Here is a 56,299-nt window from a genome sequence, read left to right as displayed (position 1 = left end):
ATAGTTAGCATTGCTAATTAGCGTCGCTAACCATGGCCCCTCGGGAGGCACCGTGACTGACACCAACAAGAACTCCCACCCGGCGGATGCCCTCCAGCCGGATGTACTTGCGATCGATTTGCGGACTGCCGTCATGCGCACGTCCCGGCGGCTCCGGACGGAGGCCAGCGGTGATGTCCTCACGCCCGGGCAGTATGCGGTCCTGGCGCATCTTCGAAGTGGGTCCCAGACCCTTCGCCAATTGGCGGATCGGGAACATGTGCAGGCGCCGTCAATGACTCGGATCGTCAATTCACTGACCGAAAAGGGATTCGCTTCACGGTCGGCGGATCCTGCGGACGGCCGCCAGATCCAGGTACGCATCACTGCGGCCGGCGAGGAAGTCCTGGACGAGGCCCGGAGCCAGCGGACGGCATGGCTGGCCCAGCGGGTTGCCGGATTGGGTGAGGAAGAGCGCCGGACGCTCAGCCGGGCGGCGCATATCCTGCAGGAGATGAGTGCCAGATGAGCGCCGGACGCTCAGCCGGGCGGCGCATATCCTGCAGGAGATGAGTGCCAGATGAGCGCCATGTTCCGGGCCCTGGAGAACCGCAACTACCGCTTGTGGGCGTCCGGGGCCCTGGTGTCCAACATCGGCACGTGGATGCAGCGGGTCGCGCAGGATTGGCTGGTCCTGACGGTCTTGACGGACCATTCCGGTACGGCAGTCGGTATCACGACGGGGCTGCAGTTCCTTCCAATGCTGCTGCTTGGTCCGTACGGGGGCGTGCTTGCGGACCGGTACCGGAAGCTGGTGATCCTACGGTGGACGCAGTCAGCCATGGGCTTGTGTGGATTGCTGGTTGGGGTCCTGGTCCTCACCGGCACGGCGCAGTTGTGGCACGTGTACGTTGCGGCTTTGTGCCTTGGGGTAGCCGGTGCCGTTGATGGCCCCGCGCGCCAGGCCTTTGTCTCCGAGCTCGTGGGACAGGAGCATGTTGCAAATGCGGTGGCGCTCAACTCTGCGTCCTTCAATACAGCCCGGCTGACTGGACCGGCCATTGCCGGAGTGCTGATCGCCTGGGTCGGCACGGGACCGGTTTTCCTGCTCAACGCTGCCAGTTTCGCCGCTGTCATCGCTTCTTTGTGGCGCATCCGCCCGTCTGCACTCTTCCCGGCTGCACGGGCGGGCAGCGGGAAACATCCGGTCCTGGAGGGCTTGGGTTATGTGAGGCGGCGTCCGGATCTGGTACTCATCCTCGGCATGGTCGGGATACTAGGTGCGTTCGGCATGAATTTCCCTGTTACCAACGCGCTCATGTCCACGAAGGAATTCTCGATGGGGGCGGGGGAGTTCGGTCTTCTGGGCTCCATCATGGCTGTCGGGACATTGGCCGGGGCACTGCTGGCCGCCCGAAGGTCCCGCCCGCGCATGCGCTTCTTGCTTGGCGGAGCGATCGGTCTGGGCCTCTTCACGCTCGTCGGGAGTGTGTCGCCGTCGTTCTGGCTTTACGCAGCGTCGCTGATTCCGGTGGGCGTCGCATCAATGACGTTCCTGAACAGCTGCAACACCAGTATCCAACTCTCCGCGGATCCGAAATTCCGGGGGCGCGTGCTGGCGCTCTACATGGCTGTCATGCAGGGCGGAACCGCTGTGGGGGCGCCCCTCATGGGCTGGATCGGCACTGAATTCGGCGCGCGATGGTCGGTGGCAGTCTCCGGGATTGTGGTGCTGCTCACCGCGTAATGCTCAGTGATAATCGTCAGCCGGAACAGCAGCCTGACCTTCCGGAGCCAAGTCCGGACCGTGTTCGTGCGCAAGCTTGACCGGGCTCGGCACATCGGTGGCGGCAGCGATGTTGAGGGCCAAGATAATGTTGACCGATGATTGAACCGCACCAACTGAGCGAAAGCGTCCTCATGCGCGTGCTGCGCGTAAGCGATGCGGCCGCGCTTGCCGCCGCTTATGTGCGCAACCGTGCGCACCTTTCGCCTTGGGAGCCGGTGCGGCCGCAAGAGTACTTCACCGAAGATTGGCAGTCCGCCGATATTGCGAACCGGCTGGTCGCGCACGAACGAGGGGAAGGGCACCCGCTCGGGCTGTTCGACGGCGATAGGCTCGTCGGCCGATTTAACGTAGCCGGAATCAGGCGCGGTCCGTTCCAGAGCGCGGGGCTGGGTTATTGGGTGGACAGCGATTATGCAGGCCGCGGGCTTGCCTCCGCCGCGGTCCAAGCGATAGTCGAAATGGCGCGCCATGAGCTCGGACTTCATCGCATCGAGGCGAGCACTCTTCTCCATAATGTTGGCTCGCAGCGGGTGTTGCTGAAGGCTGGCTTTCAGCAGATTGGCATGGCGCCGCGATACCTGCAAATTGCCGGGAAATGGCAAGATCACAACCTCTACCAAGTGATACTTCACGACTAGCATCCTCCACGAGGTGAGCCAGTACGCTATCGCCATGCAGATTCGTGAGTGCACCCTCGATGACCTGGTGAAGGTGAACGCGGTCTGTGATGCCAGCGAGCGAACACGCTGGACCAGGGAGATGATTGCCCCGCGGAGCGACCGAATCGTTCTGGTGGCCGTTACCCGAGGCACGCTCATCGGAGTAGCCAAGACCCATTTCCATGTGAATCGCGAAGGCAGCTCGCCCGCTGGCCACTATCTCGGGGGTCTGGTGGTCGGTCCGGAGTTCCGACGACGAGGGGTCGGTTCTGCCCTCACCCGGGCGAGGTTGGAATGGATCTGGTCCCGAGCCTCAACCGCTCACTACTTCGCAAATGAACACAACACGGCGTCCATCAGAATGCACGAGGCTCTCGGGTTCCAAGCGGTGGGCCGATTCCAGGAGATTCGCGGAGTGACAGCCGACGACGGCCGGTCTGAGCTCATTCTCTTTGAAGCATCCCGGTAAGCGACGGCGATCCCAGCCACGATATAACCGGACGGCCTGCCCGCACGGGATGTGCGGGCAGGCCGTCCGTCAGTAATCGAACTGCAGGATCCTCAGCCCGTTATCGGCCCAGCTGGGGGTCGGACGTAAGGGCCTGCCCATTGTCGAGGCGGCCTGCGAGGACGCGCACGAGCTTCGGATCCGCCGTGGACGTGATCTTGAGGTCGTACCAGCCGCCTTGCGTCGGGATCACGACCGTCTTTGCCTGGCCCGGGTTGAGCGCGAGGGCCTGAGAGCCGGCGCCGTACGTGTCCGTGAGCGTGAGCGTCGCCGCGGCCGCGCCAGCGTTCTCGATCCGGAACTGCGCGTGCCGGGACCCGCCGTCGCGGGTGACGGTCGCGCGGATGTCCGCGGCCGCCGTCGTGCCTGCGAGGCGGCGGTACCAGCCGGCCGGGCCGTGCATCTGCACGTCGTACTCGGCGCCGAGGGTCCACGAGGCGTCGAGTGCCGCGCCGGAGCCGATCGTGTACGAGTACGGACCGGCGGGAAGGAGGTTCGAGCGGACCTGCACGTGCGCGCCGAGCGTCCCGGCGTTGGACCAGTGCGCGGAGAGCTTGCCTCCAGCCACCGAGGCCGCGACGTCGAGCGCATACCCGAGCGGGCGTGACGGGCGCGTGCCTTTCTCCTGGGCCGGCATTGAGTTGACGGCGGGAGGCGTCGGTACATAGCTCGTGTGCCGGTTGTGGTCCGCGGGCTTGAATGCCGAGGTGTCGGGCAGTGCCGGGGCAGCGCCCCCGTTCGCCGAGAAGTCGAACGCGCTCGTGAGGTCGCCACACACCGCGCGGCGCCACGGCGAGATGTTGGGGGACTTCACGCCGAAGCGTGACTCGAGGAAGCGCACGATCGAGGTGTGGTCGAAGGTCTCCGAGCAGACCCAGCCGCCCATGCTCCAGGGCGAGACGACGAGCATCGGCACGCGCACTCCGAGACCGTAGTGGCCCGGGACGTCCGCGATGCCGGAGAACGTCATGCGGCCGTCGTACCACTCGCCGTCGGTCGAGACCGTGGATGCGCCCGGGATCTGCGGGGTGTTGGGGTGCGGCGGGACGACGTGGTCGAAGAAGCCGTCGTTCTCGTCGTACATGAAGAACACTGCCGTCTTGCTCCAGACGTCCGGGTTGGACGTGAGGATGTTGAGGATGTTCGCCGTGTACCAGGCGCCGAAGTTCGGCGGCCAGTTCGAGTGCTCCGTGTATGCCTCAGGCGCCACGACGTAGGAGACCTGGGGGAGTTTTCCGCCTGCGACGTCTTCGCGGAAAATCCGGAACAGATCGTCGCCGGCCTTCGCGTTCGTGCCGGTCAGTGCCTTCTCGTAAAGCGCGCTGCCCGGCTTCGAGTCCTGGTACTGCTTGAGGTACAGGAGCGAGTTGTCGCCGTAGTTGCCGATGTGCGCGTCGCCGGTCCAGCCCCAGTAGCCGTCAGCCGTGAGACCGTCGCCGACGTCCTGGTACACCTTCCAGCTCACGCCGGCCTTCTCAAGCTCCTCGGGGTACGAGCTCCACGAGTAGCCGACCTCGGCGTTCCACAGGTCGGGGCCGCCGGCCTTGTAGTCATTGCCGTCCCAACCGGTGAACATGTAGTAACGGTTGGGGTCGGTGGGCCCAAGGATCGAGCAGTGGTACTGATCGCAAATCGTGAACGCGTCCGCGAGGGCGAAGTGGTACGGGACGTCGCCACGCTCGTAGAACGCCATGGTGGCCTCGGACTTGGCGGGCAGCCACTTGTCGTACTTGCCCACGTTGAAGGCCTCGTGGGTGAGCTTCCACGAGTGGTCGAGGTCTTCCATGAACTGCATGCCGAGATTCGGCGCGGTCGGGTGGTAAGGGAGAATATCCCGCGTTCCATTGTTCTGCGCGAACGCGTCCTTCCCGCTCGGGAGGATCGCGGGGTGCGGGTCACCGAACCCACGCACGCCCTTGAGCGTGCCGAAGTAGTGGTCGAAGGCGCGGTTTTCCTGCATGAACACGATCACGTGCTCGACATCCTTGATCGAGCCGGTGGCACGGTTCGCCGGGATGGTGGCGGCGCGCGCGATGCTCTCCCCGAGCATCTGTGAGATTGCTGCGGTGGCCGCGCTGGCCCCGGATAGTTGAAGAAAACGCCGTCGGTTGAGACCTGACATGAAGTGCTCCCAGTGCTTGGCTTGGCTGACAAAACCCCCGACCGACTCTTCCATCGCCGGGCAAAGGCCAAGTGCAGCTAAGGCAAATTTTGGGGCAACAGGCGGCCACGGCGCCGCCGCTCAGCTGCCCGGGGTGCCTTTCGGGGAGCGGCTCAGCTTTTCAGCCTTCCGGGAAGTGAGGTAGAGGCGGTGGGCGGTAATGACCAGGACAAGCCAGGCGGCGCCCAGGGTCCAGGCCGCCAGGACGTCGGTGAGCCAATGGTGGCCCAGGAACACCCGGCTTAGGCCGATGGTCAGGGCGAAGAACGCGGCGATAGCCGCTGTCCAGGTGCGGCCCCGCCGGGAGCGGCAACGCAGGATGATCACGTAGGCAACGATTCCGGCGATGACGAATGCGTTCAGGGAGTGTCCACTGGGAAACGAGGGGGAATACTCGTAGGGCGGCACGGCGTCGCTGAGCGGAGGCCGGGCGCGGCCGATGAGCTGCTTGCCGGCGATGGTCATGAGGAGGGAACCGGCCGCCGCCGTCACAATGAGGATCGCCGGCGTCCAGGAGCGGCGCCGGACGACCAGCACGGCGGTCGCGATGACAGCCAGGATCGGCATCCCGATTCCACCGCCCAGATCGGTGTAGGCAGTGGCGGCGGCATCCAGTGCGGGGCTGCGCAAAGTCATCGCCGCCTGCAAGACCGGGTGGTCCAGGGCTGCCACGCCATCCGCTTCCGTCACCGCCTCGTACACGCTGCCGGTGGCGAAGGCCAGAAGAGACGCGACGGCGGCCCCGGCAGCGAGGATCAGGATCAGCGCACCGTACGGGCCGAGACGGGCGCTGAGGCGCCGTGCGCGGGAGGCGAGCCACTTCCCGACGGAGGAATCCCAGCGGGCCAAGTCAGTATCACCGACGAACCTGTCGTCGACGAGTTCGTCTTTGCTTGCTGCTGGCTCGCCGTTCGACGTGCCTTGCGGGTGAACGCCCATTGTCTTCCGCCTCACGTCGTGAATGGATTTGATCAGTAAGGTTACCTTCTGGGCTGGCTAAAGTATGGATCCAGAGGATTGTCTCGGGCCCGCGGGAGGAGCACTGCATGGACAATGATGCCGACAGCTGGTTCCTGAGTCGCGCCGAGCGCGGGAATCTGGCCACGGGCGTGCATTCCGGCGGTTCCGGGTCTCCGGCGTGGTCGGAGGGCAACCTTGTGCGTCCCCTCATTCATGGAGCGAGCTACTTTGCCCGCCTGCATGAGGAACTGACGGACCTGCAGGCGGGAGACCGTGTGTGGTTCACCGACTGGCGCGGCGACGCCGACGAGCGGCTGCTGCCCGACGGGCCAACGATCGGGGACTCGCTCGCGGGGTTGGCCCGCGCTGGAGTGGAAGTCAGGGGCCTGGTCTGGAGATCACACGGAGAGCGGATATCGGCCCCGATGAGCGGCCGATCCAACGAACTCCTGAGTCGCAAGATCAACGAAGCCGGCGGAGAAGTGCTCTTGGATCAGCGTGTCCGCCTGTTCGGCTCCCACCATCAGAAATTGGTCGTCATCCGCCGTCGTGACGATCCATCGCGGGACGTCGCCTTCGTTGGCGGGCTCGACCTGTCGCACAGCCGACGAGACGACGCCGACCACGGTGGAGACCCGCAGGCGGTGACCATGGATCCCCGGTACGGGAAAAGGCCACCTTGGCACGATGCCGCACTCGAGTTGCGTGGCCCCGTGGTTGCGGATGTGCTGGCGGTGTTCGCTGAACGGTGGAACGACCCCCATCCGCTTGATCGGGGCACGCCGTACCGGATGCTGCAGCAACGCCTGGCCCGCATGCCCCGGCACCCCGAACCGCTCCCCGCTGCCGCACCTCCGCCGCCGCCGGCCGGCCCTCATGCCGTGCAACTGCTGCGCACCTACGGCGTGAAGCGTCCGCCGTTCCCGTTCGCACCTCAGGGGGAGCGCAGCGTCGCCCGCGGCTACGCCAAAGCATTCGCCCGCGCCCGCAGGCTGATTTACATCGAGGACCAGTACCTGTGGTCGACGGAAGTTGCGGCCGGGATCGCTGCCGCCCTCAAGCGGAACCCCGCCTTGAACGTGATCGCGGTGGTTCCCCGTTACCCCGACTCCGACGGCCCCCTGGTGGGTCCGGCGAGCCGAATCGGTCAACTTCGTGCCCTGAGGATGTTGCGCCAGGCGGCGCCCGACAGGCTCGGAGTGTTCAATCTGGAGAACGGCGCCGGAACGCCGATCTACGTCCATGCCAAGATCTGCATCATCGACGACACGTGGTTCACGTGCGGCTCAGATAATTTCAACCGCCGCTCCTGGACCACCGACAGTGAGCTCACCTGTGCAGTCTTCGACACCACCGCCAACGTGGGCGGCCCCGGCATTGACAGCGGCGACGAGGCTTCAAGACCGCTGGCCCGCGGGCTCCGGCTCCAACTATGGGCCGAACACCTGGGCTTGGACCAGGACGATTCCCGGCTCCGCGATCCTGCGGCTGGGCTCAAGCTGTGGAACGCCAGCGCCGACGCGCTCGACAACTGGCACGAAACCGGGCGCCGCTCGCCCCGCCCCACAGGACGCGTCCGGCGGCACACTCCGGAGCCCGTGCCGCCCGTCCAACGCCTCTGGGCGGATCCGCTTAGCCGCCTTATCGTGGACCCGGACGGCCGTCCCCGCCGGCTGCGCGGCACCAGCCGGTTCTAGGTCAAGCCGCATGGACGCCGCCGGGTAAAGGGCGTACTAGTCAGCCAGGATGTGGTAGAGCGCTCGCCGGGTTTCGTCGATCTTTTCCATCGCGGCCGCGCGCTGTTCCTCGGTTGCGGCGAAGCGGAACTGGTGAATGACGCCCATGAGCTTTGCCACGCTCTGGTGGAACGCGGGCCCTGATCCCTCGGGATCGGTGTTCCACGCATTTTCCAGCTCCTCGGCGTGCTCCGCTACGTATGCCTTCCCGGCATCCGTGAGCGTGAATTCGGTGCGCCGGCCTTCGCCGACGGGTGCAATGAGCTCTTCGTCGACGAGTTGTTGCAGGGTGGGATAGACCGAACCGGGGCTCGGACGCCACGATCCCGACGTCTTCTCGGCGATTGTCTTGATGAGTCCGTATCCATTGGACGGCGCCTCCGCCAGCAGGGAGAGGATGGCGAAACGAACGTCGCCCCTATTGGCCCTGCGCTGGCCGCCGGGACCGAACCCCGGTCCGAACCCCGGCCCGAAGCCCGGTCCGAAACCGCGTCCCGGTCCAAAACCGCGGCCTGGCCCGAATCCGCCGTGTCCGTGGGGTCCGCGGCGGCTCCGGCCGCGTCCGAAGCGTTCCATATCCGGACCGCAATCCGTGTGCTTGTGATCGTGAATGCCTTTCATAACGGCATCTTCCTTCCGAAGTTGTATGGGTTTTTATGGGTTGCCCGCGGGCTCGCAGTTCCTTCTGCGATATTTAACGATATATCGCTGACTATCTTAAAACAAGAGCCTGTCAATCTAATTCATGTGCGGATGGTAAGAAGAGGAACGTGCGTTCAAACGGCGGCAGTCCCGTGCTTTCCCTCATGCGCCCACTCCCGTCCTGCCTGGAGGACCTGGGGGTGGCGGCCGTCGTCGTGCCAGGCACTGCTTTGGCTACGGAACTTGACGCAATGTTCCGGAGTGACCGCGGACTCAGGGCGGTCGTGGTGGAACAATCCGGGTCATTCGGACTGCTGACCCGGGATCATCTGGACTTCAAGCTGACCGGCAGGCTCGGCTATGGGCGGGCACTGAATACGAAAAGGACAGCGGCGGAGCTCTTGCCTGCAGCGAGTTCCGCGATGGCCGGCGATTTGGACCTGCAGTCCGCTGTGCAAGCCGTCCTGGAACGGCCCGAATATGAGCGATACCAGGATCTGTTGGTTCTGAGCGCTACAGGCCCCTTGGTCGTCACGGTATCGGACATTTTTGCCGCCGTATCCGCGGAATTCCGTCACGCTTCACTCCACGACCCGCTGACCGGCTTGCCGAACCGGAGAATGCTCGAGGAGCTCTGCCCTGACCTCGGCTCAAGCGCCGGCACACCCGGCATCGGGATACTTTTCATCGACCTTGACGATTTCAAATCCGTCAATGACACCTACGGCCACCGCGCGGGTGATGCTGCCCTCGCAGAGTTCGCCCGGCGACTGGCGCGCAGCGTCGGAGACCGCGGCATCCTCATGCGCCTGGGCGGTGACGAGTTCGCCGTCCTCCTTACCGACGTCGACGAAGAAGCCGCTTGTGAAGTAGCAAACGGGATCTTGGACAGCCTTGAAGACCATTTTGTGCTGGACGGATGCGAACTGCCCATCAGTGCGACCATTGGCCTGGCTCTGGGAGTCGATATCACTGCGGAGGACATGCTGGCCGGCCCCGAAGTCCTGCTCCGGCACGCCGACGGCGCGATGCTCCGGGCCAAGCAGGAAGGCAAGCGGCGTATCGGCCGCATCGGGCCCCGCCACGAACCGGCGCCGTTCGCCCGCCAGGCCCACATCCGGCGTCGGCTTCCCTCCGCCGTTGACGACTCGGCCCTGACTCTCCACTACCAGCCGGTCCTGGACCTCGCAACCGGGGAGTACGCCGGTGTGGAAGCGCTCCTGCGCTGGAATGATCGGGAAATCGGCCCGGTGGCCCCGGACGAGTTCATTCCGCTCGCGGAACATACCGGTGAGATCCGAAAGATCGGAGCATGGGTCCTGGACAACGCGTGCGCCCAGTCCCGCTCCTGGATTGACGCGGGCACGCCCCGGAATATCGCCGTGAACGTCTCGCCGGTCCAGTTCGCGGACGGCACGCTTCCAGCCGACATCCGGGCCGCCTTGAATCGCCACGGAGTTCCTGCCGAAATGCTCGAAATCGAGATCACCGAAGGAACCGCGATCGCGGACGTTCCCGCCGTGGCGTCCCAGCTGCGGGAACTGATCGACATGGGTCTCGGCGTCGCCTTGGACGATTACGGGAGCGCCTATTCCTCCTTGGCCATGCTCAGGGCACTTCCGCTGACCACGCTAAAAATCGACAAAGCCTTCATCCGGGACATCGATAGCGAGACGCATACTGCGACGATTATCCGGGGCCTGATCCAAACCCTCAGCGCTTTGGGGGTCCGGGTTACCGCTGAAGGAGTGGAGCGCCAGGAACAATTGGATCTCCTGCGGGACATGGGGTGCCACACTGCCCAAGGGTATTTGATCGCTCCGCCAATGGCGCCCGCGGCATTCGAAACAGTTATGAGCTAACGCAGAGAAGGTAATTCGTCCGCGATCTTCACCGGCAGGTCTCCACGACCGGCTGTGCTTCGGGCTCGATTACCCATGCCGCCCGGTGTAATCCGGTGGCGATCCAACCCCGGAGTCGGGCCAGCCGTAGGCGCCTTGCCGGGGATGCCTTTACAACCGGCGCCCCCGGCATGGCGCTGTGGCCGTCACGGTTGAGGATGTTGATGACCGTGCAGGCCATCATCGACGAAAATTCCATGGTCAACTTCTTCTCATCTAAACGTGGAGCCCCGGCCTTCCAGACTGGACTGGAAAACCAGCCAGCCGCTGGAAGAATGCCGGATACTCAAAGGTGGAACCGCCGTCGGGCAAGCTTCTGTTAAAAGACGCTAAGCGCTCCGCAAGACGATGTCAGCTTCTGTGCCGCACCCTGTTTTTCCTAGGATTGACGGTCCTACCCTCGCCGATGAGGTCGCGCAGGGAGTTAGCGGCCGCGGCCGCCGGTTTCGGTGGCTGTGATGTTGAAGCCCGCGTCGAGCTTGACGGTGGCATAAGTGCCGTCGGACTTGGTGATGTGGGCTTCGTAGGCGGCGCTTCCGTCGTCTTCGGTGGTCATGTTTTCCACTGTGGCGCCGGAGTTGGCGGCCAGGACAGCGGCTTTGACCTTGCTTGCGGTGTCCCCGGTAAGGTCGGTTTCGTTTCCGTGGTTGCCATGGCCGCCCTTCCCTCCGCCCCGTCCGCCGGTTTCGGTGGCTGTGATGTTGAAGCCCGCGTCGAGCTTGACGGTGGCATGAGTGCCGTCGGACTTGGTGATGTGGGCTTCGTAGGCGGCGCTTCCGTCGTCTTCGGTGGACATGTTTTCCACTGTGGCGCCGGAGTTGGCGGCCAGGACAGCGGCTTTGACCTTGCTCGCGGTGTCCCCGGTGAGGTCGGTTTCATTTCCATGGTTGCCGCGGGTGGCGGGGGTGGACGGGCTGGCGGTCGAGGTGTCGGTAGTTGCGGCATTGGCCGGCATGGCCATGGCGGTGAGGGCTCCGCCGCCTGCGACAGCGCCAATCAGTGCGGCGCCGACTGCGAGTTTCCGGACTGTGTTCACGATGATGCTCCTTTGAGGTTCCACTCCGACGGGTTCGAAGCCATATCCATGCTCGAACCCCACGCTTTGGCCCCTCTGTACCTATGCTGTGCCTGCGCTGTGACGTTTTTGCCTGGCTGGCTATCTCCGGAGAAAGGTCCCGACGGCGGGGGAGCGCCTGAGCCGTAGTAGCCGTGAACTTTGTCACATAAGCTACTAGGAGAGTAGGAAGAGGTTGGCGGTGCATCCAGGGTTGCGTGGCTTGCGTTTTTTCGGCGCGCGCTGGAAGGCGCGGCCGCTTGCGTCCCAGATCCTGCTGTGGTTGCTCTGTATCGTGTTCGTGACCGTCACTTTGGGCGCGCTCCTCTACACCCAAATCAGCAACCAGACCTTGGAAGACCAGTATCGGCTCCGGGCGCTGGGCATCGCCACGACTGTGGCGCAAATGCCGGAGATCGTGACGTCGCTCGAGACCGGGGATCCCAACCACTCGATCCAGGCGATTGCGGGCAAGGTCCAGTCCCAGGCACAGCCGGACTATGTCGTGGTCACGGACCGGAAAGGTGTCCGGTACTCCCACCCGAATCCAAGCCTGATCGGGCAGACCCTGGAAGAACCTGTCGCAGTCCTTGACGGGCAGACCCATGTCGGCATCGACAAGGGCAGCCTCGGCGACTCGGTGAACGCCAAGGCGCCGGTGCGCGCGGCGGACGGGACCGTCGTCGGGCAGGTCTCGGTGGGAATCCTCGTGACCACCGAAAGCAGCGAGCTCGCGCAGCAGGCGTGGCTGATTGCCGGCTATTCCGCCGCGGTCCTGGCGATCAGCGCTGGCGGCTCAGCCCTGTTGGCGCGCAGGATCAAGCGAGTCACTTTCGACCTCGAGCCGGTGGAGATCGCCTCCCTCCTTCAAGAGCGCGAGGCCCTGCTGCACGGCATCAAGGAAGCGATGATAGGGCTCGACGACGACGGCCGGGTCACCGTCATCAACTCCGAGGCGCGGTCCCTGCTGCACCTGGAAGAAAACGTGCTGGGGGAGAAGATCGAAGATCTCCTGCCCGAGGGACGGCTCCGGTCCCTGCTGACCGGGCAAATCAGCGGCACAGACCAGATCGTCATCACCGAGGACGCGCTGCTGGTGGTGAACCGGATGTCCGTTGCCTTGGCCGGACGGAGCATAGGCTCGGTGGTCACGCTGCGCGACCGCACCGAGGTTGAGGGCCTGGTGCGCGACCTTCGCTCCGTCGAGGGCCTGATGGAGGCCTTGCGCGCCCAGGAACATGAGTACGCCAACCGACTCCACGTGGTGGATGGGCTCCTGGAACTCGGAGACGTGGACCAGGCGCGAAACTTCGTATCGCGGATTTCGGACACCTCGCGCTCCCTTGGTGAAGGCCTGCGCTCGCGGATCGAGCCGCCGGAACTGGCAGCCTTGCTGCTCGCCAAAATCACCGTCGCAGCTGAGCAGGACGTCGCGATCTCGGTGACCGACGACTCGCAGTTGCGCCAACCCTTCCTTGAAACACAAGCGCTGCTCACTATTGTCGGGAACCTCCTGGACAACGCCGTCGAGATCCTCGCGGAGCAACCCGCGCCCCGTGAGGTGACAATCCAACTGGACGACTCCTCGGGCATTTTCATCTGCGTGACGGACAACGGGCCCGGTGTTCCTGCAGAATTGGTGGGCACGATCACTGCCGACGGGTTCACCACCAAGGAAGCGCGGCCGGGAATGCGCCGCGGGATAGGCCTTGCGCTGGTGAGCCGGATCGTTCACCGCGCAGGAGGAACCATGGATGTTTTCCCCGGACCCGGGGGACGCTTTGAAATCTGGTTGCCGGAACCGCGCTCGGAATCCGACACCCCGGTCATGACAGGAAAAACGATCGAATGATCCGCACCTTGGTAGTCGACGACGACTTCCGCGTAGCGCGCATCCACGCCAGCCGCGTAGCCAAAATCGAGGGATATGAATGCGTCGGCGAGGCCCACACCGCCGCGGAGGCCAGGGACGCAGTGGAGCGGCTGAAGCCGGACCTTCTTCTGCTCGATGTATACCTGCCCGATGAAGACGGCATCAGCTTGCTGCGCTCGCTCCAAAGCGCGGGTGAAAAGCTCGACGCCGTCATGATCACCGCCGCGCGCGACCTTGAGACCGTTCGGGCTGCCATGCGTGGGGGAGCGGTGTACTACCTCGTCAAACCGTTTGGCTTCGAACAATTGCAAACCCAGCTGGAGGCGTACCGGCGCTGGCGGCAGGAGGCGGAGTCACGAACCGTGGCCGATCAGGCCACCGTGGACCAGCTCTTCAGCCTGCGCCGGACGGCTCCCCCGGCCAAGGCACCGCGCCGCCTGCCGCCCACCATGCAAAAAGTCCTCGATATGGTGGTCCACTCCACAGAGCCCCTGGGTGCCTCGGAGATCGCCGGGAGCGTCGGCATCAGCCGGCCCACGGCCCAGCGTTATCTCAGCGAACTCGAACGCAAAGGACTCGTCGACCTGCATTTGGCCTATGGTTCGACAGGACGACCGGTGAACACGTATCTGCCGCGCAGTGGGGGAAGAAATTGAAAAATTGGACTCTGGCGATCGCGGCCGGTTTGGGCGCCGCCATGTTTTTGGGTGCGGCACCGGCGCTCGCGGCCCCGTCTGAGGTTCTTGACGTGGGCGGTGTACCCCTTGGGGTGATCGTTGGTCCTGACGGCACTGCGTATGTGGGAGATTACGGCGCGTCCGGCGGCATCAGCGTGATACCTCACGGAACAGCTAGACCCGCCCGGACCATCAGCACGGGAGGGTTTACCTCCGGTCTGGCACTGGCCCCGGACGGCACCCTGTACGTGGCTGAACGGGACAATTCTACGAACCAGTACGACATAGGCGTCATTCCGGCCGGCGCGAGCGGCGTGGCCCGGAGAATTCCGGTGTCCCCTGGGGCACATCTGATCACAGCCGGTCCTGACGGGTCGATCTTCGTTCCCGATCCCTTCGGGCACACCGTGTCAGTCATCGCGCCGAAGGGATCGGCGGTGGACCGAACCATCGCGGTCGGATCAGGTCCCGTGGAGATCGCGGTCACGAAGGATGGCACCGCGTTCGTAGCGAACCAAATTTCAGGAACGGTCTCGGTCATTCCGTCCGGAGCGAGCACGGTCTTACGGACTATCCAGGTCAGCTCCGCGCCCGGGCATACGGAGAACCCGCATGGAATTGTCGCAGGCCCCGACGGGACGGTCTATGTCACCAACATCAGCTCCGACGCGGTTGCTGTCATCAAACCGGACTCTGACACGGTCGCGTACCGCATACCGGTCCCGGGTGGACCACAGGAGGCGGCCGTCGGGCCGGACGGTTCGCTCTATGTGAGCACTGTCCAAGACCGCGTGGTGTCCGTCATCCGGCCAGGTGCGACAGCCGTCGGGTCCTCCATTCCGACGGATAGGAACCCTAGCCACCTGGCCGTGGCCCCGGACGGTACGGTCATCGTGACCAATCCGGGCAACGGCACAGGCAACGGCTCGGTTTCCCGATACGCCCCGATTCCCGTAGGCGAGGGCGGCGCAGGCAACTCCGCATCCTCCGCGCCGACCGTGCTTGCCGCGCCCCGGCCGGCTGAGTCCGGTGACGGGATTGCCGCCCCTTGGAACACCGCCACAGCCATCGCCGGCGGCCTGGCGATCCTGGTAATCGCTGGCGCGGGCTTCACGATTGCCGCCGGGCGGCGCAAGAAAGCTGCCTAGTGCGCGGAGCGCCGGTTTCGCGCCTGGTGCGCCAACTGGATGAATCCGTAAATGAACGCGGCCTCGATGAGGACCATGAGCGCCAGCAGCAGCAACTCGCCCTTGGCGATGAAATCGATGGCACCAACCAGGACGAGCACACTTCCAAGAACCAGCGCATAGACGGCGAAGCCGAAGGCCACTCTTGCGCTCCGCACGCCAGTCTTGAAGCCAAAGCCCAAGGGTTCTCCTCCCGGATAGCCTTGGACGCGATCGTGTCCTGCGGGTTTGAGCCTGTCGAACTCTTCCCAAGGATCCTGATCGTAACCTGCCATGCTTCCATTATCCCGCGTTCGCTCTTGCTGTCGCTGTCCCGGCTCTGAGAGATCTGACCCTTCGTACTATTGTGCGTATGTCCTGACATATTCGCATTAAGTCTTCCTCCGGTTAACCCCGGATTCATGGACGATGACCCGGTCCTTCACTTTGCCCTTGGAAAGTAGTCCTGAATTTGGGGACCTTTCGGCACAAGATGAAGGAATAGCCATGACCAACCGCTTTCTAGCAGCGGCCGCACTCGCCGTTGTTGCAGCCACCGCTGTGACCGGCTGCGCGCAAAGCAGCACCACTTCGGCCCAGAACAATGGCGCCAGCTCATCCCCTGACAAGAACATCACCGTGCTCATCAGCGGGGACACCAACGTCCAGAAACTGTGGGAGAAGAACCTCGTCCCCGCGTTCGAGAAGGCCAACCCCGGCTACAGCGTGAAGGTCACGCTCGATCTGCACGGCGAGCACGATTCCCAGACCTTGGCGAAACTGACCAGCGCCACGGAGCAGAACAAGGAACCCGACTTCGACCTGGTGGATGGCGGATTCGTCTCCAAGGCTTCCGCAGCCAACCTCCTGACCCCGGTCACCTCACAGACGATTTCGGCCCTCAACGATGTTCCCCAGGAAGTCATCAAGGCCGGTGGCACGGGCGGCATCCCTTACCGTGGCTCCGCTGTGCTCCTTGCGTACGACACAAAGACGGTGGCCACCCCGCCGAAGACCCTTGACGACCTGCTCGCGTGGATCAAGGCAAACCCGGGCAAGTTCACCTACAACTCGCCCAAGTCGGGCGGATCCGGCGGGGCATTCGTTGCCACCGTGCTGGACAAGTTCGTTCCGGCAGACGCCCGCGCCAAGATGACCGTGGGCTACGAGAAGGATCTGGAGAAGTACTGGGACCAGGGCTTCGCGACGTTGAAGGACCTGAACTCGTCCGTCTTCCAGAACGGCGTGTACCCGAACGGCAACCAGCAGACCCTTGACCTGCTCGCCAAAGGCCAGATTTCCATGGCCCCGGTCTGGTCGGACCAGTTCATCACCGGCGTGACCAACGGCCAGATCCCGTCGACGGTGAAGGCTACCCAGATCAGCAACCCGTCGTTCACCGGCGGTGCTGCCTACCTCGGCATCCCCAAGTCCTCGCCCCGCCAGGAAGCGGCGCTGAAGCTGGCGAACTTCGTCCTGACTCCGGAAGCGCAGTCCATGATCATCAAGGAAATGTCCGGATTCCCGGCCATCAGCCTGGACAAACTGCCGGCTGACATCAAGGAGAAGTTCAAGGACGCTGACACGAACAACCTGCGCAAGGGTTACTTCGACCAGATGAGCAAGGACCTGAACAACCTCTGGGACCAGAAGGTTCCCGGCCAGTGACAACCACGCTTCAAAAGCCGGCGGAACTGCAAAAAACAGTTCCGCCGGCAGGTGCCACACGCCCCAAGCGCCTGGGCCAGCGCGCCGTCGGGTTCTTCATGGCGTTGCCGCCGATCCTGTTGATCGCAATCTTCGTCGGGTTCCCGATCGTGCTCGCCTTCGGCTTCAGCATCGGCCTGACGGGCGGCTTGAACCACACCATCGCCACCATCGGCCAGAACGTCCACGAGGCAGAGGCTTGGTGGGGAACGTTCGCTGCATACCAGGAAATGTTCACCAACAAGCGATTCCTCGGCGACCTCCTGCTCACCGTCATTGTGACGGTCGTCAGCACGGCAACGGTCATTTTCCTGGCCATGGGCATCGGGCTCTACCTCAAGCTCAAGGGCGGTCGAATGGCCCGCCTGCTCTCCGGCCTTGCGATCGTTCCGTTGTTCATTCCGGTGGTTATCGCCTCGTGGGCGATTCTCACCTTCTACTCCGGAACGGGATTCCTTCGGAGTGTCTTCGCGCTCGTCGGCGTCGACTTCCCCGTGTGGGCTTTCACCATGGTCACGGTCATCATCGGTTCCGTCTGGACGTCCCTGCCTTTCGCCGTCCTCATGGTCTCCTCCGGCTTGCAGTCCGTGCCTAACGCCATGATCGAAGCGGCGCGCGACGCCGGTGCCGGAACCTTGCGCACGATCGTCTCAGTGATCGTTCCCATGGCGGCAGTTCCCATCATCATCGCGACGACGTTTACGGCAATCGGAATTGTTGGATCGTTCACGGTCCCGTATTTCACCGGGCCGAACTCGCCCAACATGCTCGGAGTGGACATGTCCAACTACTTCTCTTCCTTCAACCAGCCGCAGCAATCAGCGGTCATGGCCTTTACGGTCTTCCTGATTGCCTCCGGAATCGCCGCGCTCTACGTGTGGGCGAACTTCCGGTCCGCCAAGGAACAGGGGAAAGTCTGATGGCTGTCGCAACCGGATCCCCCGCTGCTTCCCGCACCCGCCGGCCACTCACGCTGGACGCGATTGTCCGCAATGTGCTGGTGGGCCTCTTCGTGGCCCTGATGGTCGTTTTCATCCTCGGCCCACTGCTCTGGTTGGGCGTGCGCGCCTTCGCCGGCACCTGGACCTACCCCAACCTCCTTCCGGATGACTGGACGTTGCGTTGGTGGCAGGTGGTGGTCAACGACGGCGCACTCGGCATCGCCGTGCAGAACTCGTTGTTCTTCGCCCCGGTGACCGTCCTCGTATCCGCGGTTATCTGCTTGCCCGCGGCGTACGCTTTCGCCCGGTTCGATTTTCCCGGGCGGCGATTCTTCCTGATCAGCCTGTTCGCGACCAACGCCTTTCCCAAGATGGGCCTGTTCGTCACCCTTGCCGCACTCTTCTACGCGTTGAACCTGATGAACACCGTGCTGGGAATCCTGGTGGTGCACGTGCTGGGCACGGTGGTCTTCATGACGTGGATCCCGGCGGCAGCCTTCGCTGCCGTCCCGCGGAACCTCGAGGAAGCAGCCCGCGACGCCGGAGCCTCCAAATTGCGCGTGTTTACTTCCGTGACGCTCCCCATGGCACTTCCCGGGATTATCGTCGCCGCCGTGATGTCCTTCCTGGCATCCTTCGACGAAGCACAAGGAACGTACTTGGTGGGTGCCCCGGCATTCATGACCATGCCCACCCAGATGTACAGCCTCGTGCTGAACTACCCCACCCAGGTGGCTGCCGTCTTCTCGATCCTGCTGGCCATCCCGTCCGTAGCCCTCATGCTCGCGGCGCACAAGCACATCCTCGGCGGCCAGCTCGCCGAAGGCTTCCAGATCAAATAGCGCACCGCGCTCAAATGTCAGACAGAGAAACCATGACAATCCATGAACCATTGACTGAATCGTCCGCCAGCCCCACGAACCCGGGCACACCGGCGTCGAGCGGTGGCCTCACCATCCGCGGCCTCCACAAGGTCCTCGGCGGCCGCACCATCATCGACAACCTCGACCTGTCCGTCAAGGCGGGCGAGCTGGTGTCACTGCTGGGGCCCTCCGGCTGCGGCAAGACAACCACGCTGCGCATGATCGCGGGCTTCCTTGAGCCGGACTCCGGCTCCATCGAGGTGGAAGGCCAGGAAGTCTCCCACCTCGGCGCGGAGAACCGCCCCAGTGCCATGGTGTTCCAGAACTACGCACTTTGGCCCCACATGACCGTGGCCAAGAACGTCGGCTTCCCGTTGAAGCTCCGCAAAATGTCCAAGGCCGAGATCAAGGACAAAGTGGAAGCCGTCCTCGAACTGGTCAGCCTTTTGCACCACAAGGATTCCAAGCCCGCCCGCATCTCCGGCGGCGAGCAGCAACGCGTCGCTTTGGCCAGGGCGCTCGTCCAGGAGCCGAAGCTCCTGCTCCTTGACGAGCCCTTGAGCAACCTGGACGCGAAGCTGCGCGTCAAAGTGCGTGAAGACATCCGCAAGATCCAGCAGGAACTGGGCATCACCACGGTCATCGTCACGCATGACCAGGAAGAGGCGATGTCCATGTCCGATCGCATCGCCGTGATGAATGCGGGCAAGATCGAGCAATACAGCACTCCGGAAGCGCTCTATGCCCGCCCGGAAACCGAATTTGTGGCCACCTTCATCGGCAGCATGAACCGGTTGGAAGGCACGCTCGACGGCGGACTCATCACCACGGGCACCGACATTCTCGGGATCCGGCCCGAGGACGTCATCCTGGCCGACGCGCCGTTCGCAGGTGCCGTGCCGGCAACCGTCGAGCGGGTCGTTCCGCGCGGACACTTCCAGGAAGTCTACGTGCGCAGGGCGGACGCCCAGCTGCGGAGCTTTGTCACCGGCGAGCCCATGCAGCCGGGCCAGCAGACCTATGCGGCAATCCGGAAGGCCATGACCTTCCGGGACGGACGACTGGTCGCAGAGCCGGGTGCCGCGCTTTGAGCAACACCACTGCCACGCAAAAGACCCGCGCCACCGCCCACCGGGGCGACTCCAGCAAGCACCTGGAGAACACGCTGGCCGCCATCGCCTCGGCGATCGACGCCGGCGCGGACCTCGTGGAGGTGGACGTCCGGGTAACGAAGGACGGGCAGGTGATCCTGCTCCACGATGCCTCGCTGCTCAGGATCTGGGACCTCGACGCCGACGCCGCAGACGTCGACTACGACCGAATCAAGCAACTCGGCGCCGGCGAGGAACGGATCCCGTTGCTTTCCGAAGCCCTTGAGCTTTTCAGCGGCAGCCCCTCGACCTTGCTCATCGACATGGACGAGCCCGGCCCGGCAGAGGCGGCCGCCGCCGTCGTCCGCGGTAGCGGCATCGAGGTGGCCTGGTGCGGGAATCTGGACGGGATGCGCATCATCCGCGCCCTCGATCCGGACGCCCGGATCTGGCTGCCCTGGAACAAACGGATCGCACCGCCGGAGGAGTTGCTGGCCGAGCTGAACCCCGAGTTCGTCAATTCCGAGCATGTGGTCCTCAGCAAGGACTTCGTGGACCAGATCCACGCCGCGGGAGCCAAAGTGGCCTGCTGGACCATCGATGATCTCGAAACCATGCGCTGGGCCTTGGGACTCGGCGTGGATTCGATCACGAGCAACCAGCTTGACCTGTTGCAAAGCGCGATCGCTGAGGACCCGCAGGCATGGGCGTCGGCCCAGGCTCCCGGCGGACTGGCTGGAGACGAGGTTCTTGAATCCCGGAGAGTCGCGTTGGAGCTGGCCGAATGGGCTGTTGGATACATGCGCGACGCCGATCGCGGCATGGTCTCAACCAAGGCACACCCTGGTGACCTGGTCACGGAAGTCGATGTCGCCGTCGAGCGCCACGTGCGTGAAGTGATCGCCGCCCGCCTTCCGGGCCACACGGTGGTTGGCGAGGAAATGGGCGGAGTTGCCGTGCCCGGCGAACCGTGTTGGTACCTTGATCCCGTCGACGGAACCACCAACTACGTGAACCAGATTCCCTGGACCGCGTTCTCGCTTGCCTTGGCTGTGGACCGCAAGCCGGCCGTCGCCGTCGTCGCCGATCCTTGGCGAGGCGAGATTTTCGAGGGGTGGGCCGGCCACGGTGCCTGGCTCAACGGAAAGCCCCTGTCGCTGGCTCCGGTTCCGACCGCGGACCTGGCCGGAACCGTAGTGGCGACCGAACTCGCAGGGCACTTGCCATGGCCCGGAATGTTGGAACTCCTCGCGGAACTCGGCGCGCGGCACAGCATCATGCGGATCATGGGTTCGGCGACGATGACGGTGGTGGGCGTGGCTGCCGGGCGTGGTGCCGGGGCAATCATCGGGAGCTTCAGCCCGATCGACCACCTGGCGGCGACGCTCATTGTTCAAGAGGCGGGCGGCGCCGTGGTCAATTCCGAAGGCGAAACGGACACGTTCCCCGAACAGGGCGGAATCCTTGCGGCGCGCCCAGAGTATGCAGCCGAGCTTTACGAACTGTGGAGCCATGCCGATGCCAGCTGAGCTTCTCTCCGCTCTCGACCGGCGGAGCGGCTTTGAACTGGTCAAGGAGATCCACCTCGACTTTCCGACCCACCACCCGCAAGGCATGGCATTCGCCAAGGGATTGACGTTCTTGTCCTCCGTCGAGATCCTCGACGCGCCGCGCCCTGCGGAGGATCCTGCGCTGCGCACTTGCGGGCGGGGGAGCGGGCACGTCTTCGTCATCGGGCCGGACGGTGGGCTGCTTCGCGATATTCCTGTGGGCGAGGACGCGGCGTATCACCCCGGTGGTATCGATTTCGACGGCGACCACGTCTGGGTTTCGGTCGCGGAGTACCGGGCCGAGAGCAGAAGCATCATCTACACGATCGATCCGGACACCTTCGAGGCCCGCGAGCGGTTCCGCGTGGAGGACCACATCGGTTGGATCGTACGCGATCCCGGACTGGACCTGGTGTTCGGCGGAAGCTGGGGTTCCAGGCAGTTCTACACGTGGGACACGGAAGGTCGGTTGGTGGATCGGTGGGACAACCCAGGCCACTTCGTCGACTACCAGGACGCCCAGCTTCTGGGGCCCGGACTCTTGTTGTGCAGCGGGATTTCCCTGGTACCGCAGGCCGATGGGGGCGCCCTTGAACTCGGGGGACTGGCTTTGGTGGAACCGCTGCGCCAAAGAATCACCTGGGACGCGCCCGTCAGCGTCTTCAGCCGTGCAGGTCACGTCATCACACGAAACCCGCTCACGGTCACGGCGGACGAATCGGGACTGGTGATTCACGCGGCGCCGGATGATGGTGCCGACGAGGGCGGCACACGGATCCTGAGCTACAGGACCATTTAACATAGCTGTGACAGACCGGAAACGGGTCTTGAACCGCGCCTCGATAGCGTGGCCGCATGATCGTATCCATCATGTCCAAGGTGAGCGCCTGGATCGAAGCGGCCTACTTCTACGACGCCGCCGGGGTGGGTGCCTCCGGAGCCACTGAAACCACCCGTTACGGATGGCTCCCGGCGCTCAGCGGCGTCGCAATTGCCTACTCCGAAGCTCAGAAAATCCGCGCTTCGGAGTAGGCGAAACCCCGTGTTTCCGGGGTTGTCACCTGGCCAAGTGTCTTGTTGAACACACTATTCGTTGATGGCGTGTACTATGCCCTAAACTGCTTCACTGAGATGCCTGAAAGGGCAGTATGCAGCAACGAAAGTGAACCCCACCAATGGCTACCGATTACGACGCCCCACGCAAGACCGAAGAAGAGTCTCCCGCCGAGTCGCTCGAGGCCCTTCAGGCGTCCCGCGGCTCCGGTGCCCAGACTGCTGTCATCGACATCGACGAGAACGACACAGCCGAGGGCATCGACCTTCCGGGCGCAGACCTGTCAAACGAAGAACTGACCGTCATTGTTGTCCCCGAGCAGTCTGATGAATTTACGTGTTCATCGTGCTTCCTGGTCCGTCACCGGTCGCAGATCGCCCTGGAAAAGAACGGCCTCAAGTACTGCCGCGACTGCGAAGGCTAATTTCCCGCACGCACACAGTGCCCCGCCAGACTTGAAGAGAGCCGGGCGGGGTTTTGCGTGCCCGGGTGGTGCGAGCCCTTCGGGTGGAGGCGGCACCGCCGTCGTTATCTGAAATGTCGTTATCTGAAATAACGAACCGAGGCGCGAAACGGGTCACAAACCCCAAAAAGCCGCGGAAACGAGGCGGCGGAATGACATCTCCGTGACCCTGGGTGGACTCCATTAACGGTTCTGCGCCGAAGCGGACACGGGACCACTGAATGGGTTCAAACGCTCCTACGCTTGAGCTATTGATTCGCTCGAGCGCTCAAAGGGAGTGGGCACAAGTGAGGAAATTCCACGTGTGGTTGTTTGCCTTTCTAGTCGCAGCCGGGCTCGGGCTTGTGGTTCCCGGGGCGGCGTCGGGGGCGCCATATTGCGGCATCGCCTGGGGTTCGCTGGCGAGGTCGAGCCCGGGATTGACCCAAGCGCAGGTCGTCAACGTCAGGACCGGCGAGCAGGCCTGTTTCGACCGGCTGGTGGTCGACGTGAACGGGACGATGGCAGGCTACTCTGTCCGGTACGTTCCGCAGGTGCTCCAGGATGGCTCGGGAATGCCCGTTGATTTGAGGGGAAACGCCTTCTTGCAGATCACCATCAACGCCCCGGCGTACGATTCATCCGGCAATTCCACCTATAAGCCGGCCGACAAGAGCGAACTCGCGAACGTCTCGGACTACAAAACCTTCCGGCAGGTGGCCTTCGCGGGCAGCTTCGAGGGCTACACGAGCCTCGGTCTGGGAGTTCGCGCCCGGCTGCCGTTCAGGGTTTTCAAGCTGGCTGGGCCGGGATCGGGATCGGGATCGCGCCTGGTGGTCGACGTCGCGCACACGTGGTGATGCGCCAACAACAGAAGCCCTGCCCCGGTTAATCCGGAACAGGGCTTCTGCCGTACTTGGGGTTACTCGGGAACCACCAGGGCCGGTGTGTCCTGGCGAAGGGTTTCGCCTCGGAAGAAGCCGGGCCGGACGCGGGCCATGATCACCATGACCACTGCTCCGAGGACCAGGATGCCCACGCCAATGATGAACACGAGGCCGACGCCGAAAATCTCGGAACCGCTGCCGAAGTCCGGAGACCAGCTGTCGGCCGCCGTCTGGATGAAGACGAGGGTCAGAACCACGCCGCCGATCACCGGGAAGAGAAGCCGCATGAAGAAGTTGCGGACGCTGCTGAACACGGTGTGCCGGAAGTACCAGGCGCAGGCAAAAGCGGTCATTCCGTAGTAGAAGCAGATCATCAAGCCCAGGGCCATGATGGTGTCGTTGAGGACGTTCTCACTGACCACCTTCATGATCGCGTAAAACCCGCCGGAGATAGCCCCGGCCATGATGGTCGCGAATCCGGGCGAACCGAAGCGCTTGCTCACGGTGGAGAACTTCGGCGGAAGGGCACCGTAGTGGCCCATGGCGAGCAGGCTTCGGGCGGGGGAGGCCATGGTGGACTGCAGGGACGACGCTGTGCCTGCGAGTACGGCCAAAGACATGAGGATCGCCAAGGGGCCCATCACGGGGGAAGCCAAAGCGGCGAAGATATTCGACTGGTTGTCCGGGTTGTTGAGCCCGATGCCGTCTCCGCCAACGCCCGCCACCATCATGGTGGCGACGATCACGGCGATGTAGAGTCCCAGCACGGCGATCGCCGTCGTCGTTCCCGCCTTGCCGGCCGTGCCCTTGCCGCCCTTGGTCTCTTCGTTGACCGTCAGGCAAACGTCCCAGCCCCAGTAGACGAAGACCGCCAGGGACATGCCGGCCGCGAACTGCTCAAAGCTGCTGATTTTCGTGGGGTCGAACCAGTCCCAACTAAAGGCGATGGCCGTCGGGGTGTCGCCGGAGGAAGCGTGGGTGAGGGCCATGACGATGAACACGCCCAGGACCACCACTTGGAATCCCACCATGGCGTACTGCACGAGTTTGGTGGCGTGGAGGCCCCTGTAGCTGACCCAGACAGCCAGCGCCACGAACGCCAGGCAGGTGGCGATATTCACGGCTTTGTTGGACGTGAGGTCGGCAAGGTCAGGATTGCCGAAAACCTGGGCGAGGAAAAGGTAGAAGAAGTCCACCGCGACGCCTGCCAGATTGGAAAGGACGATGATGTTCGCCGCCAGCAGGCCCCAGCCGCCCATCCAGCCGATGAACGGTCCGAAAGCCTTGGTGGCCCATGTGAAGGTAGTGCCGCTGTCCGGCGAGTCTGCGTTGAGCTCCCGGTAGGCGAAGGCCACGAGGATCATCGGGATGAAGGCCACGATGAAAATCGCCGGGAGTTGAAGCCCTACTGCGTTGACCGCCGGGCCTAGTGAACTGGTCAGGCTGTACGCCGGTGCCACGGAGGAAATACCCAGGACGACGACGGCGAGGAGCCCCAGCTGCCCCGTCTTGAGTCCTTTGCCGCTTATGCCGTGCTCGGTGCCGGCGGGATCGTGGACCTCCATGGTTGTCCTACCGCTTGGACGGATTACTTGAGTCATGTGCTTGGCTCTTTCTAGATGGGCCGAAGATTGTTGCTGGGTGATGGACTGGAAGCCGTCTGCGGAGTCATCGAAGCTGATGGCGGGCGGCGGAGGGTGGGGCGCCCGGGCGGGTGGTGCAGATCATGATGGCTGTTCTCCGGTGAGACGGCAGTCACTAAATGAATGACGTTCATTTAGTATGGATGCGAAGAAAGCCTGACGCAAGTGGTTTGGGAAACAATTTCGATTTCGGCGTCGATCATCTGACCGGGCGTTGGGCGGGAGGGGCCCAAAGGTGACCGGGCGTCGGGAGGAAAGGGCCCAAAGGTGACCGGGCGTCTGGCGGGAGGGGCCTAAAGGTGACCGGGCGTCGGGGGAGCGGCGGGTCAGGAAGGACGCCCGGTCACATATCACGCCAAAAGCGGCGACGCCCGGTCACGTATCGCGCCAAAAGCGGCGACGCCCGGTCACATCATCTGACCGGGCGTCCGGCGGGAGGGGCCCATAAGTGACCGGGCGTCGGACGGGCGGGTAGGGGCGAGGGTGCCGCTTAGGCGCCCAGCTCGGCCCGGAGGGGGTATTCCCTGCTGTCCAAGAGAAGCTGTGTGCAGCGACCGGTTTCCGGGTTCAGCACGATCGGGGCCGCGAGATTGACTGTGGTCTTTTCCGTGCTCGGGTTGACCACCACCAAGGTGGTTGCCAGTTCGGCGCGGTCCAGGCCGAGATCGTCCAGCGTAGAGCCTGGGATGGCGGGCGCGTACCCCGGAACGTAAACCGCGGCCTCGGCCAGGAACATCCGGATCCGCGTGCTCGCCGACTCCATGGCGTAGAGCCCTGGGGCGCCGTCGATTTCCCGCAGGGCGAAGCCGTCGGACGCTTCAAGCCCCGGCATGGGCGCAGTGAAGCTCAACTCCCGGGAGGCCTGTGCCGTGCTCATTTCAGGAAATCCATGAGCGTGGGCTGGAGCGTCTTGGCGGTGACCGCGAGGGCAACCTGGTAGTTGGTTTCCTGCAGCTTCAAGTCCATGACGGCCTTTCCGATGTCTGCGTCTTCAATTCCGGAACGCTGTGCGTCCAACGAGGCCTTCAGTCCGTCGACGGAGTCCTGTGCGCGCATGAGTTTGGTTTGCCTGGCACCGACGTCCGCCCGTCCGTTGACGATGGACTTGATCTTGTCGCCGATCGCCGCCAAACGGCCGCTGACGTCCGCGCCTGAGCGGATATCGGCGACGACGTTGCTCACCAAAGCGAAAACCGAGCCGGCGCCGTCACCGAAGATAGCACCGCCGTCGGCGTCGACCCGTACGGTCTGCGTCGCGTCAATCCGCCGTTCCACTGTGCTGCCTGGCGTTCCATTGAAAACAGGTGGCGTGGCATTGCTGAACGCGCCGGCGGAATCGGAACTTCCGGCGAAGACGTTGCGGCCCAGGTACTGCGTATTCGCTTGGGCCAGGAGGTCCTTGTTGAGGCCTTCGATTTCGACGGCGATCGCCTCCTTGGCGTTGCTGTTCAGGGAACCGTTGGCGGCCTGGACTGTGAGGTCGCGGACCCGGTTGAGGATATTGGTGGCCTGGCCGAGGGCCGAATCGGCGGTGGTCAGCCAGCCGTTGCCGTCGTTGATGTTGCTGGAATACTGTCCTGCTGCGCTGAGCTGGCTCTTTGTGGCGAGCAAGTTCGCTGTGGCTGCGGGATCGTCCGAGGGCCTGGTGATGTTCTTGAGGTTGCTGGCCTTGTCCTGGAGCGCGGCGAGCTTGGCCTGCCCGGCCTGCAGGTTCAGTTGCGCGGCCGCGGACATCGTCTGGGTCGTGACACGGTTGAGCATGGCTTACCTTCCCACCAATCCGGTGTGGTTGATCAGGACGTCGAGTGCTTCATCCACGGCTGTCATGGCGCGGGCAGCCGCCTGGTAGGCGTGTTGGTTGCTTAGGAGGCTGATGTTCTCCTCGTCGAGGCTGACCGACGCACCGGAGGAACGCTGCCCGACGGCGGCCGTGCTCGCCGCGTCGGCGAGCTGTTGGTGCTGCTGTGCCGACTGTGAGGCCATGCCAATCGCTGTGACGATTCCGGACCACAGCGCGTCAGGGGAAGCCTGCCCGGTGCCGAGCTGGGCGACTGCATCCGCGATTTTGCCATCGAGGGCGCCCGAGCCGGGGCTGCCGGTGGCGATTCCTGCGGCGCTCGTCGGCACGACGCTGAGGGACAGGGCCGCCGGGGCGCCGGGCGTGGTGGCGAAGAAATCGAGGTTTGAGGCGCCGGTGGCGGAGTGGCCTGTGCGATGAACGGCATTGACGTCGTTCATGAGCTTGGTGGCGAAGGCGTTATAGGAAGCGGCGGCCTCGGAGATGGCACCTCCCGTGCCTCCCGCCGCCGCGGGGGCAAGGAGGGAGACAGCGCCGGCGAGCTTTCCGCCGTCGAGGGGAACCGCCACCCCGGGGCGATCGGCCCATTCCAGCTGGACCGGTGACCCGCCCGCGCCCATGCTCGCCTGGCCGCTCAAGGTGAGGCTGCGATGCGAAGTACCGGAAACGATCGCGTTGCCGCCCACGAAGACATCCACCGTGCCGTCGGCGTTGTCCCGGACCGTTCCGCCAGCCAAGGAAGCAATGGTTTCGCTTACCTTGTTTCGGGCATCGATGATCTCGTTGGCGGAGCCGCCCGATGCCGTGACCGATCGGATCGTCGCGTTGAAGCCGGCTACCTGGGCTGCGGCATCGTTCAGGGTGGCAACGGCACTTTGGGCTTCTCCGCGGATCCGGGTCCACTGTGAATCCAATGCCTTGTAGCCCGCCGACACTGTGTCGGCAAGGGTGGTGCCGGCTTGTAGCAGCATCCCGGCCGGGGCTGCTTCGCCCGGGTGGTTGGAGACCCCCTGCCACGAGGACCAGAAGGCCTGCAGCGCCGTCGATATTCCAGCGGGCCCGGGCTCGTTCAAGGAACCTTCGAGTTGCTGGAGTTGTGTGGACCGATAGCCTGCGTAGCCGGCCTGGGCTGCGCTCGAGCGCACACCGGCATCGAGGAAACTGTTACCCAGGCGGGCGATTCCGTCCACCGATACGCCTTGGCCGGCCTGCGCGCCCGTTGCGAAGAGGCCCGATCGGGAAGGCGCGCTTACGGCTGATTGCTCGATCCGCTGCCTGGTGTACCCGTCAGTGCCGGCGTTGGCGATGTTCTGTCCGGCAACGTTGATGCCCTGCTGCGCCGCGGTGAGGCCCAGGTAGGCCGTATTGAGTCCGCCGAATGTGCTCACTGCTGTGTCCTTCAGAATTGCTTGTCGAAGAGGCGGGACGGGGCCGAGTCCGCTGCCTTCTTATGGGAACCGGTCCGCCCGTGGGAGTCGTACGTTACGGCCGCCGGCTTCAGATCCGCCATGGTTTCCTGGGTGGAGCGGACGGCAGCGCGAAGGAACTGCTCGTTTGAATCGCGCAGCTCCTTGATGATGGCGGTCTGCTGCTGCATTGCGTTCAGGTGCGAGGACAGGACGTCGGCCCACGCTTCTTCGGGGGCGGACGAAGCCAATTCGCCCAGTGAAGACTCGGCAGGCAAACCCCATTGCTCTGCCACCGCGGCCACTTCCACCGCCCTTGCAAGGCCGGCCTTGGACAGGTGCCCCAGAACCTGTTCCACTTCGCGGGTGCCATGCGGCAACCAACGGGATTTGCCCGCCGTGAGGAGGAGCTGCTCTTCCTCCAACTTGAATGTCAGCAAATCCAGTAGCTCACGTTCTCGCCACAGGAGGGCCGACAGTTCATGGATGGCCATGTCGGGTCAACTCCAGTTCCGGGGTGGGTTTTTCGGGTGCGTTCCCGCGGGAAAGCACTTTCCCCTGTGCATTCGCCGCGTTGCAAATAACTATCGGCTGCTGCTGCCCATGCGTTAGGCGTTGTTTATGCATGATTTATTCGCTTTGTCCAGTCAAGTGACGTGGGGGCGTTTTTGGGACCGGTCGCAAATTTTCCTGCCGGGTTTTGCTAACCAAGGGGACTGCCGTTCCGATAGCCAGAAGTAACAGGCCACGGACGGCCTGGGAGTACCAGCAGACCCAATCACGGAGGAATACATCATGGGCATGGCGATCAACACAAACATCATGGCGAACAACGCCTACGGCAACCTCAACCGCACGCAGAACGAGGTGTCCAAGTCGATGGAGAAGCTCTCCAGCGGCCTGCGCATCAACCGTGCAGCTGACGACGCTGCGGGCCTGGCCATCTCGGAAGGCCTCAAGTCCCAGGTCAGCGGTTCGGCAGTGGCTGCCCGCAACGCCCAGGACGGCATCTCGGTCATCCAGACCACTGAAGGTGCACTGACCGAAGTCCACTCGATCCTGCAGCGCATGCGCGACCTCGCCGTCCAGGGTGCCAACGACACCAACAACACGGCTTCCCGTACCGCGATCAAGAGCGAAGGCGACGCACTCGGCAAGGAACTGGACCGCCTCACGCAGTCCACCCAGTTCAACGGCATCGACGTCCTCAAGGGCGCGGCGGGTAACAGCGGCGCGTCCTTGAACATCCAGGTCGGCACCGGCGGCAGCGCCAACGACAAGATCGCCATCAACCTGGGCGACGTTGCAACCGCCGTCGGAACCGGCGCTACCGGCCTCTCCGGCTCCACGGGTGCAGGTGGATTCAAGGTGGATACCACGGCCAACGCCCAGACCACCATCGGCACGGTGGACGCAGCCATCGCGGCTGTTTCGGCTCAGCGCGCCGATCTGGGTGCAACCCAGAACCGCCTGGAGCACGCCACGAAGACCCTCCAGGTCTCCGGCGAAAACCTGCAGGCAGCCGAGTCCCGCATCACGGACACGGACATGGCTTCGGAAATGGTCAAGTACACCAAGGCCAACATCATGTCCCAGGCCGGCACGGCAATGCTGGCGCAGGCCAACCAGTCGGGCCAGGGCGTCCTCTCGCTCCTGCGCTAGGACCTTCCGGTAGCTGACCGGTAACCAGCGAATGGCGGCCAGGACGGGAACACACCCCTGGCCGCCATTCGCGTCCGGACTCCACCGACAAGACCAATACATCCGGAAGGACCAGACGTGGGAAGCTCGATCGACGGCCTCGCCAGCGGCTTGAACACCACCTCCATTATCGATTCGCTCATGGCGGTGGAAGCGCAGCCGCGGACACAACTGCAGACAAAGCTTGCAGCGGACCAGACGATGATTTCGACCCTCCAGTCGCTCAACTCGAAATTGTCATCGCTGAAGGATCTCGCGAGCGGCGACTCAGCCGTGAACGCCATGAACCTGTTTACCGCCACCACGAGCTCCACGTCACTCAGCGCGACGGCGAGCACCTCCGCGTCCGCGGGTTCTATCGATGTCACCGTCACCCAGCTGGCCCAGAGCCAAGTGGACGTCACCGCCGCCATGAGCAGCTGGCCAACCGACGGGACGGGTGCACCCGCACACCTGACGCTCGTCGACTCCACGGGAAAACAGACCGAGGTCATCCCGGCATCCACCTCCCTTGACGACGTCGTGACGGCGATCAACGCGGCATCCGGCCCGGCCCGGGCCGTGAAGGTCCCGGCAGGCAACGGAACCTATCGCCTTCAACTGACCGCGTCCACTTCAGGCGCCGCTGGAGCATTCCGCGTCTACCAGGGCACGGCGGCGCAGGTGAGCGCGGGCACCGCGACCGACCTGATGGCCGACCCCGCCGCCGCCGTCGTCAAGACCGCCCAGGATGCCAAGGCGACGCTGTATGCGGGCACCCCGGCGGCGCAGACAATCACGTCCGGAACCAACACCTTCACCGATTTGCTTCCCGGCGTATCGGTCACGGCCTCCGCCGTCACTTCCGGGCCGGTGACGGTGAACGTTGCCAGCGACTCCGCGGGGATCACTAAAAAGGCCGGGGACTTGGTGAACGCGGTCAATGACGTTCTCGGTTTCGTGTCCATTTACAGTGCGGTAACCCAGACGACCACCGCCAGCGGCGCCACCGCGGCCAAAGGCGGCATCTTCGTTGGCAACAGCGGTGTCCGCGCAGTCAACGACCAAGTCTTTTCCGCGATGTCGATGCCGGTGAACGGGAAGTCTCCCGCCGAATACGGAATCAACGTCACAAGGGATGGAAACTTCACCTTTGACGCGGCCAAGCTCCAATCAGCCTTGGCTTCGGATCCGTCCGGGACTCAGGCGGCACTCCAGACCATTGCCTCCCGCGTATCCGACGCGGCAACCAGCGCTACGGATCCGTTCAGCGGTTCGGTAACCGCCCTGATCAAGGGGCAACAATCCGAAGTTGCCGACCTGGGCAGCCAGATCTCCGACTGGGACCAGCGCTTGGCCACCAGGCGGCAGACCCTGCAAAGCACGTTCAATGCCATGGAAACCGCCCTTGGCCAACTCAACGCCCAGCAAACATGGCTCACCGGCCAGATTGCCGGCCTTCCCAAGTCTTCAGGAGCGTAAAGCATGACCTCCACGGCCCTGCGCGCCAGCCAGCTATCCCGGTACAACGACGACGCCGTCCTGTCCGCCCCGCCTGCCAGGCTCCTCACGATGCTTTATGACCGGCTTCTCCTGGACCTGAACCGTGCCCAATTTGCCCAGGAGAACGCCAACTGGGGCGTTGCGAGCGAAAACTTGCTCCATGCCCAAGCGATCGTCACCGAATTGTCCTCCACCCTGAAGACCGATGCGTGGGACGGGGCGTCGGGGCTGCTGAGCATCTATCAGTACGCCATGGAAGCCATGGTCGGGGCGAACATCTACCGCGACGTCAACCGGACCAAGGAGTGCATTGTGCTCCTGGAACCGCTCCGGCAGGGCTGGCACGACGCCGCCTCGCAGTTGCCCGTCCAAGCCACCGTATCCGGGACGGCGCGGCCGAATGGCACGCTCGGTGTCGGCTGATCACGTTCAGGAATGGTCCGGTATTCTGGACCGCTTGGAACTCAACATCGCCATGGCAGTCTCCGGCGGCGAGCCGGAGCCATGGAGTCCGCCTGCAGAGGCCGGGCCGCTTCCGGAGGAACTTGCGGACAGAGCACACCGGATCTTGGACGCACAGCTGGAGTCCATGGCCATGCTCGAAAAGGCCCGCAACGGCGCACGCGCCCATTTGGACGCCCTGAGCACCGTCCCGGACGGCCAAGGTTCAGTGCGCCCGCTGTTCCTCGACGTGCAGGGCTGAAGAGAAAGCCCCGAAATCAATCCCTTATCCGGCTAACGAACGCACCGTGCTTGCCGATAGTGGAAGTTGAGCAGGGATTGCTCGATGCACGGCCACGGATCGGCCTCTTCATACTATTCGCGAAGGCAGGCCGTCGTGTTCGAGTCAGTGACTTCTGTTGCGCTTGGCAGCGCCCTGGACGCGCTCTCACTGCGCCAGCGCACCATCGCCAACAACATCGCCAACATCAACACGCCGAACTACCACGCCAAAAGGGTCCAGTTCGAAGACGCACTGGCGGCCTCGGTGAGCGCCGGAGACGGGCAGGCCGCGGCTTCCGTGACCACCTCCCAGGAACCCACCCAGCTCAACGGCAACAACGTGAACCTGGACACCGAAACCCTTTCGAACGTGGACACCGTGCTGCGGTACCAGTTCGCCTCCCGGGCGATTGGCGAGCAATTCACGGCCCTCCGCACGGCCATGAGGACCAGCTAATGACCTTCGACGCGATCGGGATCGCGGGCACCGCGCTGACTGTCCACCGCAAATGGCTCGATGCCGTCTCGGACAACCTGGCGAACATGAATACCGCCACGCGCACCAGCGGTAACGCGTTCCAGGCCCGCTACATCGAAGCGGCCGAGGGAAGCAACGGAACAGGCGTGTACGTCAAGAGCACCCCGCAAGGCAGTGCGACCGGAAGGCTCGTTTACCAGCCGGACCATCCGCTTGCCGATGCCCAAGGCTATGTCCGCTACCCGGATATCGACCTCGCCGAGCAGATGGGTGCCCTGATCGTGGCCCAACGCGGCTACCAGGCCAACGCCCAAGTGGTGGACCGCGCCCGCGAGACTTACCAAGCAGCGCTCGAGATAGGAAAATCCTGATGGCTTTGGAGCCGATCGGCGCAATTCAAGGCGGAGCGCGGTCCGTGCAGGGTGTCACGGGTACCGGCTATGTAGGCAGCACCGGCAACGTAGCCGGAGCCATGGGTACCTCGGACGGCAATGGCTTTGCGACGGCGCTCACCGGTGCCGTGGACAACCTGCAGTCCCTGCAAGCGACGTCGAACCAGTTGGCCGTGTCCGCGGTGACGGGCAGCCTTGACGACATCCACAAAGCAACGATCGCTGCTACGCGCGCCCAGATCACCATGGAGCTTGTCTCCACGGTACGGAACAAAGGCGTTGACGCGTTCAACGAGATCATGAGGATGCAGGCCTGATGCCTCCACAGATTGCCGCCTTCTTCCGCAGGATGGGCGATGGATTCAAGGGTTTCACCGCGGGGCAGCGCACCATCGCCATTATCGGCGTCGCGCTTCTGGTGCTCGGCGCAGTGGCCCTGTCCGCATGGTTGGGCAAGCCGTCCTACTCGCCGCTGTTCTCCGGGCTGAAGGACACGGACGCCAACGGGATCGTGGAGCAGCTTCGCAAAGACAATGTTCCCTACGAGCTCAGCAATGGCGGGTCCACCATCATGGTTCCCGCTGACAAGGTCAACGACGAACGGCTGAAAGCAGCAGCGGCGGGACTTCCTGCCGCTGCTGCCACGGGATATTCGCTGTTGGACAAGCTCGGAGTGACCTCGTCCGAATTCCAGCAGTCGGTGACGTACAAGCGTGCACTCGAAGGTGAACTCGCCACCACAATCCAGGCCATGGCCGGGGTTAAGACAGCCGCCGTGCAGTTGGCCATTCCGGCCAAAACAGTGTTTGTCGACAAGGCCCCGGACGCTACGGCATCCGTGTTCGTCGAAACACAGCCGGGCGTCACTTTGTCCGCCGACAAGGTCCAGGCGATCGTGCATTTGACCTCAGCCGCGATCGAAAACCTGAAGCCAAGCAACGTGACCGTGGTGGATTCCCAGGGCAACGTCCTCTCCACAGCGGGAGGCGCAGCGACGGGCTCCTCCTCCAAGCAAGCCGCCGATTACCAGCAGCGCACCTCCGATTCGGTGAAGGCCGTTCTGGACAAAGTCGTCGGCCCGGGCAACGCGACAGTCGCCGTCGCGGCCGACGTGACCGCTGAGTCCGCGCAGCAGCGCAGCGAGACATTCTCCACGGCCAAGGACGCCGCACCGCTGAGCGAGACCACAAAGACCGAGAAGTACACCGGAACCGGCGGGGGCGCCTCCGGCGTCCTTGGACCGGACAACATTGCCGTGCCGGGCGGCACCAATGGCAACGGAACGTTCGACTCCAGCGACACCACCAAGAACAACGCCGTCAACAAGGTCACGGAAGACCGCACCATTCCGCAAGGCGCCGTAAAGCGCCAGACCATCTCTGTAGCAATCAACCAGTCCGCAGCATCCGGACTCAACGTCAACTCGGTCCGGGCACTCGTGACTTCCGCGGCCGGCGTCGATCCGGCACGCGGCGACGTGGTGACGGTTGAAGTGCTGCCCTTCAATACGTCTGCTGCGGACGCGGCGGCCCAGGCGCTCGGCGCTGCCAAGGCCCAAGCCGATGCCAAGCAGCAATCGGATTTGATGAACACACTCATCCTGGCGGGCAGCATCCTGCTGGCGGTTGTGGCGTTGATTGTGCTGGTGCTGATCCTCCTGCGGCGCCGGCAACTCCGCGAACCGGTTGACCTGGGCGAACGCCTTGACTACGAGATGCTGCCCCAAGCCGTCCCCACGCCGGTCCTCGAAGGCCCGCCAGCCACTTCGGCGATCGAACTGCCGCCCGTGCAACCCGTTCCGGCGTTGCCGATGCCGGGTGCAGAGGCCCTCGACGGCGAACGGAAGCGCGCCCAGATTGAAGCCATGGTTGCCGAGAACCCGGCCCGGACCGCCGACTACCTGCGCGGGCTCATGGATGAAAGGCAGTCCGTGTGAGGGCGGGGGAGTTGGACGTCGCCGGTTTGACCGGCGCCCAGAAGGTAGCCGTGGTGCTGATGCAGATGAGCCCTGCAAGCGCGGCCTCCGTGATGACCCAGTTCTCCGAGTCCGAGGCCGAGGACATCGCGGCCGAGATCGTGCGCTTGCGCCGTGTCTCCTCATCCGTGGCGGACCAGGTCATCACGGAATTCCACGACCTTGCGATCAGCGGCCGGCGCACCGCGCGCGGCGGCCAGGAATTCGCCGTCGGGCTCCTGGAAGCGTCCTTCGGCGCGGATAAAGCGGCGGGGTTCATGGACCGCCTCGCGTCCACCATGGCGGGGAAGTCCTTCGAATTCCTGGAAATGATGGATTCCGGCCAGCTCCTGGCATTGATCGACGGCGAGATGCCGCAGACCATCGCCCTGATCTTGGCGCACTTGCGGCCGGGCAAGGCTTCCGCGGTCATGGCCGGCCTGGGCGACGTGCAACGGAGCGAGGTGGCCCGATGCATCGCCACCATGGGCTTGGCTTCGCCGGAGGCCGTGGGCATCGTGGCCGAGACCCTCAAGGTCCGTGCCGGAGCCGTCATGTCGCAAAGGAAATCGAGCGAGATTGTCGGGGGCATCCAGCCGCTTGTCGACATCATCAACCGTTCCGATATCAACACCGAACGGTCCGTGCTGGAAGGCCTGGAAACCCTCGACCCGGACCTCGCCACGGAAGTGCGTGCCCGGATGCTGACCTTCGTTGACATCGTGAAACTGGAACGCCGCGACATCCAGCAGATCCTTCGCGGCGTCAACGCCGAAGTGCTCGCCGTCGCCATGAAGGGCGCCCCCGCCGTGGTGCTTGAGGCTGTGCGTACCAACGTGTCCGGCCGCAACCTTGAAATCCTGGAAGCCGAAATGGCTTCCGCCGGGCCCGTGCGCGCTTCCCAAGTTGAAGAGGCCCGGGCTGAGATTGTCCGTTCCATCCGTCAGCTGGAAGCCGAAGGCGCCATCGTCGTCAGGCGCGGCGAAGAAGACGACTATGTCTACTGAGGCTGAATTCCAGAGGGTGGTTTTCCCGGACATCCAGCCGGCTGAGAGGTCGCGCAGGGAGGACCGGGGATACACGCAAGGGCACGCGGCGGGTTACGCGGACGGGATCCGGGCTGCCGCCGCGGAACAGCGCCGCCTTCGCGAACAACTCGACGTCGAACACCGCGCAATGCTCGACGCCGGGCGCCTGGCCGTGGCGCGGAGTGTCCGCGTGCTCGAAGAAGCCGCCGCCGCGTCCCGGCAACACCGCAGCAACGTGTTGGAAGAAGCGCAGGACGTGTTGGCGGCCAGTGCGATCGAGCTCGCCGAAGCCATCCTGGGTTACGAACTCAAGGACGGCCGGAACTCCGCCCGCGCCGCGGTGGCCCGGGCCCTCGCAACGGTAACAGACGTGCAAACGGTGACCACGGTCCGCCTCCACCCTGCGGACTTGGCTGCCCTGGACACCGTCGACGCCGGGAGCATGGCCGGCGTCGAACTCAAGGCCGATCCCACCCTGAACCCCGGCGATGCAGTAGCGGAATATCCGCAGGGTTGGATCGACGCGCGGCTCGGCGCCGCACTGGACAGGGCCAAGGCAGCCTTGCTGGGGAACGACGCATGAGCAGCACCAGCTACCGGCCGCACGCGTCCCGCTTCCGCGCGGCCCTCGCCGCCGCGGCACCGCAGCGCGTGGGGACCGTGACGGCTGTACTCGGCCTTGGCCTGGAGGTGTCCGGGCTGGACTGCGCGGTGGGAGACCTCGTGACCGTCGGCCAGGCACCAGGGCTCGACGCCGAAGTGGTCGCCTCGGTCAGCGGGGCCGTGCGATGCATGCCGCTGGGACGATTGACCGGTGTGGCCGCCGGAGACCCGGCACGTTCCAAGGGCGTTCCGGTCCTGGTCCCTACCGGCAGGGGCCTCTTCGGACGGGTACTGGACGGGCTTGGACGTCCTATCGACGGCAAAGGCCCCTTGCCCGCCGGCCCCATGGTTCCACTGGACAACGAGGCACCGTCGGCAATGCACCGCGCCCGGGTGGACACTCCGCTGCAGACCGGCGTCCGCGTCCTGGACACCATGGCGACGCTCGGCCGCGGCCAGCGCATGGGACTCTTCGCGGGCTCGGGCGTCGGAAAGTCCTCGCTGTTGTCCATGGTCGCGCGCGGCACGGACGCCGAAGTGTCCGTGATTGCCCTGGTAGGGGAGCGCGGACGCGAAGTGCGCGAGTTCCTGGAAGACGACCTCGGCCCCGAAGGCCTGGCACGATCCGTGGTGGTGGTCGCCACGTCCGACGAGCCTGCCCTCATGCGCCTGCGCGCCGCCGTCACGGCCACCCGGATTGCCGAATCGTTCCGCGAAGCCGGCCAAGACGTGGTCCTCATGATGGATTCGCTGACCCGCGTGGCCATGGCCCAGCGCGAAATCGGCCTTTCCGCCGGGGAACCGCCGGCCACCCGCGGCTACCCGCCGTCGACCTTCTCCGTGCTGGCCCGGCTCCTGGAACGTGCAGGCACCGCCGAAACCGGATCAGTGACGGGTATCTACACGGTGCTGGTGGACGGCGACGACCACAACGAACCAATCGCCGACGCCGCCCGCTCCATCCTGGACGGGCACGTGGTCCTGGACAGGAAGCTCGCCGTCACGGGGCACTTTCCCTCGGTGGACGTCCTTGGCTCTGTGTCCCGTGTGGCCTCCAAAGTCAACTCCGCCGATCGCACGGCGCTCGCCGCCTCCCTGCGCAAGGTCCTCGCGGCGCGGCGCAGCGCCCAGGACTTGATCGACGTCGGCGCCTACCACCGCGGCAGCAACCCGCTGGTTGACGCGGCACTGGACCACGAAGCCGCCATCAACGGGTTTCTCCAGCAACGCATGGATGAATCCACTCCCTACAACGAGTCCTGGCCGGAACTCTTCCGCCTCTCGGCGAGCCTCGAAGGAGCCGCGTGAACCGTCAATTCTCCCTGGCCGGGCTGTTGCGCCTGCGCCAGACACAGCAGGACGCCGCCGCCAACGAGCTGGCCCGCGCCAACTCCCGGACCGCGTCCTTGCGCTCGCGACGGGCGACGGCCCGGGAGGAACTCGCCGAGTCCGCCGGAGACGCCGGAAGCTCAGCGTCTCTCCTGGCCATCGCCGCCGCGCGGGCTTCCTCGCAAAGCATGCTGGCCGAACTGGACGCCCTGGCCGCCAGTGCCGAGGCTGAAGCCGCCCAGGCCCGAGCGGAATACACCGAAGCCAAGCGCCGCGCAGTAGGGCTCGAGAAGCTCGAAGCGCGCCACGGGGCGGCTTTCGAGGCCTCCGTGCTGCGCTCGGAACAAGGCTTGCTGGATGAGATCGCTTCGTCCGCCTGGCATCGGAAGGCCACCTCATGAGCATGACCGAGGCCATCGGGCGCATCCAGAGCATCGAATCGATGCTGCAGCAACTCACCCAAGGCATCCGCCCACAGGCGTCTGCCGCGGCCTCCGGCACAGCAAACCCTTCCGCCGGCGCCGCCTCTTCGACCGATGCGGCGTCCTTCGCGCAAGCGTTGAGCACGGCCGTCGGGGGCTCGACAACGCCGGAGGCGGGACAAGCCGCTTTTTCCGACGGGCTCGGCGGCAGCACCGCCATCGCCGGCGCTTCGGGCCTCGGTGCCTCGGGCCTCGGTATCGCGGGCCTCGGCAGTAGCCTGGGCGCGATTTCGGGTGCCGCCACACCCAAGGCTGCCGGCGGTGTGACCGGGGATGCCGTGGTGGCCGACGCCAAGAAATACGTGGGTGTGCCCTATGTTTGGGGCGGCACGAACCCGGCAGTGGGTATGGATTGCTCCGGCTTCGTGCAGCGCGTGTTCAAAGACCTTGGCGTCGACCTGCCGCGCGTCGTCAGCGACCAGATGCGGCAAGGAACCCCCGTGGCGTCCTTGGCCCAAGCCAAGCCCGGCGACCTGCTGGTCAGTTTCGGCGGCGAACATATCTCCATCTACCTCGGCAACGGCAAAGCGATCGACGCGCCCGTGCCCGGCAAGACCATCCAGATCCGCGATGCATGGGAACAGCAGTCCAATCTGACCGCGATACGCCGCATTGTCCCCGCGGGAGGCTCGTGATGCAGTTGCCCCCGGCACGTGCGGCCTCTCCGCGTCCGGCTGTCACCGGCCCTTCGTCCGTGCAGCAGCCCGGTGCCCTTGGTGCCGCGGGCTTCGAGGCCGTGATGAGCGGCATGCTCGCCTCCGGCTCGAAGGCCCTCCACGAGTCAGCACACCAAGCGCCCGACGGCGGCACTCAGGACAAGCCTGCCGGCGACCGTCCCGGGACGGTCGCCCGAGCCGCGAAGCCGGAAGCCTCGAAGGTCGCCAAGGCCGTGGTTGATGTGGCAGGTTGTATCGATCCGGCCGCCGCGGTGGGTGTTGCGCCCGCGGCCGGGCTGATTTCGGGCATGGCGGGTGTTGCGGCGCCTGCGGCTGCGGCCAGCGGGATCGCGGCGGTCGTGGCGCCTGCGGCCGGTGGCCTGGCGGCAGCAGCCGTGCCAGGAACCGCTGCCTTGCAGGCGACTGGCGCGGTTGTTGGTGCGCCGGCCAAAGACGGCGTCGTTCCAGGTACGGCGCCGGCCAAGACAGTTACCGACACCACCCCGGCAGCCCCGGGTCTTGTCGTCGGGACGCACGCGGACAGCACCCAAGTGGCGCCGGCCGGAACGGCAGTAGGCGCTGCACCTTCGAACGCAGTGCGCTCGGCTGCAAGCAACGTGCCGGCAGCGCCATCGGCTCACAGCGCAGGCCAAAGCCCAGTCCAGCCCTCTCCGGTAGCTGCCGACCCACTGCGTCCCGGCAGCCCGCCCACACAGCCGCTGCCCGCCGTCCTCGAACCAGACACCACCAAATCAGGCACCACCAAACCAGGCACCACCGCGACCGCAGCCCAGCCGGGCGAGCCGGGCACCGCCGTCGTACCTCTTGTCGGAGAATCCGCGACGCAGCAGGCCCCGCAGCAGGACTCGCCAAAGGTCCTCGGGCAGGACAAGGAGGCCGCCGCCGCACCCGGGCTTCCCGCCGCGATTCAGGCGGGGGCTCCGGCGGTGGTCCCATCGGCCCCGACGCTCCAGGCCGTTCCTTCGCCAGCCGCTCCAGGCACGGCAACGCCGGCGGTCCATGCAGAGCCGCCGAAGCTGCTGCCCCAAGTGTCTGGACCGCTGTTCTCCCTTGCCTCGGCAGCGCCCGGCTCGCACGTGATGACCTTGAAGCTTTCCCCCGAAGACCTCGGGCCGCTGACCGTCCGTGCGCACATCGAAGGGGCCGCGGTTCGGATTGAATTGTTCGCCCCGGGAGAAGCCGGCCGGGAGGCCGTTCGCAGCATCCTGCCGGAACTGCGGCGCGGACTCGGCGAATCCGGCTTTGGCGCCAGCCTCGACCTGTCCGAGCACAACGCGCCTCCCGACGCCTGGGCAGGCGCCTCGGACCAGCGCGGTTCCGATGCGCGGGACCGGCGCCCGGCCGAGAGCCCTGCCTTCCCACAGGGTGGCGACGGCGAGGCCGTCCGCCTGCCGCGGACCGCCGTCGTCCTTCCCCGAAGCATTACCAGCAGCCTGGACATTCTCGTCTGATGAAGGAGAGCCAATAGTGACCATCCCAGCCGTCGCGGCAAGCAGCCGGGTCCAGCCCGGAACCACCGCCGGAACCATGGCGCCCAAACCCGCGCAGACCATGGACTCGAACATGTTCATGTCCCTCCTGGTGACCCAACTGAAGAACCAGGATCCGAGTGCCCCCATGGACACAAACCAGATGATGAACCAAACCGTCCAGCTGTCCATGATGGAGAAGATGACGGAGCTCACCGCGGAATCCAAGGAGAGTTTCTCGCTTCAGATGCGCAGTGCCGCGGCAAAGGTCATCGGCAAAAACGTCAGCTATGTGCTCGCCGACGGGACAAAGGGCTCCGGCGTCGCGAGTTCGGTTTCCTTTGCTGCCGGAACTCCCACTGTGGCGGTCGGAGGTGTGAACGTTCCGCTTGATTCGATCAGCGGGATGACGGCCGCCGCCAAGCCGACCACCTGACTCCCGCAAACCCCCGAACCACCCGAAGAAAGGCAACACCATGCTTCGTTCGCTGTACTCCGGAATCTCCGGCCTCCGTGCCCACCAGACCATGCTGGACGTCACAGGAAACAACATCGCCAACGTCAACACGGCCGGCTTCAAGGCTTCCTCCACCCAGTTCCAGGACACGCTCTCCCAGATGACCCAGGGCGCGGGCGCCCCGCAGGCCGAAACCGGCGGCACCAACCCCGCCCAGATCGGCCTGGGTGTGCGCGTGGCGGGAGTCAGCACCAACTTCAGCCAGGGTTCATCGCAGAACACCGGGCGGGCCACTGACATGATGATCTCCGGCGACGGGTTCTTCATCACCAGCAAGGCGGGCCAGCAGCTCTACACTCGGGCAGGCGCGTTCGATATGGACGCAGCCGGCCGCCTCGTGAGCCCGGATGGTGCCATCCTGCAGGGCTGGTCAGCCTCCAACGGCGTGCTGAACCTTGGCGGTCCTGTTGGCCCGATCGCCCTCTCGCCCAACACAACCTCGGCCGCCGTCGCCACCTCGAAGGCGTCGCTGGAGGGGAACCTGCCGTCCGACGCGGCCGTGGGCAGCAGCGTGGAGCGTCAGGTCAAGGTGTACGACGCCGACGGTGCCTCCCGCAGCCTCATGCTGACGTTCAGCCGCACCTCGGGCGGCTGGGACGTAGCCGGGGCGGACGCGAACGGCGCCACGGGCAACACGACACTTACTTTCTCCAACGGTGCGCTGACCTCGGGCGGCGCCATGACCGTCGGCGGCATCTCGGTGGAGATGTCCGCCGTTACCGGCTTCGCGGCCATGAGCACGCTCACGGTCGGCAGCCAGAACGGATCCGAAGCAGGAAAGCTGGAGTCCTTCACCCTCGGTGGCGACGGCTCCCTGATCGGCTCGTTCAGCAATGGCAGCAAGCAGGTTCTGGCACGCGTGGCCCTTGCCCGCTTCACCAACCCCGGAGGCCTCGAGAAGTCCGGTAGCTCCGCCTACGTGGCTACCGCCAACTCCGGGGCGGCCCAAGTGGGCGCGCCGGGCGACGCCGGACTCGGAACCTTGACTGCAGGGGCCCTGGAAATGTCCAACGTGGACCTCTCGCAGGAATTCACCAACCTGATCGTGGCCCAGCGCGGCTTCCAGGCGAACGCCCGCATCATCACGACGTCGGACGAGGTTCTGCAGGAGCTGACGAACCTGAAGCACTAAAGATCGCGGAAAACCAGGGTGGCCGCGTCACGCCACGCACTTTTTTGGAGCTATGGCTCCTCCGGAACCGCGGAATGACGGGGCCCGCGGTTAGTCGAGGAGCCGAAAACTTGCTCTGCGTGACGCTGCCCAGACACAAGAGTGGCCGGCGTCCTAGGACGCCGGCCACCCTCAAGCAATTACTGCACGTTTAGAGTCCGGCCACACCGTTCGGGGTGCCGACACCCGTGGGTCCGTCCCAACCGGTGCCGGAGACGCACCATTGGGTCGTGGGGCAGGTGCCCGTTGACCCCGACGTGACGTCATTGAAGTTCCCGGAGTGCGTGTACGGAAGGGAGTTGGCCAGCGTTGTGGAGTTGCCGGTATTCCCGGACAGCGCATACATGGCCGCGATCAGAGGCGAGGACAGGCTGGTTCCTCCGTACTGGGACCATGAGGAAGCGGTGCTGCTGCTCGGTGCATACACTGACAGGCCGGTCTGCGGATCGGCGACGGCGGAGACGTCGGCCGACGCGCGCTTGCTGCACCCTGTGCCGAAGGCCGCGGCGGCCGGCAATGCGGCATTGACGCTGGAGCATCCGGATCCCGAGCCGGACCAGGCTGTCTCGCCCCATCCGCGAGCACTAGTGTTCTTGACCAGCGATGTGCCTCCCACGGCAGTGACGTAGCTCGAGGACGAGGGGTAGGACGAGCCGGTGTACCCGTTGTCGCCGGTCGAGGCTGTCACCGCGATGCCCGGGTGGTTGTAGTACGCGCCGTAGGTGGCGTCTGCGGAATCCCCGCCGCCGTAGCTGTTGGAGATCGCCACGACGCCGGGCTGGTTGGCAGCCGTTGTGACGGCGGTGCCAAGATCTGTGAGGCCGGCGGTTTTCGCCTGCACCACGAGGATCTTGCAGTCGGGACAAGCCGCCGAGACCGCGTCGACGTCGAGAGCCGTTTCGTCGGCCCATCCGGAGTTGAAGGCAGGAAGCTTGTTGCCGCCGTTTTGGTCCTTGATGCTGAGGCAGCCGTTGCTGACCGTGCATGCCGGAAGGCCGAATTGTGCGCGGTAGACGCCGAGATCGCTCTCAAGGTTTGGATAGCCGTAGGCATCCACTACTGCGACGGTTCGGCCGCCTGACGCGAGGCCGGTGATGTTGTAGGCGCTCTGGATGTCCGCAGGGGTCTTTCCGGCGGCGGGCGGCGTGCTCGAAGCAGGCTGGGTTTGTCCGCCCTTCGACGCCTTGGCGGGGGCCGAATCGTCGACGTACTTGAGTGCAAAACACGAGGCTGCGCCAGCCGGGGCATCGGCGCACACCTTCTCCGCGTGCCAATTGGCGGACGGAGATGGTTGGGCAACGGCCGCCGGCGCCGTGGCTGAGACCGCACTCAGCAAAAGCAATAATGCCCCGGAAACGCTAAGGATCTTCTTCACGTATTCTCCCTGAGGATAAATGAGACCCGAATTGACAGATTAGTCAACTCGCGTGACAACCTTCGCATCAAAGGTCGCAAATGTCACCCACGTCACATTTATCTCTCCGGGCACAGGAATCACTGGGACGCGGTCCGCCCGACGCCGGCTTGCCTGGTTACGGCAGGATGTGTTCGTGCGCGGCTTCCTCCAGCGCGTCGGCCTCGGCCTTGGCCAGGCGGGTCTCGGCGTCGACGTCGAGCCGTCGGGTCAGCAGCCAGTATAGGAATGCGGCAACCGGGAGGCCGATGAAAAGGGAGATGTCGGCGCCATCAAGGGCGTGGGCTACGGGCCCGACGAACAGCTTCCCCGCGGAGAAGAAGGGAATCATCACCACAAAGCCCACGAGGTAGGCGATGATGCCTGGCCAGCCCCACCGTCCGTAGATTCCGTCTGCTTTGAAGATTTCGGCGATGGCGTAGTGGCCCTTGCGGACGATGAAGTAGTCGGTGAGGTTCACGGCCGTCCACGGAATGAAGAAGTACAGCACCAGCAGCAGGAAGTCGTTGAAGTTGGCCAAGAAGTCCTCCGAGGCCAGGTTGGCCAGGATGACGGAGATAAGCGCGGTGACGGCGATCGTGATGACCCGGAGCTTCAGCGTCGGCCGGATTGGCCGCAGGCTGTCCATGGAAGAGATGAGCGTCAGTGATCCGCCGTACATGTTCAACGCAGTCACGGACAGCAGGCCCAAGGCGGCGACGAACAAGGCGATGGCGCCGAAACCGCCGAACAGCTGGTCCGCCGTCGACTTGATCGAGCCGATGGCTTCGAAGTTCTCTCCGGCGGCAGCAGCGATGTAGGCGCCCAGGAACATGACCCAGATGCCGCCGAGCGCACTGCCCCAGAAAGTCCACGCGAAGGTGCCGCGACCCTTGGCGGGTGGCAGGTAGCGGGAATAGTCGGAGACGTAGATGGCCCAGGAGATCTGGTAGCCGGCCGCGACCCCCAGTTGTCCCAGGAAGGGCACCAGGTGGAAGTCGCCGAGGTTGAACATGCCGGCGGGGACGGTCAGGTGGAACGCCGCGATCGTAAGCAGTGCCAGCATCGCGATGGTCAGGTAGGTGAGGTAGCGCTCGAAAGCGTGGATGAGGTCGTAGCCGAAGAGCGCGATGACGACGGCGACAATGGTCACCACCCAGAACCAGAGGTTCGGCGAGCCGACGTTGAGCGATTCCTTGATCGCTTGGCCGGCAAGGATGGTGTTGAAGATGTTGAATCCGGCGTACTGGAGGTAGGCGAACAGCCACACCAACAGGGCGCCGATGTAGCCAAATTGCGGCCGGGACTGGATCATCTGGGGGAGGCCGAGCTGGGGGCCTTGGGAGGAATGGGCCGCCATGAAGAGCGTGCCAATCAGCACTCCGAGGGCGATCGCGATCAACGACCACACCAGGTTGCCTCCGGTGGTGATGCTGATCAATCCCACCGCCAAGGTGGCGATCTGGGCATTGCTGACAAACCAGAGTGGCCCGATATGGGAGACCTTGCCATGCCGCTCATTCAGCGGCACGTAGTCGATCGAACGGACCTCCAGTCCGCCTGATCGTCTTTCGGTGGTTGTGCTCATGATGGATCTCCTTCTGATGCATGGGCATCCTGGGGTTGGTGTGGCAAAGAGTCGGCCGGCCTCGAAGGGAGTGTGCACTCCTAGCTGAGCCGGTGGTGCTTCCACGTCGGAAACAGTTCCCGCGCATCCCGGACGGCGTCGAGGGGAACCTCCAGCGTGACGGAACCCGGCTCCTTGCCAAGGCGTTGCAGGACAGTACCAAGGGGGTGCACGAGCATGCTGTTTCCGATGGATACCGCCGGAGTTTGGGATACGGCTGCCACGTACACGCCGTTTTCTATGGCTCGAGCCTTGGCCAAAGTAGCCCACTGTTCGGTCTTCGCGGTTCCCGGCACCCACGATGAACAGACGAGGAGCACCTGCGCTCCGCCGTCGGCCAGGCGGCGCGCCAGCTCGGGGAAGCGAAGGTCGTAGCAGGTCATCAGTCCGAAGACCACCCCGCCCCAGGAAAACGTGACGGGTACAGGCTCCGGGGCTGGCTTGATGTACTCCGACTCGCGGAACCCCTGGCAATCGAAGAGGTGGATTTTCCGGTAGCTGGCCAGGCGCGAACCGTCGGCTCCGATGGCCACCAGGGTATTGAAGGCCCGCCCGTGTTCCCCGGTCGTCTCGAGGAGGCCGGCGACGACGGCGATGCCGTGACGTGCCGCTGTGGCGTGGATCTGCGATGCGACCGGGCCGTCGAGAGGTTCCGCCTTGTCCGCGAAGCTCCGGTCCACCCGGGCCTTCTCATACGTCGAGTACTCCGGGAACACGATGAGCTCGGAACCTTCCGCCGCGGCCCGGGCGCAGTAAGAGTCAATGAGCTCGAGGTTCCGGCCCACGTCTGTACCGGAATCGATCTGGGCTAGGGTGATGCGCACGGAAATCCTTCGGTTCCTTAGTGGTTTGCGGACCGCGGGGTCCAGGTGGTGGGGTCGATGCGGCCTTGGTAGACGGGCAGTTCGATAGCGGGCTCGCCGGGGCGGAATTGGGACCAGGGGCGGTTGAGGTTTTCGGTGCCGTGCGTTCGGACATGCTCGACGGCGGATAGGTCCAGTTCCGCGGCGAGCAAGGCCGGGGCGGCGTCGTCGGCTTCGGCTACGGTGTTGCCCTCGGGGTCGACGATCAGACTCTGGCCTTTGCCGGTGGGTCCCGCGCAATTGACGCTGACCATGAAGACCTGGTTCACAATAGCGTTCGCCTTGGCGAGGACGAGTTCCTGGCGGCGGTCCGGCGTCGTGGTTTTGACGACGTTGAGGATCACTTCGGCTCCCATCCATGCCAACTGGCGGGTTACCTCCGGAAACCAAGCGTCGTAGCAGATGTTCAGGCCCACCCTGCCGATTCCGTCCAGGTCGACGGTGGTGAACCGCTCGCCCGGGTCGTACGGCTCGAAGGGGCGCCATGGGAAGATCTTGCGGTAGTAACCGGCAAGGCCGCCGTCAGGGGAGAGGACGAGCTGTGTGTTGAACAACTGTCCCTCGGGGCCGCGCTCGCAGACGCTCCCCGGGACCAGCCAGATACCCAGGTCTGCCGCAAGTTCCCGCAGTTCCTTGACGCGGGGCCCTTCCAGGGGCTCGGCGGACGCTTGCAGCACTTCCGTGCGCTGCTGATCGGGGTAGGTGTCACAGAAGAGGTGCAGTTCCGGGAAGACCACGAGCTTGCTGTGTGGCTGGGCCGTGAGGGCGTCATGGACCTCGGCCGCAAATGCCGTGAGGGGCTCACCGATCAGCCGCGGCTCGGCCTGGGCTGCGATGAGGGGAAGTGTGCGTCGCACGGGTTATTTCTCCAGCTGTCGTTGTGACTCGCCTCATATTAGATCATAATGAACAAATAATGGAAAGGTGGATTTTGCCCCGTAAAGTAGCCGATATGACCCGTCAGCTGGAGGACGCCATGGGTGATTCGCCCATCGAAGCTGCCGCTTTGCTGGGGATCGACCGCAGGAGCGCCATCGACGCCGTGCGGCTGCGGATCGGCATGGCCATCTCGCTGGGTCTGCTTCAGCCCGGGGAGCGGCTTCCTGACCAGCAGGAGGTCGCGTTGGGCCTTTCGGTCAGCCCGATCACGGCACGCCGAGCCTTGGCCAGTTTGGCCGAGCAGGGTGTTGTTGTGCGTCGGCGGGGACGCGGCGGCGGAACGTTCGTCGCCGACGAGCCGCCCGGCGAAGTGCTCAAGGAACTTTCCGCCTCGCCGGCCGAATCCCGCGCGGTGAACCGTTTGGTAGACCGGCGGATGCTCTTCGAATGCGCGGTCACCCATTTTGCCGCGATCAACGCCACTGGCAGACAACTCGACGAGTTGGAGCGGCTGGCCGGTGTCATGGCCCGGTCCGGCAACTGGTCCGAGTATCACCAAGTCGACAAGCAGTTCCACCAACTCGTCGCGGTGTCCTCCGGACTGGGTCCGGCAGTCGATGCCTACAACGAGGCATTGGCAGAACTCTATGCCTACTTCATTCCGTACCCCATCGAGTTCCTCCGGGAATCCAACCGGGATCACATCGCCCTCGTGAACGCGCTCCGCGCCGGCGACGATCGCGCGGCGGTGGAGGTCTCGCGGCGGCACGTAGATGTGTTGCACAAAACGATGTTCATGGGCCTATCGTCCGGGATGTCGGACTAAATATGGCTTCCTTTCGGTGATGGCCGTCACTTCGCGTGCTCTGATTGATTCTCAGTTGGGGACGTCGGACTTCGGTTGTCAAAGTAAGGAACAGGCATGCAGGCCACAGGAAAAGCGGGAACAGGCGGGCCGCGCGTCGAGCGCCGCTCCATAGACTTTGTCCCGGAAAATGAACGCCACGGTTCGCCGGCCCAGCAGTTCACGCTCTGGTTCGGGGCGAACATGCAGATCACCGCCATAGTCGACGGCGCGTTGGCGGTGCTTTTCGGTGCTGACGCACTGTGGGCCATCCTCGGCCTGCTGGTCGGAAACCTCCTGGGTGGCGCGGTCATGGCGCTGCACGCGGCACAAGGCCCGAAGCTCGGCTTGCCCCAGATGATCTCAAGCCGGGCTCAGTTCGGCATTTTCGGGGCGGTGATCCCACTGGTGCTGGTGGTCGTCATGTACCTCGGCTTCGCCGCGACGGGTACGGTCCTGGCTGGGCAGGCCGTGGACCAAATCACGCACACGGGAACCCCGGCCGTTGGCATGGTCCTTTTCGGAGCACTGACCGTGCTGGTGGCGACACTTGGCTACAAGTACATCCACATGCTGGGCCGCATCGCCACGATCGTGGGCGTGCTGGGCTTCACCTACCTCGGCATCAGGTTGCTGTTTACCCAGGACGTCGGTGCGCTGCTCGGGGCAGGCGGCTTCGAATTTCCCACGTTCCTGCTCGCGATTTCCCTCGGCGCAGGATGGCAGCTCACCTACGGCCCGTACGTGGCCGACTACTCTCGCTACCTCCCCTCCAACACCCCGGTGCGCAAGACCTTCATGTCCGCATACTTCGGCACGGTTCTTGGTTCGCAATGGTCCATGACCCTGGGTGCCCTCTTCGCGGCACTCGCCTTGCCCAAGGGCTCGAGGTTCCTGGACGGCCAGGTCGCTTTCCTCGGGAACCTCAGCGGCGGCGGCCTGATCGCCGTCGTCATCTACCTCGTGATCGTCACAGGAAAACTGACCGTCAACACCCTGAATGCCTACGGCGGCTACATGACCATGCTCACCTCCGTCACTGCCTTCACCCGCAAGGCCGCGGTAGCCTCCTGGACCCGGTTCGCCTACGTGATCGGCTTCATCGGCCTTTCGGTGCTCATCGCAGTGCTTGCCTCCCCGGACTTCATCGCCAACTTCAAGAACTTCGCCCTACTCCTGCTCATGGTGTTTATCCCGTGGAGCTCCATCAACCTGGTGGATTACTACTTGGTCTCCAAGGAAAAGGTGGATATTCCGGCTCTGTACGACGTGAACGGGCGCTACGGGCGCTGGAACAAGACTGCGCTGCTCAGCTATGCGATCGGCATCGTCGTCCAGATTCCGTTCTTGGCGCAGACCCTCTACACCGGCCCGATGACCGCCTTGCTGGGCGGGGCCGACATCTCCTGGCTCGTGGGACTCGTGGTCACGGCGGCGGTGTTCTACCCGCTTGCACGAAGGAACTCCAACGCTCCGGCCCACATGATCTACCCACGGGTCGACGCGGAGGCCATGGATCTTCGAGAGGGCGCCGCGGCGAACGCCGCAACGGCCTAGGCCTGCGGACCCAGCCGCCTCGAGATTTCCCTGGCGCACCTGGTGACTTCGGGAACCCACTCCCGGGCGACGTCTTCGATCCGGACGGCCCTCTCCTCGGCCGTCTCGGCGTCCTTCGCCTGCCGCCTCGGGCCGCCCGGAAACGCGCGGTTGGAGACCGTCAACGTCACGCTGGCCACCGGGTAGCGCTGCCGGTCGAGGACCGCGACCGCTACGGAGGAAAACCCTTCGGTCACCTCGTCCTGCTCCCAGGCGTATCCGAGCGAGCGCGCCCGGGCCAGCAGGTCCTGCAAAGCGGGCAGGGACTGCGGGCCGTTGCTGTTGCGGACGGCGAAGGCCTCCGGTCCCGGGAACAACGCAGCCACTTGGGCCGGATCCATCTGGGCCATCATGGCACGGCCGCTGGCCGTCAAGTGCGCCGGAAGGCGAACGCCGGTGTCCGTGACGAGGGGCCGTTGACGCGGCGCCCGCTCCTCGATGACGTACACCACGTCGCGGCCGTGCATCACGGCAAGGTGTGCGGTCCGGCGGGTCCGGGCTACGAGCCGGGACAGCGGGTGCCGGGCGATCCGTTGGATTGGAGCTTGCCGGGAGTATCCGGTCCCGAGCTCGTGGGCCGTCACCCCCAAGGCGTACTTGCGTTCCTCGGGGAGGTGCACCAGGAAGCCGTCGTCGATAAGCGAGGCAATCAGCTGATATGTGGTGGACCGAGGCAGGTCGAGGTCGCGCGCAATGACGGACGCGCTGACCGGGCCCGCTTGGCCCGCGACGTACCGAAGGACCGCCAGCACTTGCGCCGCCGCTGGAGCCTTGGGTCGCGCCGAATGACTATTCATTCTCCTAGAATAAGCCAGCGATCGTCCGGTATTTCGGACGCAACCTCTGTCCTACCGCAGCCCTTCCAGCCGCCTTCGTGCGGTTTCCGCGGCCCGGTGTTCCTGGCTGGCTTCCCTCGCGGCCACTTTGCGGTTCTTTTCGGCCACAGTGATCTTCCACTCCATGGCGGCGAGGTCCTCTTGAAGCGCGGCCAGTTTGTCCTTGGCGGCTTTGACCTCTAGGGCGAGTTTTTCCTTGCGCTGCACGGCTTCGGCCTTTTCGCGCTCGGCTTTGGCGAGTTCGACGTCGGCCTTCTCCGCCGTCCGTTCGGCCTCGGCCAGGGCGGCCTGCGCCTTCTTGCGTTCGCGTTGTGCTGCCTCCCGTTCCTTCCGTGAGTCTGCCCGCGCGCGTTGCTGGCCGCCGTCGTCGGGCTTTTCCTTGGTACCGGCCGCGGGAAGTGCGCTCGGCGACGCAGCGGAATCCGGTAGCGCCACGGAGTCCGGAACTGCCAAGGCCCCCGAGAGGTCCACCGGTTCCAAGCCGTTCGTCGACAGGGATCGCACGAGTTGCCCGCTGCGCAACGCCGCTGCCGCTCCGGGATCCGTCATGGCGGCCCGGAGAGTTGCCTCGATTTCCAACGCCGCGGCATCGCTTACCTTCACGCCCAGGCCCTGCGCCACCGCCCGGGCCTGCTCGACGGCGGCACCCAGCACGCGCGGCCGCTGCTGGCCGAGCGTTCGCAGGCGTTCGTGGTCCTGTTCCGCCTGCGCCTTCCCAAGGGATTCGCCGAGTTCCAGGACGCCAGCGAATTCCTTGGTTCCGTGCCGAACCAGCATGTTGACCGCCCACGCCGCCGTCGACGGTTTGGGCAACCGGGCAATCTGCTTCGCCAGTTCGGCGTCCCCGGCGGACTTGGCTTCCTTGGCGCGCGCGGCGCGGGCCGCAGTGAATCCCGAGGGGACGAGCGCGTAAAGGTCGACGGCGGTCGCGGCCAGTTCCATATGGGAGCGGGCGCGTCAGTTCTTGGGCGGTTCTGCGAGGAATTCAGCCAGCGCTTCCGCCATCACGCCGGGTTCCCAGCTGTGGTTGGCAGCCGGAATGGTTATCTTGCGCGCATTCGGGAGGTTGGCCACGATCGAGTCGGCTGCATTCGGCATGATCGGCACTGTTTGCTCGCCGACGATCGCGACGGTGGGCTGGGTAATGCCGGACCATAGCTCGGCCCGCGGCGCGGACTGGGTCCAGGCGAGGGATTCGGCGTCGGCGGAAAGGCTGGGACCCAACTCAAGCATGATGGGCCATGCCGGGCTGCTCTTGGCGCCGGCCAGCCACTCGGGCGGCATGTCTTTCATGTAGTACTCGATGGTGCCGGCCTTGTCGCCGGAAGCGATCCGCTCCTGGAGCCCGGCGAAGAATTCAGCCCCGCCGGTGCCGAGTTCATCGCTCAAGGGGGTCTCCCACAGTGCCAGCTTCGTGACCGGCAGGCCCGCGGCAGCCGCGGCCAGGGAGATCGAGCCGCCCGAAGAGCTGCCGAAGAGCGCAGCCTCGCCGCCCGCGATCTCGATGAGCGTGGCGAGATCGTCGATGTTGTCCTTCAGGGTAAGGGACAGCGCCTCGGCGCTTTCCCCCCGGCCACGCCTGTCGTAGTTCAGCACCGTGAACCCCTTGGCGGCCAGGAGCTTCGCCATCTCGACGGTGTTGGAGTCGAAGGCCCTGAATTGCATTGCGCCGCCAACAAGGATCACGGCAGGTCCCTCGCCGTACTGGTCGTACCCGATGCGGGCACCATCTTTCGAGATCGCAAATTCGGACATTCCAGACCCTTCGACGTTGCGGACAGTATGTTCCTAAACTCTGCTGTCAAGCCACCTGCGGGTCAAGGGGAACGGCCGTGGCCGGCAGTTCTTAAGAGCTTCTTAAGTGCTCCGCGGGAGAGTGGAAGCAAGCCGCACAACGGCCGTCACCCCAGAACCGGAGACACCATGCCATCACACCCCGAGCAGCACGCTTCCGCGGAAGGCCACCCTTCCGCCGTCGTTCGTCACAGCGTGCCGCTGCTTCCCCAGCCCAGGTACTGGCTTTTGTGGGGCGTTGTCCTCGCTGCGGCAGTCCTCGCGCTCGGCTTCAGCGTGCAGTCGGTGTCCGGCGTGACCAGCAGCGAACTTGGCGTGGACCAGGAACTCAGCCGGCATCACTCGGGTACTCTGACCACGGCGGCCATGGCACTGAACTTCCTTTTCGCCCCCGTGGCGGGTGTGTGCCTTGTGCTGGTGATCGGCTTGTACGTTTTGCTGGTCCGAAAGTCCTTCGTGCGGGCGGCCATGTTTGTGCTCTTCGCATGCTCGGGTTGGGTGGCCAGCGAGGCATTCAAACTCATCGTTGCCCGGCACCGGCCCGACCCCGCGCTTCTCTTCGACCCCTTGGCACCGGAAACGGGTTCCAACAGCTTTCCCAGCGGCCACACTGCCTTCGCCGTGGCGCTCGCCTTCGCCCTGTACTTCCTGGTCCGGGGAACCCGCTGGGGCGTCGTCACCGCGTGGGTCGGCGCTGTCCTGGCCGTGGTGGTGGCGTGGTCCCGCATCTACATCGGGGTCCATTACCCCAGCGACGTGGTGGCGTCCTTCCTGGCCACCAGTGCCGCAGTGATCGTTTTGGCCGGCCTCTGGAACCGGTACGTACCTCGCGTTTTCGCGCGGCTGCCATTTGGTGCCGGCCTTGAAGCGGCCTCTGAAACAGCAGCCGCGAACCCAGCACACGGATCCTGAGGAGGACCCCCATGCACGTACTTTCCGCCATGCCCGCTTTCCTTGATCCCACCACCCTCCTGCACGACCTAGGCCCGGCGGCGCTGGGCGTGGTGGCGCTGATCGTCTTCATCGAATCCGGTCTCCTCTTCCCGTTCCTGCCCGGTGACTCCTTGCTGTTCACCACCGGCCTGCTGCACCAGCAAATGAACCTTGCATTGCCGGTGTTGATCGCCGTCGTATCGTTCGCCGCCATCGCGGGCGACCAGATCGGCTACATGTTGGGACGCAGGTTCGGACGGCGCTGGTTCAAGGACGACGCCAAGGTACTGAAGACCGCTCACCTGGACACGGCCGAAGAATTCTTCAAGCGCCGTGGCGGTCCCGCGATCGTCTTAGCCCGCTTTGTTCCCATTGTGCGGACGTTTGCACCACTTAGCGCAGGCATCGCGCGCTACAACTACAAGTCCTTCACCCTGTGGAACATCGCTGGCGCGGTCATTTGGGCAACGTCGGTGACACTCCTGGGCTCCTGGTTGGGACACTACGAGTTCATCGCAAACAACATTGACGCCATCGCCGTGGTCATGGTTGCGGTCTCTGTCCTGCCGTGGGGAGTCGAATTGCTCAAAAAGCGGCGAAAGGCCAAGGTAGGAGCCGCGAACGGGCCCGCACAGGACTAACAGGCGTTTGACGGAAGAATAGACAGCATGACAACAGCTGAGCGGCCCGCCATCCTCTTGGTCGAAGACGACTCGGCCCTGGGGCCGCTCATCAGCGAACTCCTGGAACCGGATTTCTCCGTCCGCTTGGCTGTCAACGGGCACGATGGGCTCCACCTCGCCTTGACACAACCTTGGGATGCGATGGTCATTGACCGGGGCCTGCCGGTCATGGACGGCATCGCCTTGATCAAGGCCCTTCGCGCCAAGGGGATTGCCACCCCGATCCTCATCCTGACGGCGCTCGGGGCCACCGACGAGAAGATCCTGGGCCTCGATGCCGGGGCGAACGACTACATGAGCAAACCGTTCGACGCCATGGAACTGGCCGCCCGCTTGCGGGCCCTCACCAGAACGTACACGCCGCCGCCGCAGACCCTGGGGATCGGGGATTGGGAGTTCGACGCCGGTGCCCGCTCCATCCGCTCCATGTACGGTTCCGTCGTTACCCTGACGGCGAAGGAGGCCGCGCTCCTTGAAGTCCTGGCCCACGAACCAGAGCGTGTCTTCACCCGCGAAGACCTCATCAAAGCCCTGTTCCACCCCTCGGACCAGCCAGGCGTGATCGACACCTACGTCCACCACCTGCGCCGCAAGATTTCCAAATCGGTCATCCGGACGGTCCACGGCCTCGGATACCAGATCGGGGAGCCCCATGATTGAAAAACCGGATCACGCGACCCTCCGCAAGGCCTCGCTCAAGATCGCATTGCGGATCAGCGTGGCATGTGCCGTCTTGGTTCTTTGCCTGCTGACGGCCGCCGCGATCTACCTCTTCAACCAGGTGCAGCATCCAACGCTGCCGGGGCCGGGCGAAACCGACTCCGGCTATGCATATCTGGATACAAAGGACCTCCTGAAGGCCATGATCGCTGCCGGCATCGTAGGGATCCTCCTTGCCGGTGCCATCGGCTGGCTCAGTGCGCGCAGCGCCATCCGGCCGCTGGGGGAAGCGCTCGCGCTGCAGCGACGCTTCGTCCAGGACGCCAGCCACGAGTTGCGCACACCGCTCGCCATCCTGGACGCACGCGTCCAGCTCGCACAGCGTGACGCCCCCGCGGACTCGAAAACGGGGGAGGCGCTCGCCCGAATCCGCAATGACACCGCGACCCTCACTGGCATCGTCAACGAATTGCTGGTTGCAGCCACCGGCTCGCCTCCGGATGCCGCCGCGGAACCGAGCGATTTAGCGAAGGTGGCGGGCGCCGTCGTCGAGAGCTTGCAACACCTTGCGGGGGAGAAAAACGTCCGCGTCACCCTGACGGAAAAGGACCGTCCCCTTGCGCTCATTGACAGCAATGGCTTCCGCCGCGCCCTACTGGCTCTGGCAGACAACGCGTTGGCGCACACTCCCGCTGGCGGCCAGGTGGAAATTACGACGGCGGCGCTCGGCAATCGCGCGGTGGTCACCGTCTCGGACTCCGGGGCCGGGATCAGGGGAGTGGACCAGGCCCGGATCTTCGACCGCTTCGTGAGGACACACAGCCCTCAAGGTTCACCGGGCCAGCGTAGCTTTGGAATCGGTTTGGCGTTGGTCCGTGAGATCATCACCGGAGCCCGAGGCACTGTGGAGGTCGAGCGCAGCGGTCCGCGGGGAACGGTCATGAAGATCACGCTGCCGCTTGCTGCGAAAGACACGGCTGCGAAAGACACAGCGCCGAAGGATGCGGCGCCGAAGGATGCGGGGCCGGGCTCGGCGTAGCTCCGAAAGAAGCGGGGCCGGGCTCGGCATAGCTTTCTTAGGCGACCTCTAGTTCCGCGACATGGGCGTATTTCAGCGCCTTGGCCTGCTGTCTGAGCTTGCGTCGTCGACGCCCGGAATGTGGTGCCGCAGTATCGGGCGGGTGTGTGCCCGATAACTCGGCGCCCGCTTGATTACTGCCCGGCAGGGGTGGGGCTGTGGAGCGGTAGTGGTGTCCGGTGGGGGTGCGGATTTCCAGGACGTGCCGTGGGCCGGTACCGGACTGTGTTGTCCAGCCGGGGAGTTCTTTGGTGTGGTTGCAGGCTTCGCACAGGCCTGCCCCGTTGTCCAGGCTGGTGGCGCCGCCTTGGTGCCAGGGGATGATGTGGTCGTAGTGGCGGATGGGCGCGTCGCAGTAGGGGGTGTGGCAGGTGGCGTCGCGGGCCTGGATGAAGCGCCGCATCCCGGGCGGGAAGAACCGTGCCCTTGAGTCCGCGGCGAGGAGTTCCCCGGTCCCGGGGGCGGTGAAGAGGCGCCGGAGCCAGACCTTAAAATCCTGATCCCCCGGCTGCTCTGTCTGGCCGGGCTGGAAGGGCTCGGGCTGGCCGGGTTTGGCGGGCCTGTTCCCGGTCAGGAGGTTCCTGGCCCACGCGGCCGGGACGATCCCGTACCCGGTGAGC

At 64.7% G+C, this 56,299-nt stretch carries 57 protein-coding genes and 1 pseudogene; 40 read left to right on the top strand and 18 right to left on the bottom strand.

Annotated elements, in window-relative coordinates; all coding sequences use genetic code 11:
* The first annotated feature begins 52 nt into the window (after positions 1-52).
* From L0B83_RS15790 to L0B83_RS15775, 4 genes and pseudogenes are all read left to right on the top strand, one after another.
* Positions 53-508, top strand: coding sequence for a MarR family winged helix-turn-helix transcriptional regulator (locus L0B83_RS15790; protein ID WP_234759508.1), 456 nt, complete (start codon positions 53-55; stop codon positions 506-508).
* A gap of 51 nt (positions 509-559) precedes the next feature.
* Positions 560-1,867 (top strand): annotated as a pseudogene (locus L0B83_RS15785) (MFS transporter).
* Positions 1,864-2,406, top strand: a complete 543-nt coding sequence (locus L0B83_RS15780) for a GNAT family N-acetyltransferase (protein WP_234759507.1) — start codon at positions 1,864-1,866, stop codon at positions 2,404-2,406. Before L0B83_RS15785 ends, L0B83_RS15780 begins: the two are co-directional and overlap by 4 nt.
* Before the next feature lie 13 nt (positions 2,407-2,419).
* Complete coding sequence (locus tag L0B83_RS15775) at positions 2,420-2,896, top strand: GNAT family N-acetyltransferase (protein ID WP_234759506.1); 477 nt, start codon at positions 2,420-2,422, stop codon at positions 2,894-2,896.
* A gap of 100 nt (positions 2,897-2,996) precedes the next feature.
* Here L0B83_RS15775 and L0B83_RS15770 read toward each other — a convergent pair whose 3' ends face one another.
* Together L0B83_RS15770 and L0B83_RS15765 are read right to left on the bottom strand one after the other, a co-directional pair.
* Positions 2,997-5,057: a phosphocholine-specific phospholipase C gene (locus L0B83_RS15770; protein WP_234759505.1), complete on the bottom strand. Its 2,061-nt coding sequence runs from the start codon at positions 5,055-5,057 to the stop codon at positions 2,997-2,999.
* Between the two features lie 120 nt (positions 5,058-5,177).
* Positions 5,178-6,035, bottom strand: a complete 858-nt coding sequence (locus L0B83_RS15765) for a phosphatase PAP2 family protein (protein WP_234759504.1) — start codon at positions 6,033-6,035, stop codon at positions 5,178-5,180.
* 107 nt (positions 6,036-6,142) lie between these two features.
* Here L0B83_RS15765 and L0B83_RS15760 point away from each other — a divergent pair, with 107 nt between their 5' ends.
* The gene (locus tag L0B83_RS15760; protein WP_234759503.1) at positions 6,143-7,753 is read left to right on the top strand and encodes a phospholipase D family protein; all 1,611 of its coding nucleotides are present in this window, start codon (positions 6,143-6,145) and stop codon (positions 7,751-7,753) included.
* Positions 7,754-7,789: 36 nt separating this feature from the next.
* On the opposite strand, the gene L0B83_RS15755 is transcribed toward L0B83_RS15760, so the two are convergent.
* The gene (locus L0B83_RS15755) at positions 7,790-8,413 is read right to left on the bottom strand and encodes a PadR family transcriptional regulator (protein ID WP_234759502.1); all 624 of its coding nucleotides are present in this window, start codon (positions 8,411-8,413) and stop codon (positions 7,790-7,792) included.
* A 149-nt stretch (positions 8,414-8,562) separates the two neighbouring features.
* Between L0B83_RS15755 and L0B83_RS15750 the strand changes: the two genes are divergently transcribed.
* Entirely contained in the window at positions 8,563-10,296 is a 1,734-nt protein-coding gene (locus L0B83_RS15750) for a putative bifunctional diguanylate cyclase/phosphodiesterase (protein WP_234759501.1), read from the top strand.
* A 463-nt stretch (positions 10,297-10,759) separates the two neighbouring features.
* On the opposite strand, the gene L0B83_RS15745 is transcribed toward L0B83_RS15750, so the two are convergent.
* Complete coding sequence (locus L0B83_RS15745) at positions 10,760-11,371, bottom strand: PepSY domain-containing protein (RefSeq protein ID WP_234759500.1); 612 nt, start codon at positions 11,369-11,371, stop codon at positions 10,760-10,762.
* Between the two features lie 241 nt (positions 11,372-11,612).
* Here L0B83_RS15745 and L0B83_RS15740 point away from each other — a divergent pair, with 241 nt between their 5' ends.
* From L0B83_RS15740 to L0B83_RS15730, 3 genes are read left to right on the top strand one after another with little or no spacing between them, the layout of a single operon-like run.
* The gene (locus L0B83_RS15740; RefSeq protein WP_234759499.1) at positions 11,613-13,241 is read left to right on the top strand and encodes an ATP-binding protein; all 1,629 of its coding nucleotides are present in this window, start codon (positions 11,613-11,615) and stop codon (positions 13,239-13,241) included.
* Positions 13,238-13,918, top strand: coding sequence for a response regulator (locus L0B83_RS15735; RefSeq protein WP_234759498.1), 681 nt, complete (start codon positions 13,238-13,240; stop codon positions 13,916-13,918). Before L0B83_RS15740 ends, L0B83_RS15735 begins: the two co-directional genes overlap by 4 nt.
* Positions 13,915-15,087 (top strand): Vgb family protein, encoded by a 1,173-nt coding sequence (locus tag L0B83_RS15730; protein WP_234759497.1) that lies wholly within the window; start codon positions 13,915-13,917, stop codon positions 15,085-15,087. The genes L0B83_RS15735 and L0B83_RS15730 overlap by 4 nt, the downstream gene beginning before the upstream one ends.
* Here the strand turns inward: L0B83_RS15730 and L0B83_RS15725 are convergent.
* Positions 15,084-15,401 (bottom strand): hypothetical protein, encoded by a 318-nt coding sequence (locus tag L0B83_RS15725; protein ID WP_234759496.1) that lies wholly within the window; start codon positions 15,399-15,401, stop codon positions 15,084-15,086. The two genes, L0B83_RS15730 and L0B83_RS15725, sit on opposite strands and share 4 nt — an antisense overlap.
* A 211-nt stretch (positions 15,402-15,612) precedes the next feature.
* Between L0B83_RS15725 and L0B83_RS15720 the strand changes: the two genes are divergently transcribed.
* The 9 genes from L0B83_RS15720 to L0B83_RS15680 all read left to right on the top strand — a co-directional run bounded on the left by L0B83_RS15720 (position 15,613) and on the right by L0B83_RS15680 (position 23,613).
* The gene (locus L0B83_RS15720; RefSeq protein WP_234759495.1) at positions 15,613-16,773 is read left to right on the top strand and encodes an extracellular solute-binding protein; all 1,161 of its coding nucleotides are present in this window, start codon (positions 15,613-15,615) and stop codon (positions 16,771-16,773) included.
* Positions 16,770-17,732 carry an ABC transporter permease gene (locus L0B83_RS15715; protein WP_234759494.1) on the top strand — a complete coding sequence of 321 codons (963 nt, stop codon included), beginning with the start codon at positions 16,770-16,772 and terminating at the stop codon, positions 17,730-17,732. Before L0B83_RS15720 ends, L0B83_RS15715 begins: the two co-directional genes overlap by 4 nt.
* A complete protein-coding gene (locus L0B83_RS15710) occupies positions 17,732-18,595 on the top strand; it encodes an ABC transporter permease (protein ID WP_234759493.1) in 864 nt (287 codons plus the stop codon). Before L0B83_RS15715 ends, L0B83_RS15710 begins: the two co-directional genes overlap by 1 nt.
* 50 nt (positions 18,596-18,645) lie before the next feature.
* Positions 18,646-19,707 (top strand): ABC transporter ATP-binding protein, encoded by a 1,062-nt coding sequence (locus L0B83_RS15705; protein ID WP_234759492.1) that lies wholly within the window; start codon positions 18,646-18,648, stop codon positions 19,705-19,707.
* Positions 19,704-21,236, top strand: coding sequence for an inositol monophosphatase family protein (locus L0B83_RS15700; protein WP_234759491.1), 1,533 nt, complete (start codon positions 19,704-19,706; stop codon positions 21,234-21,236). The genes L0B83_RS15705 and L0B83_RS15700 overlap by 4 nt, the downstream gene beginning before the upstream one ends.
* A complete protein-coding gene (locus tag L0B83_RS15695) occupies positions 21,220-22,056 on the top strand; it encodes a DUF6454 family protein (protein WP_234759490.1) in 837 nt (278 codons plus the stop codon). The genes L0B83_RS15700 and L0B83_RS15695 overlap by 17 nt, the downstream gene beginning before the upstream one ends.
* 56 nt (positions 22,057-22,112) lie before the next feature.
* The gene (locus L0B83_RS15690; protein ID WP_234759489.1) at positions 22,113-22,289 is read left to right on the top strand and encodes a hypothetical protein; all 177 of its coding nucleotides are present in this window, start codon (positions 22,113-22,115) and stop codon (positions 22,287-22,289) included.
* 143 nt (positions 22,290-22,432) lie between these two features.
* Positions 22,433-22,735: a DUF4193 domain-containing protein gene (locus L0B83_RS15685; protein ID WP_234759488.1), complete on the top strand. Its 303-nt coding sequence runs from the start codon at positions 22,433-22,435 to the stop codon at positions 22,733-22,735.
* Between the two features lie 326 nt (positions 22,736-23,061).
* Positions 23,062-23,613 (top strand): AMIN-like domain-containing (lipo)protein, encoded by a 552-nt coding sequence (locus L0B83_RS15680; protein ID WP_234759487.1) that lies wholly within the window; start codon positions 23,062-23,064, stop codon positions 23,611-23,613.
* 62 nt (positions 23,614-23,675) lie between these two features.
* Here L0B83_RS15680 and L0B83_RS15675 read toward each other — a convergent pair whose 3' ends face one another.
* The 5 genes from L0B83_RS15675 to L0B83_RS15655 all read right to left on the bottom strand — a co-directional run bounded on the left by L0B83_RS15675 (position 23,676) and on the right by L0B83_RS15655 (position 28,981).
* A complete protein-coding gene (locus L0B83_RS15675) occupies positions 23,676-25,241 on the bottom strand; it encodes an APC family permease (protein ID WP_234759486.1) in 1,566 nt (521 codons plus the stop codon).
* A gap of 532 nt (positions 25,242-25,773) precedes the next feature.
* Positions 25,774-26,160: a flagellar assembly protein FliW gene (locus L0B83_RS15670; RefSeq protein ID WP_234759485.1), complete on the bottom strand. Its 387-nt coding sequence runs from the start codon at positions 26,158-26,160 to the stop codon at positions 25,774-25,776.
* Positions 26,157-27,044, bottom strand: a complete 888-nt coding sequence (gene flgL / locus L0B83_RS15665; protein ID WP_234759484.1) for a flagellar hook-associated protein FlgL — start codon at positions 27,042-27,044, stop codon at positions 26,157-26,159. Before flgL ends, L0B83_RS15670 begins: the two co-directional genes overlap by 4 nt.
* A gap of 3 nt (positions 27,045-27,047) precedes the next feature.
* Positions 27,048-28,469 (bottom strand): flagellar hook-associated protein FlgK, encoded by a 1,422-nt coding sequence (gene flgK, locus L0B83_RS15660; protein ID WP_234759483.1) that lies wholly within the window; start codon positions 28,467-28,469, stop codon positions 27,048-27,050.
* 11 nt (positions 28,470-28,480) lie between these two features.
* Positions 28,481-28,981: a flagellar protein FlgN gene (locus L0B83_RS15655; RefSeq protein ID WP_234759482.1), complete on the bottom strand. Its 501-nt coding sequence runs from the start codon at positions 28,979-28,981 to the stop codon at positions 28,481-28,483.
* 301 nt (positions 28,982-29,282) lie between these two features.
* Between L0B83_RS15655 and L0B83_RS15650 the strand changes: the two genes are divergently transcribed.
* The 16 genes from L0B83_RS15650 to L0B83_RS15575 all read left to right on the top strand — a co-directional run bounded on the left by L0B83_RS15650 (position 29,283) and on the right by L0B83_RS15575 (position 42,454).
* Positions 29,283-30,149 (top strand): flagellin N-terminal helical domain-containing protein, encoded by an 867-nt coding sequence (locus tag L0B83_RS15650; RefSeq protein ID WP_308194006.1) that lies wholly within the window; start codon positions 29,283-29,285, stop codon positions 30,147-30,149.
* A gap of 117 nt (positions 30,150-30,266) precedes the next feature.
* Positions 30,267-31,649, top strand: coding sequence for a flagellar filament capping protein FliD (gene fliD, locus L0B83_RS15645; protein ID WP_234759480.1), 1,383 nt, complete (start codon positions 30,267-30,269; stop codon positions 31,647-31,649).
* A 3-nt stretch (positions 31,650-31,652) separates the two neighbouring features.
* Positions 31,653-32,093 (top strand): flagellar export chaperone FliS, encoded by a 441-nt coding sequence (gene fliS, locus L0B83_RS15640; protein WP_234759479.1) that lies wholly within the window; start codon positions 31,653-31,655, stop codon positions 32,091-32,093.
* Positions 32,083-32,373: a hypothetical protein gene (locus tag L0B83_RS15635; RefSeq protein WP_234759478.1), complete on the top strand. Its 291-nt coding sequence runs from the start codon at positions 32,083-32,085 to the stop codon at positions 32,371-32,373. Before fliS ends, L0B83_RS15635 begins: the two co-directional genes overlap by 11 nt.
* 135 nt (positions 32,374-32,508) lie before the next feature.
* Positions 32,509-32,850 (top strand): flagellar basal body rod protein FlgB, encoded by a 342-nt coding sequence (locus tag L0B83_RS15630; protein WP_234759477.1) that lies wholly within the window; start codon positions 32,509-32,511, stop codon positions 32,848-32,850.
* Entirely contained in the window at positions 32,850-33,242 is a 393-nt protein-coding gene (locus L0B83_RS15625) for a flagellar basal body rod protein FlgC (protein WP_234759476.1), read from the top strand. Before L0B83_RS15630 ends, L0B83_RS15625 begins: the two co-directional genes overlap by 1 nt.
* A complete protein-coding gene (gene fliE, locus L0B83_RS15620) occupies positions 33,242-33,580 on the top strand; it encodes a flagellar hook-basal body complex protein FliE (protein ID WP_234759475.1) in 339 nt (112 codons plus the stop codon). Before L0B83_RS15625 ends, fliE begins: the two co-directional genes overlap by 1 nt.
* Entirely contained in the window at positions 33,580-35,199 is a 1,620-nt protein-coding gene (gene fliF, locus L0B83_RS15615) for a flagellar basal-body MS-ring/collar protein FliF (protein WP_234759474.1), read from the top strand. The genes fliE and fliF overlap by 1 nt, the downstream gene beginning before the upstream one ends.
* Positions 35,196-36,224 (top strand): flagellar motor switch protein FliG, encoded by a 1,029-nt coding sequence (gene fliG / locus L0B83_RS15610; protein WP_234759473.1) that lies wholly within the window; start codon positions 35,196-35,198, stop codon positions 36,222-36,224. Before fliF ends, fliG begins: the two co-directional genes overlap by 4 nt.
* Positions 36,214-36,828: a FliH/SctL family protein gene (locus L0B83_RS15605; protein ID WP_234759472.1), complete on the top strand. Its 615-nt coding sequence runs from the start codon at positions 36,214-36,216 to the stop codon at positions 36,826-36,828. The genes fliG and L0B83_RS15605 overlap by 11 nt, the downstream gene beginning before the upstream one ends.
* On the top strand, positions 36,825-38,156 hold the full coding sequence (locus L0B83_RS15600; RefSeq protein WP_234759471.1) for a FliI/YscN family ATPase: 1,332 nt from the start codon (positions 36,825-36,827) through the stop codon (positions 38,154-38,156). The genes L0B83_RS15605 and L0B83_RS15600 overlap by 4 nt, the downstream gene beginning before the upstream one ends.
* Positions 38,153-38,578 carry a flagellar FliJ family protein gene (locus L0B83_RS15595; protein WP_234759470.1) on the top strand — a complete coding sequence of 142 codons (426 nt, stop codon included), beginning with the start codon at positions 38,153-38,155 and terminating at the stop codon, positions 38,576-38,578. Before L0B83_RS15600 ends, L0B83_RS15595 begins: the two co-directional genes overlap by 4 nt.
* On the top strand, positions 38,575-39,294 hold the full coding sequence (locus L0B83_RS19915; protein ID WP_308194005.1) for a C40 family peptidase: 720 nt from the start codon (positions 38,575-38,577) through the stop codon (positions 39,292-39,294). The genes L0B83_RS15595 and L0B83_RS19915 overlap by 4 nt, the downstream gene beginning before the upstream one ends.
* Positions 39,294-40,787 carry a flagellar hook-length control protein FliK gene (locus tag L0B83_RS15585; RefSeq protein WP_234759469.1) on the top strand — a complete coding sequence of 498 codons (1,494 nt, stop codon included), beginning with the start codon at positions 39,294-39,296 and terminating at the stop codon, positions 40,785-40,787. The genes L0B83_RS19915 and L0B83_RS15585 overlap by 1 nt, the downstream gene beginning before the upstream one ends.
* A gap of 16 nt (positions 40,788-40,803) precedes the next feature.
* Positions 40,804-41,241: a flagellar hook assembly protein FlgD gene (locus tag L0B83_RS15580; protein WP_234759468.1), complete on the top strand. Its 438-nt coding sequence runs from the start codon at positions 40,804-40,806 to the stop codon at positions 41,239-41,241.
* Positions 41,242-41,281: 40 nt separating this feature from the next.
* Positions 41,282-42,454 (top strand): flagellar hook protein FlgE, encoded by a 1,173-nt coding sequence (locus tag L0B83_RS15575; RefSeq protein WP_234759467.1) that lies wholly within the window; start codon positions 41,282-41,284, stop codon positions 42,452-42,454.
* A gap of 190 nt (positions 42,455-42,644) precedes the next feature.
* On the opposite strand, the gene L0B83_RS15570 is transcribed toward L0B83_RS15575, so the two are convergent.
* The 4 genes from L0B83_RS15570 to L0B83_RS15555 all read right to left on the bottom strand — a co-directional run bounded on the left by L0B83_RS15570 (position 42,645) and on the right by L0B83_RS15555 (position 47,233).
* On the bottom strand, positions 42,645-43,868 hold the full coding sequence (locus L0B83_RS15570; protein WP_234759466.1) for a S53 family peptidase: 1,224 nt from the start codon (positions 43,866-43,868) through the stop codon (positions 42,645-42,647).
* A 157-nt stretch (positions 43,869-44,025) separates the two neighbouring features.
* Positions 44,026-45,474, bottom strand: a complete 1,449-nt coding sequence (locus tag L0B83_RS15565; protein ID WP_234759465.1) for a purine-cytosine permease family protein — start codon at positions 45,472-45,474, stop codon at positions 44,026-44,028.
* Between the two features lie 80 nt (positions 45,475-45,554).
* Positions 45,555-46,337: a carbon-nitrogen hydrolase family protein gene (locus tag L0B83_RS15560; protein WP_234759464.1), complete on the bottom strand. Its 783-nt coding sequence runs from the start codon at positions 46,335-46,337 to the stop codon at positions 45,555-45,557.
* A gap of 17 nt (positions 46,338-46,354) precedes the next feature.
* Complete coding sequence (locus L0B83_RS15555) at positions 46,355-47,233, bottom strand: carbon-nitrogen hydrolase family protein (protein ID WP_234759463.1); 879 nt, start codon at positions 47,231-47,233, stop codon at positions 46,355-46,357.
* 95 nt (positions 47,234-47,328) lie between these two features.
* Here L0B83_RS15555 and L0B83_RS15550 point away from each other — a divergent pair, with 95 nt between their 5' ends.
* Positions 47,329-48,081 (top strand): FadR/GntR family transcriptional regulator, encoded by a 753-nt coding sequence (locus L0B83_RS15550; RefSeq protein WP_234759462.1) that lies wholly within the window; start codon positions 47,329-47,331, stop codon positions 48,079-48,081.
* Between the two features lie 96 nt (positions 48,082-48,177).
* On the top strand, positions 48,178-49,656 hold the full coding sequence (locus L0B83_RS15545; protein WP_234759461.1) for a purine-cytosine permease family protein: 1,479 nt from the start codon (positions 48,178-48,180) through the stop codon (positions 49,654-49,656).
* On the opposite strand, the gene L0B83_RS15540 is transcribed toward L0B83_RS15545, so the two are convergent.
* From L0B83_RS15540 to L0B83_RS15530, 3 genes are read right to left on the bottom strand one after another with little or no spacing between them, the layout of a single operon-like run.
* On the bottom strand, positions 49,653-50,492 hold the full coding sequence (locus L0B83_RS15540; protein ID WP_234759460.1) for an IclR family transcriptional regulator: 840 nt from the start codon (positions 50,490-50,492) through the stop codon (positions 49,653-49,655). The genes L0B83_RS15545 and L0B83_RS15540 overlap by 4 nt on opposite strands.
* Before the next feature lie 51 nt (positions 50,493-50,543).
* Positions 50,544-51,473 (bottom strand): hypothetical protein, encoded by a 930-nt coding sequence (locus L0B83_RS15535; protein WP_234759459.1) that lies wholly within the window; start codon positions 51,471-51,473, stop codon positions 50,544-50,546.
* Positions 51,474-51,488: 15 nt separating this feature from the next.
* Positions 51,489-52,286, bottom strand: coding sequence for an alpha/beta fold hydrolase (locus tag L0B83_RS15530; protein ID WP_234759458.1), 798 nt, complete (start codon positions 52,284-52,286; stop codon positions 51,489-51,491).
* Between the two features lie 168 nt (positions 52,287-52,454).
* Between L0B83_RS15530 and L0B83_RS15525 the strand changes: the two genes are divergently transcribed.
* Genes L0B83_RS15525 through L0B83_RS15510 form a run of 4 tightly spaced genes read left to right on the top strand, consistent with a single transcriptional unit; the run spans position 52,455 to position 55,640 of the window.
* Positions 52,455-53,237, top strand: coding sequence for a phosphatase PAP2 family protein (locus L0B83_RS15525; protein WP_234759457.1), 783 nt, complete (start codon positions 52,455-52,457; stop codon positions 53,235-53,237).
* An 11-nt stretch (positions 53,238-53,248) separates the two neighbouring features.
* Complete coding sequence (locus L0B83_RS15520; protein ID WP_234759455.1) at positions 53,249-53,899, top strand: DedA family protein; 651 nt, start codon at positions 53,249-53,251, stop codon at positions 53,897-53,899.
* Positions 53,900-53,926: 27 nt separating this feature from the next.
* A complete protein-coding gene (locus L0B83_RS15515; RefSeq protein ID WP_234759454.1) occupies positions 53,927-54,601 on the top strand; it encodes a response regulator transcription factor in 675 nt (224 codons plus the stop codon).
* Complete coding sequence (locus tag L0B83_RS15510; protein ID WP_234759452.1) at positions 54,594-55,640, top strand: sensor histidine kinase; 1,047 nt, start codon at positions 54,594-54,596, stop codon at positions 55,638-55,640. The genes L0B83_RS15515 and L0B83_RS15510 overlap by 8 nt, the downstream gene beginning before the upstream one ends.
* A gap of 37 nt (positions 55,641-55,677) precedes the next feature.
* Here the strand turns inward: L0B83_RS15510 and L0B83_RS15505 are convergent.
* The coding region (locus L0B83_RS15505) for an HNH endonuclease (protein ID WP_234759451.1) at positions 55,678-56,299 on the bottom strand (622 nt) is incomplete at its 5' end.

The organism is Arthrobacter alkaliphilus (genome assembly GCF_021483235.1).
Lineage (GTDB): Bacteria > Actinomycetota > Actinomycetes > Actinomycetales > Micrococcaceae > Arthrobacter > Arthrobacter alkaliphilus.
The sequence above is the reverse complement of the archived record's forward strand: the minus strand, read 5'-3'. Positions and strand labels throughout refer to the sequence as shown.

Excerpts from the sequence above, each read along its gene's own strand:
- L0B83_RS15780 (WP_234759507.1), top strand. The coding sequence starts at position 1,864 with ATGATTGAACCGCACCAACTGAGCGAAAGCGTCCTCATGCGCGTGCTG.
- L0B83_RS15770 (WP_234759505.1), bottom strand. The coding sequence starts at position 5,057 with ATGTCAGGTCTCAACCGACGGCGTTTTCTTCAACTATCCGGGGCCAGC.
- L0B83_RS15765 (WP_234759504.1), bottom strand. The coding sequence starts at position 6,035 with ATGGGCGTTCACCCGCAAGGCACGTCGAACGGCGAGCCAGCAGCAAGC.
- L0B83_RS15760 (WP_234759503.1), top strand. The coding sequence starts at position 6,143 with ATGGACAATGATGCCGACAGCTGGTTCCTGAGTCGCGCCGAGCGCGGG.
- L0B83_RS15755 (WP_234759502.1), bottom strand. The coding sequence starts at position 8,413 with ATGAAAGGCATTCACGATCACAAGCACACGGATTGCGGTCCGGATATG.
- L0B83_RS15735 (WP_234759498.1), top strand. The coding sequence starts at position 13,238 with ATGATCCGCACCTTGGTAGTCGACGACGACTTCCGCGTAGCGCGCATC.
- L0B83_RS15725 (WP_234759496.1), bottom strand. The coding sequence starts at position 15,401 with ATGGCAGGTTACGATCAGGATCCTTGGGAAGAGTTCGACAGGCTCAAA.
- L0B83_RS15720 (WP_234759495.1), top strand. The coding sequence starts at position 15,613 with ATGACCAACCGCTTTCTAGCAGCGGCCGCACTCGCCGTTGTTGCAGCC.
- L0B83_RS15710 (WP_234759493.1), top strand. The coding sequence starts at position 17,732 with ATGGCTGTCGCAACCGGATCCCCCGCTGCTTCCCGCACCCGCCGGCCA.
- L0B83_RS15695 (WP_234759490.1), top strand. The coding sequence starts at position 21,220 with ATGCCGATGCCAGCTGAGCTTCTCTCCGCTCTCGACCGGCGGAGCGGC.
- L0B83_RS15690 (WP_234759489.1), top strand. The coding sequence starts at position 22,113 with ATGATCGTATCCATCATGTCCAAGGTGAGCGCCTGGATCGAAGCGGCC.
- L0B83_RS15685 (WP_234759488.1), top strand. The coding sequence starts at position 22,433 with ATGGCTACCGATTACGACGCCCCACGCAAGACCGAAGAAGAGTCTCCC.
- L0B83_RS15675 (WP_234759486.1), bottom strand. The coding sequence starts at position 25,241 with ATGACTCAAGTAATCCGTCCAAGCGGTAGGACAACCATGGAGGTCCAC.
- L0B83_RS15670 (WP_234759485.1), bottom strand. The coding sequence starts at position 26,160 with ATGAGCACGGCACAGGCCTCCCGGGAGTTGAGCTTCACTGCGCCCATG.
- flgL (WP_234759484.1), bottom strand. The coding sequence starts at position 27,044 with ATGCTCAACCGTGTCACGACCCAGACGATGTCCGCGGCCGCGCAACTG.
- L0B83_RS15655 (WP_234759482.1), bottom strand. The coding sequence starts at position 28,981 with ATGGCCATCCATGAACTGTCGGCCCTCCTGTGGCGAGAACGTGAGCTA.
- L0B83_RS15650 (WP_308194006.1), top strand. The coding sequence starts at position 29,283 with ATGGGCATGGCGATCAACACAAACATCATGGCGAACAACGCCTACGGC.
- fliS (WP_234759479.1), top strand. The coding sequence starts at position 31,653 with ATGACCTCCACGGCCCTGCGCGCCAGCCAGCTATCCCGGTACAACGAC.
- L0B83_RS15625 (WP_234759476.1), top strand. The coding sequence starts at position 32,850 with ATGACCTTCGACGCGATCGGGATCGCGGGCACCGCGCTGACTGTCCAC.
- fliE (WP_234759475.1), top strand. The coding sequence starts at position 33,242 with ATGGCTTTGGAGCCGATCGGCGCAATTCAAGGCGGAGCGCGGTCCGTG.
- fliF (WP_234759474.1), top strand. The coding sequence starts at position 33,580 with ATGCCTCCACAGATTGCCGCCTTCTTCCGCAGGATGGGCGATGGATTC.
- L0B83_RS15605 (WP_234759472.1), top strand. The coding sequence starts at position 36,214 with ATGTCTACTGAGGCTGAATTCCAGAGGGTGGTTTTCCCGGACATCCAG.
- L0B83_RS15600 (WP_234759471.1), top strand. The coding sequence starts at position 36,825 with ATGAGCAGCACCAGCTACCGGCCGCACGCGTCCCGCTTCCGCGCGGCC.
- L0B83_RS19915 (WP_308194005.1), top strand. The coding sequence starts at position 38,575 with ATGAGCATGACCGAGGCCATCGGGCGCATCCAGAGCATCGAATCGATG.
- L0B83_RS15585 (WP_234759469.1), top strand. The coding sequence starts at position 39,294 with ATGCAGTTGCCCCCGGCACGTGCGGCCTCTCCGCGTCCGGCTGTCACC.
- L0B83_RS15575 (WP_234759467.1), top strand. The coding sequence starts at position 41,282 with ATGCTTCGTTCGCTGTACTCCGGAATCTCCGGCCTCCGTGCCCACCAG.
- L0B83_RS15565 (WP_234759465.1), bottom strand. The coding sequence starts at position 45,474 with ATGAGCACAACCACCGAAAGACGATCAGGCGGACTGGAGGTCCGTTCG.
- L0B83_RS15550 (WP_234759462.1), top strand. The coding sequence starts at position 47,329 with ATGACCCGTCAGCTGGAGGACGCCATGGGTGATTCGCCCATCGAAGCT.
- L0B83_RS15545 (WP_234759461.1), top strand. The coding sequence starts at position 48,178 with ATGCAGGCCACAGGAAAAGCGGGAACAGGCGGGCCGCGCGTCGAGCGC.
- L0B83_RS15540 (WP_234759460.1), bottom strand. The coding sequence starts at position 50,492 with ATGAATAGTCATTCGGCGCGACCCAAGGCTCCAGCGGCGGCGCAAGTG.
- L0B83_RS15535 (WP_234759459.1), bottom strand. The coding sequence starts at position 51,473 with ATGGAACTGGCCGCGACCGCCGTCGACCTTTACGCGCTCGTCCCCTCG.
- L0B83_RS15530 (WP_234759458.1), bottom strand. The coding sequence starts at position 52,286 with ATGTCCGAATTTGCGATCTCGAAAGATGGTGCCCGCATCGGGTACGAC.
- L0B83_RS15525 (WP_234759457.1), top strand. The coding sequence starts at position 52,455 with ATGCCATCACACCCCGAGCAGCACGCTTCCGCGGAAGGCCACCCTTCC.
- L0B83_RS15520 (WP_234759455.1), top strand. The coding sequence starts at position 53,249 with ATGCACGTACTTTCCGCCATGCCCGCTTTCCTTGATCCCACCACCCTC.
- L0B83_RS15515 (WP_234759454.1), top strand. The coding sequence starts at position 53,927 with ATGACAACAGCTGAGCGGCCCGCCATCCTCTTGGTCGAAGACGACTCG.
- L0B83_RS15510 (WP_234759452.1), top strand. The coding sequence starts at position 54,594 with ATGATTGAAAAACCGGATCACGCGACCCTCCGCAAGGCCTCGCTCAAG.